Origin of the sequence: Leptospira idonii (genome assembly GCF_004770995.1) — a bacterium.
Lineage (GTDB): Bacteria > Spirochaetota > Leptospiria > Leptospirales > Leptospiraceae > Leptospira_A > Leptospira_A idonii.
Genome location: NZ_RQHW01000010.1, coordinates 57,672 through 115,342 on the forward strand (window position 1 = coordinate 57,672; position 57,671 = coordinate 115,342).

Genomic DNA, 57,671 nt, shown 5'->3' on the forward strand with positions numbered 1-57,671 from the left:
AGGAAAAGACTACGAATTCGTTGATAAAATCGTAGGAGGATCCATTCCTCGCGAATACATCGGATCTTGTGATAAAGGTTTCCGTTCTTGTTTGGAAAGAGGATCTCTCATCGGGTTCCCTATCATCGGTGTTAGATGTACAATCAACGATGGTGCTTACCATGATGTGGACTCTTCCGATATGGCATTCCAAATCGGTGCTCGTTACGGTTTCCGCCAAGGTTTCGGAAAAGCAGCTCCGATCATCCTTGAGCCTATTATGAAAGTAGATGTAGAAGGACCTACAGAGTTCCAAGGAGCTATTTTAGCATCTATCAACCAAAGAAGAGGGATGATTCTAAATACTACGGAAGAAAACGGTTATGCGAAAATCGAAGCGGAAGTTCCTCTTGCTGACATGTTCGGTTACTCCACAATCCTCCGTTCATCTACACAAGGTAAGGCGGAATTTGCGATGGAATTCTCTAAGTATTCTCCGGTTCCAAGAAACGTTGCGGATGAATTGATGAAAAAATACAAAGTCAACAATAAGGAAGAAGAGTAATTTCTTCGAACTAAAAACAGACTTTCTTTTTTCACAAAAGAAAACAGTTTCTGACGAAAAAGCCAAGCACTCGCTTGGCTTTTTTATTTGGGCGAGGTAAAAAGAGGTAAAACGGAAAGAAGGATTCAAAAAAAGAAACCGAATCCTTAAATTCTGTCGAAATTCAAATAGAACCGATGAGAGTTTTTACTACAAAATACATCCTGCTTCTCATCCTATTGCTTCTATTTCCTTGGGAAGGAAATGCGAAACAAAATGCATCCAACCTATCCAATGTTTACCGAGTCCAAAAGGGAGATTCTTGGTGGGGGATCGCCAAAAAATTCAAAATGAATCCGAAAGATTTGGCGGCTCTCAACGGAAGAACTGATAAAGAAGCACTCTACCAAAACGAATTATTAAAAGTATCCGGTTCCACTTCTCTTTCTTCCCAACAATCAGTTTCAAAAACAAAACTCAGTTCCAAGCCGAACTTTCCCCTCCCCCACTGGGAAAAGATCGAAAAACAATATTCCGAACTCACCTATGATCCTCACAAAGGAGTGAGATATTCCAAACAAAACTCCGCTTGGGTAAGAACCGCTTTGGCAGGCAAAGTAGTCCATATAGATTACATGGACGGATACGAAAACTATATCGTTTTAGAACATGAAAACGGATGGTATTCCGTATATGGAAATTTAGAAAGAGTGCAAGTGACGGAAGGCCAAAGTTTGGCCGCCAAAGAAAGATTAGGCACTTTAGCAAAAGACAAAGGACTTTATTTTCAAGTGAATCAAAACAAAACCGCAGTCAATCCGGGCGTATTCTTAGGACAGGGAAAATAAAAGATGAGTCACTCTTATACATTGCTAGGTGCTCAAATCTTTACGTCGGGAAAACCTTCCTTGGCGGACATCAAAATAGAAAACAATTCCATTGTTTCCGTTTCCCCTTCTTCGAATCAGAATGCTACGGAGGGAAACACAAGCGCAGTCTCCCTCGGAGGAAAAAAACTCTATCCCGGTTTTTTCAATTCCCACGACCATCTACTGGCAAGTTATCTTCCTAAAGTGGGAGGAAGCACTAAACACAATTCCTGGCTTGCCTTCGACAATCTCTACAAATCCTCCGGAGTTTTTGCGGAAAGACAACAGTTAGAATCGGAATTATTATACTTTTTAGGATCGTATAAAAACCTGATCGCGGGAGTCACCAGCGTATTCGACCATATCCCCCACCAAGTTCAGGCTCCTTTTGTGGGAAATCTGCCGGTTCGATTGATCAGTGAGTACACATTGTCCCATTCTTTGGGGAATTACAGTTTGGGATGGGGAGAAGGCCCCGCCTTAGAATACAGAATCGCAGAGTCAACTAACAAACCATTTGTGACTCACTTGGGAGAAGGTTTGGATGAAGATTCCTTAACCTCCCTCAAACGTTTGGAAAAAGCGGAAGCCCTCGGACCTCATTCCGTTTTAGTTCACTGCCTCCCCTTCGGACCCAGAGAAGTGGAAAAAATCGCGAAGGCAAATGCAAGTGTAGTATGGTGCCCGACAAGCAATCTTCACATTTTCGGAAAAACAACTAACATCAAACTCTTCCAGGAAGCAGGAGTGAACGTCTGTTTGGGAACAGATTTTTCTCCTTCAGGTTCCCTGCACTTAATGGAAGAAATGAAATTGGCCAAAACACTTTACCAAGACTTGTACGAGGAAGAACTACAAGAATCGGTACTTTTGGATTGGGTGACCAAAAATCCGGCAAAAGCATTTCGCCAAAATCTTTTGGGAGAAATCAAAGAAGGAAATCTTGCGGATTTACTTGTCTTGGAGGATGAAGATTCCTCAAAAAACGAAATTTCCGTTTCCCAATTGAATCCCGGCAAAATCGATCTAATGATTGTAGACGGCTCCCCTATCCTGGCGTCCCCTCATTATAAAAAACTTTTTTCCGATCTTGAAATAGATACGGAAACCATATCCTTAAGCGGCAAAGATAAAATTGTAGCGGGATCGCCCAAAAGACTTCTGGAACAAGTTTCTGCAAGCGTTGGATACAAAAAGGAATTGGCTTTTTTACCTATTTTTTGAAAATGAAACGCTAAGAGGATTACCTTGTCAGGACCCATCGTTCGTAACTACAAAGGCGGTTCCATTGTCTACTTTGAAAAGGACAAAGCGGAAGATATTTTCGTGCTTCAAAAAGGACGAGTTGTTCTCACATATACAAACATCAACGGGGTAGAACTTAAAGAAGATGTAAAGATAGGAGAATTCTTCGGCGTCAAAAGTGCGTTAGGAAGGTATCCCAGAGAAGAGACCGCTCAAGTCATCGGCACCGCAACCGTCCTGGTCTTTAAGGTTCCCGAATTCGAAAAGTTCGTAAGCGACAAAACCCACCTCATCATCAAAATGTTGAAGGTATTTTCCAGCCAACTTCGCCAAGTACACAGACAAGTAAGAGAGATTTTAGGACAAGGCGAGGCCAAAAATCCAGCTTTCGAACTTATGAACGTCGCAGAAGTATTTTATAAAAACGGAAACTACGAACACGCGGCTTATGCGTTCAATCAGTATCTAAGTCATTATCCTGACGGACAGTATGTAGACCGAGCCAAACAATTATTAGACTTAGCGAGCAGAAAAACTCCTTTCCCTCTCACCATACCAGAGTTAGTTTATAAGCCGGAACCGGGAGCGCAAAACGGCAAACTACAAGAAATGCTGAAAACGATGGCGGTTCAAAAAGAAAACAATGTGTCCTCCGTCGATCCGAATTCCATCCAAGCCCTTTACGATAAAGCCTCCACTTTTATGAACGCAGGAAAGTACGGAGACGCTTCCGATATTTTCAAATCCGTTTCGGAAAGAACCGATTCAGTCACTCAAGAAGAGGAACAATTCGTAGAAAACTCACTCTTCTATATGGGAAAATCTTCCTTTAAGTCGGGAGATAACTCTTCCGCCATTTCCATTTTCTCTGGTTATATCAAAAAATACCCGAAAGGACAACTTCTCAAGGAAACGGTTTATCACCTAGCGCTCGCTACAGAGGCTTCCGGAGAGAAAGAAAAAGCGATTCAATTGTACCAAAAAGTGGCCATCCTCCCTCCTTTGGACGACAGCATCTCAGAAGATGCCAAACAGAAGATCAAAGGAGTAAAATAATATGAACGACCAAATGCTGGAAGCAATGTTCGGAAAGTTCGGTAAAGTGTTCGAACCGAACGACGTATTGTTTTGCGAATATGAGCCAGGAAACGATTTTTATCTTATCAAAGAAGGTAAGGTAAAAATCACCAAAACGATAGGAACTTCCATCAAAACTTTGGATGTTTTGGAAGCGGGAGATATCTTAGGAGAAATGGCGATCCTAGAAGAACAACCTCGTTCCGCCACTGCAATCGCTGTCACAGAAGTCAAAGCACTCAACTTCAACCGTGCTAACTTCGAAATGCTGATGACCAAAAACCCCGCATTGGCGATGAAACTGCTTCATATATTCTCTTTCCGTATCTACGATCAAAAGAGAAGGCTAATGATTCTGCTTATGGACGATATCACCGGAAAGGTATGCGATGTTTTTCTTATGCTTTATGAAAAACAATACACTAACGATGTTTACAGTGAAATCGTTTTGACGGCTACAGTGGATGATATCGCAAGCTGGTGTGCTCAACCGGTAGGAGAAGTCCAAAAAGTAATTATGCAGTTCGTAAAAACGGGCAAACTCGATTTATACCCCGACAAAATTGTAATTCACAATATCAACGATTTCCAAAGGATTGTGAATCAGAAAAGAAAACCAGGTTAAGCTCCCGTAGCTCAGGTGGATAGAGCGATAGTTTCCTAAACTGTGCGCACAGGTTCGAGTCCTGTCGGGGGCAAAAAATATGTCCGAACCAAATACACTTCTATACTACCTGAAACGTTCTACAGACTTTTTAGAAAAAAAAGGGATTCCCAATCCCAGAGTTGACGCAGAATGGTTGTTAGCTGACTTACTAAATCTTCCCAGAATCAAACTTTACTCTCAATTCGAAATGCCTCTAGATCCCAAAGAAATAGAGGTCTATAGAGAAAGAATTGTAGAAAGATCCAAAAGAAAACCGGTCGCATACATCACCGGCAAAAAAGGTTTTCATAAATTCGATTTTTACGTCAACGAACACACATTAATCCCTCGCCCTGAAACGGAAGAACTGGTGGATTGGTTTCACAAGGAATCGAAAATACTTTTCCCGGATAAAACAGATCTAAAAATTTTGGATTTATGCACAGGTAGCGGATGTATTGCGGTCTCCTTGTCCAGGCTTCTACCCGATTCTGAAATTTGGGCCAGCGATATTTCTCAAGAAGCATTGTTAGTTGCCAAGAAGAACGACGAAGAAGTGACTCCTCCGGGGCGAACTCCGGTTCGTTATATAGAGTCCGATCTCTTTCAAAAAATTGACACGAATCTAAAATTTCATGCGATTCTTTCGAATCCCCCTTATATCCCTTCCGAGGAAAAAAAAGAAATTATGGAAGATGTCCTGAATTTCGAGCCACACCTTGCCTTGTTCATTGATGATTTCAAAAATTTCCACAAACCTTTGTTAGAGACAGCGATCACCTATCTGGAAACAGGAGGGATTTTGGCACTGGAAACCCATCCCGATTTCGCCGACTGGCTTCTCCAAGAAGGGCAAAATTTAGGTTACCGAAGCGGAACCATCAGAGAAGACAGCTCTCAAAAACAGAGATTTGTGATCCTAAAAAGATAAAAAGGTGCAAAGAATCGGTCAAAAAAGCGAAAAGAAAAAACTAAGAAAAACTCTTTTCGCAAAACGAAGGATCTGATATAGGGAGGAAAGGGACTGCCCACGAACCACTCCCCTCCACCCTAACTCGGGCGGGGGCTTTAAGATTCACACCACCACCTAACTCTGAATAACCCTCTGGGCGCCTCGAAATCAAACTTCATCCTCAACTTTTTTCTACTTCTCGAACGGGCTATCCGCTCCAATCAAACGAAACAGGATGTTCCGCGACCGAGAACTTGAGATAGATTTCGTTTGATTTCCGCTTCTATCCCTGGCGCAGAAATCAATCTAAGGCCCGCTCACGCACCTGGTAGAGTAAGCGCCCGCTTTGGAATACATATTCGTAATTCCTGTATTCGAGTTTACGATGAATGCATTCCCATTGGCGGATGCATTTGTAGTGCTGGACCAATAGACATTCGAAGAATTAGGAAAAAAGGAAGAATCAAAAACAACGCCTGTTTTGCCGTAATTCGTAAGACTCAGCAATTCGTTTTTATTGGGAAGCCTCCAAGACCTGCCGGCTAAACCTAAAGAATTACATTCATTCAAAGCTTGTTGCCAAGTGCGCCCAACGGGGGAGGCGGGACTACAGCCAGGATAACTTTGACCGTAACTGCATGTCTGCCAAATCAAACGAGTGAATTTATCTTTAACTGTCCCATTTCCGTAATCCACATAACTAAAACTTGGTGAAATAGAATCTCCTCTGACACAGCGAACATACCTTGTATTGGCACCGGTAGCGGAAGTGTCTGCGGAACTAGTCTGAAAACTGATGGTCATTTTATTTCCAGAGGTGGCGACATCGTCGGTGGAGGTCCAATATGGAGTGGAAGTATTGGTTCCGGGAAAAAAAGTTCCGTCAATGAAAGGAGTCGCTCCTACGCCCTGGTCCATGATCGTATACAGTTCATAGACGGAAGGAAGTCTCATTCCAATCGCCTGACAGCTGCTCACAGCATTTGTATACGTATAAAGAACGTTCCCCGTAGCACACCCTACACCGGAACTTCCCAAAGTACATTTTCCCCACAGAAGCCCAGTGGTAGTATCCAAAATAGTTCCGTCCCCTTTGTCTTCGTAACCTCTTGCCAGATAATAACGAAAATCCCCGTCCTGTCTGGGAAAGGTAGCGTCACCGCAGGAAATGGAAGTGGTTAGATTATAACATAAGGACTGATTCGTGCGGATCAGCCCAAGAGCATTCCCTCCCAAAGAAACCACCTGGATTTGAATGACTGTAGAGCCGGGTTTTCCTGAAACGGAAGCATTTATCGAATAACTCGTATTTGTTTGAAGAGAAACGGGAGCTCCGGAAATGGAACAATCCGAACCTAAGATCAATCCGGAAGGCAAAGAGGGAGAGGAAGAACAGGAAGTGATTTCTCCAGAGTTTGAAGGAATCATAGAATCCACATTCGCCAAACGATATAAAGTATAAACGGATTCGGCGTAATTAGGCCCTGGTCCGGAAAGACAATACCCGCTCATCACACATTTTACGAATTGAGTAGGTAAAAAAGATTTTGACCTGCCGTCTTCGGAATGATTCAAAACGGGAGGATTGCAAAAAGAATAAAGAAGGGAAAATAGAAGAATAAAAACGATTCTAGGGAGCACCGAGAGAATGGTGTTTTCAAAACGATCTAAGGTAAATCAATTTTTGTTCCCCTTACAGGGGTTCGGGTCGTAGGAAAGAAATTTCCCGGCCAATCCCCGCCGAAGAACGGCGGCAAACAACCGGGAAAGGAAGAAAATGTTAGATCATATCCTTCACTTCAGCTTTTTCTTCTTGGAGTTCTTTCAAAGTAAGATCGAACTTTTCTTTTCCGAAAGAATTTAATTCCAAACCTGTTACGATTTCGACTTTCTTTCCATCGGAACGAAGAGGGTATCCGAAGATCAGACCTTTGTCCACTCCGTATTCACCGTTGGAGTAAGTAGCGGCGCTGAACCAATCCCCTGCTTTTGTAGGAGTTACGATATTATGAACCGTATCTACAACTGCATTCGCAGCGGAAGCAGCGGAAGAAGCTCCTCTGGCAGCAATGATCGCAGCTCCTCTTTTTTGTACTGTAGAGATGAACTCTCCTTTCAACCATTCGTGGTCGGAGATCGCATCCGTAGCAGGTTTTCCGTTGATCTTAGCATTGTAAAAATCAGGATATTGAGTAGCAGAGTGGTTTCCCCAAATCGCAACATTGGAAACATTTTTAACGGCAACTCCGGCTTTTTGCGCCAATTGCGTTTTCGCACGGTTTTCATCCAAACCGGTCATTGCAAACCAACGATCGGAAGGAACTCCTTTTGCGTTGTTCATAGCGATGAGTGCGTTCGTATTACAAGGGTTACCGACAACAAGAACTCTTACGTCGGAGTTAGCGTTCTTTTCAATCGCCTTTCCTTGTGTCGTAAAAATTCCTCCGTTGATTTTCAAAAGATCCCCTCTTTCCATCCCCGCCTTTCTAGGAACGGAACCGACAAGAAGCGCCCAATTGATGTCACGGAAAGCTTCGTCGATATTGGAAGTCACCGTAACTTTTTGAAGAAGAGGGAAAGCGCAATCGTCTAACTCCATAATCACGCCTTTTGCAGCAGGAAGAGCTTGCTCAAGTTCCAATAATTGAAGTTCTACGGCAGTGTCCGGACCGAACATTTGACCTGAAGCGATTCTAAACAATAACGCATAACCGATTTGGCCGGCTGCCCCTGTAACTGCTACTTTAACTGTATTACCCATTTGAGTTCTATTTCTCCTAATTAATTTTTTAACTCTTTTTGAATGATTTCATCGAAACTCTCGAACGGCAAAGCGCCGGAAACGAAGATTCCGTTGATAAAGAAAGCGGGAGTTCCAGTCACTCCGACTTTTTGACCGTCTTCGATATCCGCTTCGATCTCCGCTCTCAACTTGTTTTGGTCTTTCATACAAGTTTGGTATTTACTTTCGTCCGCACCTGCTTTTTTAACCAAATAATCAACATTAGATGCTGCTAAATTTCCTGAATTTTCGAAAAGCGTATTGAACACTTTCCAATAAACATCCTGTCCTTGTGTCAGAGAGCAGTTGGCTGCAATATGCGCATACATAGCGTCTCCATGGAAAGGAAGAGGGAAATCACGGAATACCCAGCGGATTTGATCCTTATATTTTTCACGAAGTCGTTGGTTTACGTCTTGGCTTCTTTTGCAGAAAGGACATTCGAAATCGGAAAATTCTATGATGGTGATTTTTGCGTTCTCAGGACCGAGAGTAGGATTCCCTTTCGTTTCCACAGGAACACGAACAGCTTCCGCTTCTTTCACAAGAAACTTCACAGGATATTTAGTAACGATCTGTTTATAGATCTCTCTGCTGTGTTCTTGTTCTTGTTGATTTTTAAGGTAACTAACGATTCTCTCCCGAGCGGCAGCCAAAGGAATTCCACCTAACTGGGATTTATTTGCATTATAAACTTCTTGGATCTGAACTTCAGTAGGTTCTACGGGAGAAAACCCTTGTTTCAAAACTTCGGAAGGTTTGATATTTTTTTCTTCTCCGACGATTTCAAACAACTTCTCTTGCGCGAATTCGCCCAAAGTGTTTTTGATCAAAGTCGCATATTCCGACTGAAATTTCGAGTAAGCGATCGGGGATGTTTTTTTCACATCGCTCAGATCGTAAGTTTTTCCTCCGATAGAGACTGCATCTTGATTCAAATTTGCAGAGATAAAGGAAGGAAGGGAGATTCCGGACAAAATTGCCAATAGGACGATCGCACCCAAAGCCAATTTGGAAAAAGGCTGGTCGATCCATTTTTGAGTATTAGTTTCCATCACAACCAGGTTCTTACCTGTAAATTGCCAGAGCAAACGGAAAAAAAGTCGGCTTGAGGTTCGAAAATCCTAAAAAAAAAGCAAATTTCCTCAATTCATTTTGGGTCTGTCCGATGATCTAAAGGAGAGAAAAGGATTTCTCTCAAAGGAACCTAAAACGGAGGTTGGGTATGAATATTACACCCGCAAACGGGGCAAACCCGGGAGTCGTCCCACAAATTCTACCTTCCCATCTGGGCAAACAGAATGGAGAGGACAGTTCAGGAAATCCGGTTCCCCAAAAACAGGATCTTTCCGTAAATTTGTCCGAAAAACAGAAGGAAAAAGATAAAGAAACGGAAATCAAGCCGGAAGATTTATTACTCAAACCTACTCCCCTTCCTTTGGAAGAAAGGATGAGCCAAATCATCTCTGCGGAAGAAGTGAAAGATCTTTTATCCTTGGTGACGAGAGCACCTATGGAAGCTCCGAAGGACGAACATAAAGTAGACGTAAAAAGGTAAACCGTTCTGTTTCTTTTTGCCATAGCCACACAGGACAGTTTCATTTTTATCTTAGTAGGGGTTCTGATCCTATCGATCTTAGGACTCTTGGCAGTTCTGTACCAACAATTCATTCATCCCATCCTTTCCAGAAAGGAATCCGACAGATACATTCCCGTTCAAACGGGAGATCATTACGATCTGGTGGTAGACGAGCTCACAAGATACGGGCAATTCACCGTAGGATGCAAAACGGGAAATATCGCCACAAGATGCAACGCTATCACGGAAGATCATTTGATCTTTCAGATTAAAAAAGCAAAAGATAGCGAAGATTATTCGATCACAGTATTAAAAAACGCACCTACTTTCTATAAACCTCCCCGCATGGAAATTTATTCCAAAATGGAAGCCAAAGAAACTTTCGACTCATACGAAATCATAGGCCATCCTGCGGAATTCAGAATCTCCGATAAAATCGCAAAAGAAAGGATGGTGAATTTCATAGAAGTCTCTCTTACCTCATCGTTTTACTTCAATAAGCTGGGAAAAGAAAGAATGAAATTCACATTCACCATAGGCAAAATCCAACCGGGAATCAACCGTAAGGTGAAATTCAGAGACGATACTTATGCTTTTGGTAAGGAAGAAGACGATTCAGAATGATCTCACACTAAAAGATCAAAACTGCATTTTCTTTCCATTCCAACATCAAAAAAATCAATCCGGAACACAAAGCCGCTTCGATCAAAGAAATCAAAAACAAAGATAAATAAAAAACAAAAGAAAAAGAATATACAGGCTTCCAAAGAGAGAAAAAGCAAAAACGACAATGCAAGGTTTTTAGGAAAAAACTTCATTTCTAAGGGAAAATTCTACGGAACCCGCAGGTAAAATATCAATGAAAAGAAATTCTGGTTCCCAGATGATCCGGCTGGATTTTCTGCAATTGGAACTCTATTTTTAAATCATTCATCACGTTTCTAATCTCGGATTCCAATTTAGGAAACATGGAATTCGCATTTTTTCTCTCCGCAAATACAAGAAGGCTCGGACCGGATCCGGAGAGACAATGCCCTACTCGATCTTTTTCGAAAATTTTCAAAAGAGGAAACAAAGGAGATGCAGGATGAATTCGATAAGGAGTGTGCACTTTGTCTTCCAAAGCGACAAGCAGATCACTGAACCTTCGTTTATCGAGAAAATGCATCCAAGCACCGATGCGGGAAAGATTAAAAATCACATCCGCAGTAGGATATTTTGCGGGAAGAGTTTTGCGGCTTTCTTCCGTCGCCACAGTGAATTTAGGAGTGAGAACGAATAAAGAAACGGAGGAAGGAAATTTTTTGCGAAAGTAACGCAAAGGTTCTCCGTGAGTAGAATAAGCGAATACGAATCCTCCCAAATACGCAGGGAGAGTGTTGTCCGGATGGCCTTCCCATTCCGCCAAAAACTGCAAAAACTCTTTTTCACTCGGAAGAGGAACGGAGAGTTTCAACTTGGAATGCACTTCTCTTCCCAAACAAAGTCCAGCAACAATAGCGGAAGCGCTGGAACCGAGCCCTCCTTTCAAAGGAAGGGAAAGATTCATTTTACAATGATAAGTCGGTATGGATTCGTTCGGTAAAAAATGATGGAAATAATCTTCGTAAGCTTCCCTGACCAAATCTTCTTTGGGAGAAAAAGGAGGTTCTTCTCCGTTTTTCAAAACAACGGAATAGTCTTCTTTTCCTAAAAAAACGAATTCGAACTCGTTGTATACTTTGAGCGCCATTCCCATCAGATCGAAACCTGGCCCCAAATTGGCGCTAGTCCCGGGAACTTTGATTTTGATTTTAGGAAGGTTTCGCATTCTTTCGCCCAGGGTTTTCTTTCGGTTGGGAAAATCAATCTCTCTTTAGCTCTGTGGATTCCCGAAAAGGAAATAGAAACAAAGAAGAAGCAGGATGTTTTTCTTCTTCAAAAAGGACATATTCACCTAACAAATAGAAAATGACAAACGACTGCGTACTATCCGAGACTTTCGGAACCAAAGAAAAAACGACTCTCTTAGATATCCTTCTGAACAAAAAGAACACACTGTTCATTTATTTTCCCCTACGCCCTCCTCCCTGGCACGACTTATGCAAATAGTATAAAGATTGTGCAGAAGGCCGATCCATTCCTGAAAAAGGGCCTTCCGTGCTGAAAAAAAAGACAAAATGATTAGTTAGGAATGCAGAATATGGTTTCAGAATCTTTCAAACAAATAGATCCGGCGGTACTTCTCTGGAAATCCCTCTACAGACAACCTGAATTTCAAGCGGGAAGCCTAAGACTCAATCAAGACATCACCATTCGTACTTTCAAAAATCAATCCAAAAGATACCTTACTTCGGAAAGATACGAATTCATCACGGCGATGAAAGAATTACTTAAACCGATCGCCACCCTGGATCACGAAAAGGTAGAATATTTAATATTTAGAATTTTTGAATGTTACAATAAAGAAATGGAATATTGGAGAGATACCCATTCCCGTTTTTCCATGGACATTCTCTTTCAGTTCATCGAATTTTTATGCGCAGATTCGCCAAAGGAAGATCTATCTGTTCTACTGCAAAAAGAAACGAGTTTGAATCAAAAGGAAGTGGAATCCATCCTTATCCACATCAAAGCGTTCAATAAATTGGGAATTTATTTCAGCAAATCCCCTTCTTTGAAAAAAACGATCGAAAACGGGGAGCCGATCCTTGCTACTTTAGCATCCGCCTATCCTACAATCACTTGGCTGGCTCTCGAATCCATGTTCTATATTTTAGTGGCACAGTATGCACTGGCGAGCAGATACTCTTGCGAGTCTTTGTTACGCGGTTGGATGACGGAATACGGTTTTGACGAAAACCAATATGTAGTTGTGGCAAGTTATTTCCCTCCAGGCACTTCACTTCTGGATTTTAGAGGGAAATATACGAATGCGATTCGAGCCCTGAGAGGAATTTCGGGAGAGAAAAAACCCGATTACGATCTGCTTCTTCTTCGTTCCATAGGAAACTACTTCAGTTCATGGATCGTAAGAGTGGCACATCAAATGGAAAACGGAAGCGGCTACCAAGCCGCTTGATTTCGTTCGAGTTTAGAACTATTCTCCCCACATCTTCTTCAGATCGGAAGCTATGTTCTTTTGCATGGCTTCGTTGGTTCCTCCTCCGATAGAAAGAAGAATCGCATCTCTGTGAAGTCTTTCCACAGGATATTCCCTGCAATACCCGTAACCGCCTAATACCTGTATTGCGTTTCTGGAAACTCTTTCCGCCATTTGAGTCGCCACTAATTTTGCGGAGGCAGCTCCCAACGAATTACGAGCATGAGGAGAAAGTCCGCTGGCCACTTGGTAGACAAGGGCACGAGCGGCCGCATAATCGGCATAAGATTCTGAAATCAATCTTTGGATTTGACCGAATTCGATAAGTTTTTTTCCGAATGCTTCCCTGTGTCGCACAGTATAATCGCACATAATATCGATACAACGGCGGGCAATCCCGATAGATTGAGCGGCCAAAGTCACCCTTTCTATTTCCAAATTTCTCATCATATGAGTGACTGCAGTATTTTCCTCACCCAAAAGATTTTCCACAGGAACTTCCATATCTTCGAATACCAACTGAGTCGTAGGAGAGGAACGCATACCCATCTTCTCCTCTTTTTTCCCTACGGAAAAACCTTTATAAGAGGACTCGATCACGAAGGAGGTCATCTTTTTCGCATTTTTATCGAGCTTAGAATAAAGCAAAAAAACCTGGCCTATGGAACCGTTCGTAATGTACTGTTTGACGCCGTTGATGATATAACGATCCCCTTTTTTCACGGCATGAGTCGTCATTCCCAAAACGTCCGTTCCTGCACCCGGCTCCGTCATTCCCATTCCACCGATCCATTCTGCGGAAATGACCTTGCTTAAATAACGTTTCCTTTGTTCCGCATTAGAGCTGTTAAAGAAATTATTCACGAACAACACTTCATGAGCCAAATAGGACAATGTGAATCCCGGATCGAAACGGGACATCTCTTCGTGAATGATGACAGCGGCTACCGCGTCCAAACCATGACCACCCTCTTCTTCCGGAACCGTAATCCCGAAAATCCCCAGCTCAGAACCCAATCGTTTGAAAAGAGCCGTATTGAAAGATTCTTTTTCGTCATGTTCTTTGGCCTGCTCATCCATTTCTTTTTCAGCGAAACTCGCTACGGATTCTCGCAAGGACAAATGTGCATCGGAAGGATTGAACAAATCGAATGAGGAAGAAGTAGAGTTGGTTGAGATCATAAGAAAAAGTCTTAACACCAAAATTCAGAATGTAAAGGAAAATTAAGGGTCAGAATCGTCCTTGGCTCCTTTTCGCAGAACCTCCTGTTCTGACGAGGCCATCCGTGGCCTTTGCTTCCGCCAGGGACGATCTGACCCGGTCTGGTGTGCGTCGATTTTTTTCGGCTTTCAAAAAACTTTCAAAAGAAAGATTTTGAAATTAACACACGTTAAATTAATTATATTTCACAGCCTCAACTTAGAGTAGCGGCTCATCGATCTATTTTATATAAGTGTGGGGGCGATGCGGATTCTCCGCCCGGGCTCTCCGCTGCAATCAAACGAAACAAACTTTTTGCGGTGACGGAGGCAAGGATGCCGGAGTTCGGGAGTCGAAACAGGAGGTTTCGAGGCAGAGAGCTTGAAGTCCGTTTCGTTTGATTTTCACTACGATCCCTATCGCAGATTCCTTCTTTAAACTAGTAAATATATTGACAAAAAAAGGAAACAATCCATATTCTTCTGGCTTCCTCTTTCGGGGAGACAGGATCTGCTTCGATGAAAAACAACAAATTATTTGCTTTAATCGTTTCCGTTTTTCTTTTCTTTCCCCCTGGGTTTTTCGCAAAAGAAAGAGATACCTTAAAATCGGCCCTCCTTCTCAACGAAGCAATCGAACAAACCAACCAACAAAACTATACTAAAGCATTGGAAAAAATTGCCTCTTCCCTGAAAGAAGACGATACCAACGCCGCCGCCTATTTTTACAGAGGATACGTTTATTTTCAGAAAAAAGAATATGCGAAAGCAATTCCCGATTTTTTAAAAGCGAACGAACTGAATCCTTCGGAAAGAGCGACTCAGTTCGGATGGATCGCATCCGCTTATGATGGATTAGGTGATAAAGAGAAGGCGGAAAAATATAGGGAGATGGCAAAAAATCCTCCTCAAGAAGAAATCGTCCGCCTGAATCCAGAAACCATCGAAGGAAAAGATCAAACTCTAGGTTTGGAAACCTTCAATCGAATCCAAAAAAGAATCGGAAACAAATCGGCAAAACTCAGCAACGAACTGAACAATGCGGCGAAAAAACATGCGGAGTATCTCAACTTAAATGCGGAAGAACGAATTCCCACTCAACTTCATTACCAGGAAAGAGGGAAAAAAGGTTTTATAGGAGTGCATCCTCAAGACCAAGCGGCTGCCTTCGGATTTCAGCCAAAGGAAGGTTATATGGTAGGAAATACGATTCTGGGAATTCGTAGAAACGAAACAAACTCTACGGAACATCTTTTAGAGAAATTGGCAACGACTCTCTATCATAGAAACATGGTCATTGCACCTAATTTCGATTATGTAGGCTTTTATGTAAGTAAAGAGGAACCTTCTCCGATGGTGGTTTTCTTTTATTCCTCACAAGTGGCCCCCGCAGAAGATAAATTAGTTTTTTATCCTGGTGAGAACCAAACTGATATCCCCACCATGATGTATCCGGAATACCCCTTCCCGATTCCGGGAGAAATCGAAATCGGTTTTCCGATCACAGTCCAACTCTTCTCAAGAGAAACAAAATCGTTAACAATCGTAAAAGCCTCTCTTAAAAACAAAGAAGGTCAGGAGATTCCCTTTCATAAATTGGATTCAGCAAACCAAGGAGAACCGGGTCAAATGATGAAAACCATGAAGATGACAGGACTCATTGCGAGAAAACCCTTAGATACCGACGAAGAATACAAAGTTTATCTCAAAATTGCAGACAGTTCTCGCAAAATTGTCTTCGAAAAAGAATGGAAGTTTAGAACTTCCCCTCAAAAATTTTCTTTAGAAGACGAATCGCTTAACAGATAACAATATCAAGGAAAGATCGCCCTACAAAACGAACTTTCCTAGTCGCAAAATCCATCTACTTTCCCCGTTTTTGTAAATTTATTTACAATAGCCCTCTCGTTATTTCCATAGCAAAGATCAATAAAGAGAAAAGATAAATCTCTTGATTGTTTAGGAGAACTACTCATTAGGGTTTTCCATAGCAATCAAGGCAGCTAACGGAGATTTTATTCGTGAGTGAAAGTACACAAGTGCCTAGAGATAGGCTCGCCAAATTCGAATTAACCGAAGAATCTCTAAACAGTTTCCGAAAGAACAATACCATCCCTATCGATTTATATAATAAAGACGGCCAAATCCTCATCCACAAAAAGAAAAATCCGACCGAGGCCGACTTCGGCAAACTATTGAAATTCGAATTACAAGGTGTTTACTTTCTCATCTCCGAATTAAACAAAAGTAAGTCGACTTTACAAAACGGAAAACAATCTTCTGCGAAATTATTCGACCAGGAGAAAACGGAAAAGTTCGCCAAACAATCCGCCTCTCTGATAGAAGATCTCAGAAAAACATCCTTCTCTTCCGAACAGGCCATACTTGTCCAAAACTCAATCAACGAGATCCTTACCGATTTCACAAGCAACCCTGATTATGAATCGGGAATCTTCAACATTCTTGAGATTTTGAGTGTCGCTGGGGTCCCTTTGGAATCGGAGCTAATGACTAAACGTACGATCGTTGCGATGGGAATGAAGGTTCGTACGAAAAAGATCGTTAAGGACAGCAACGAAAAGCCGGACAAACGAGAGCATCTAACTTTGATGATGGCAAGTTATTTGGCAGACGTAGGTTACACTAAACTCGATATCAAAGAACATCCCGGACTGAGCAAAGAAGAATACCTGATGGTTCAACAACATCCTATCATCAGCTATCTTATGACCCTCAATGCTCCCGAAATCACAACGGATGTGAGAACTCTGATCCTAAATCACCACAGACCTTACCGAGGAACCGGCATTAATAATAATTTCCCCGACCCTAGAATGGTTTTCAAAAAATTAATGTCGGTGAGAGACAAATACAGCAAAGAAATCGGAAAAGAAAGAATTGTCGCAGATATAGAAAGACAACTTCATCTTCAGGAAAACAATGTAACCTCCAGCAGTCGGGAAGAAGACATCGCCATTCTTTCTTTAGCAAGCGAATATGCATCTCTTACTTCGGAACAATCCTGGAGACCGGCGTTCAAATCATCCACTGCACTGAAGATGATTTTGAACGATTCGTTTTTCTCTTACAGCAACAAAAACATACGTCATCTTCTGGACTATGTAGGCTCCAGCCTTACCAATAATGAAAACATCATCAATACGGGAGATTTTATCATCACTGCATCCGTGGATTCGGAAAGACATGTTCATTTCGATATCTGTGTCGTTTTGGAAATAGATAGATTCCAAACCAGACCGAAGCTGCAAAGAATCTGCACCATCAAACCGATCTTCAAAAAAGGAAATAAATACAGAATCGCAGACTTCGACTTGAATGAAGTGAGAATCGACAGAAGAAAAGCGTTTATCGATTTAGCCCATTCCACAGGCGCTACTCGAGTGATCTACATCATCGATCGGGAACTCAACACTACTTTGTATGACGCAGTTTATAAAATGAGCAAAGCCGGTTAAGATTAAGATACCACACCGGCACTGAGATTTACATAAGGTGTACGAACCAAATAGTTCTGAACGATTACGAAACGGCCTTTCGTAAGGAGAACAATTCCACTCTTTTCTCTTTCCCAGCTAACGCAACCGGCCTCGTTCTTTCGAAATCATCCGGCCTTCCCGCATCCTCCCAAACTTCTTCCGAAATCAAAAGCTTTGCTCCCAGTTCCTTGCATGCAGACTCGATTCGGGAAGCGGTATTCACAGTATCACCGATCACAGTATATTCCATTCTTTCTTCGGAACCTATATTACCTGCAAACACTTCCCCGCAATGAATCCCGATCCCGATTTCGATAGGAGACTCTCCTCTGGAAATTCTTTCCGAATTGAATCGGTCCAGTTCGATAAACATCTCTTTGGCGGAAAGGACAGCATTTTTGGAATCGAGGCCCTGTAGTTTTGCGGGCAAAGGAGTGCCGAAAGTGGCCATCACAGCATCCCCGATAAATTTATCCAATGTACCTCCGTAATTGAAAATAGCTCTGGTCATTCCTTTGCGGTAATCGTTTAAAAAGACGGAAAGAACGGCAGGATCCATTGATTCGGAAAGCTGAGTGAACCCTCTGATATCGGAAAACAAAACGGTGACTTTTTGCCTCTGTCCTGAAGGAATGATGTCGGGTTGAGAAGTGATTTCTTCCACCAAATCGGGAGAAAAATAACGCGCCAAAGAAGTTTTTTGCGCCTCGGAATCCGCAAGCCTCTTTAACATAACAATCGTTCTATAAATTCCGTAAGAAAGAGAAAGGGTAACCACCAGGTACACCAAAGGTTTGGAAACGATCGCATCGGAAAGGATCAGCTCATCACTTAACACATAACTAAACCAGACGGTTCCCGTTTTGGAATTCAATGCGATCGCATACCCCAGAAATACAAAATAAGAAACAAGAAAACAGAAAAAAGAAAAGGCAACCAGCCGAATCCTGAATTGAAACAAGGACAATGCCAAAGGAAGAAAATAATAGAACAAAAGAGGGGTTTTCAAATTGAAATTAGGATTCCCTCCTCCTTGCAAGAGATACCAATTCCACATAGTAATGAAAACAAGAAAGTTATCGAAAAACAAACTGATATATTCGTACTTTTCCCGCCAGAATTTGTGATCGCATTTCAATAGATACGCATGTACGAATGTATTTAAAAAATAAAAAGCAAGCGCTATAAAATTAACGAAATACCCCAAAATATCGTGCATATTGGGAATATTCGCAACCGCACTGGCAGCCAAAACGCCTCCGATCACATAACGGAATCGATTTGCTACAAAAGCCCCGTTGCGTTCCTCTTCAGCCAGGAGAAGTTTCATTCTGGGAGAAATCGACTGTCTGATGGTAAGAAAACGAGAAAGTTCTTTTCTTAGATTCATTCCACCAAAACTAAAAGTAAATTCGTCTCTCTCATAGAAAATTTTTTACAATTGCATAAAATTAAGTGAGAGGGAAAATGAATCCTTGTGAGTCATACTGCCGGACAAACTCCCAAAACCTCAGTCCTAAGCTCACCTCTTCTTTCCTTTTTTTATCTGGGAGGGGACGTTTTGATTTCTTCCTTGGCAAATCTAGTTTTTCTAAGTTATGCCTTCCAAGTCCATCCCCATCCTGTGGCGGTTCTTTGTTTGGGCCTGACTGTCTTTTGCATTTATCTTTTCGACAGATCCGTGGACTCCTGGAAAGAAAAAGAAGGAGAGGTCACTCAACGGGGCTCGTTTTATAAAAACAAATTGGGAATTTTATTCCTTATCGGCTTACTTGCGTTTGCTTTCGATATTTTACTGATATTATATTTTCTTCCTTTTTCCTTTTTTTTAGGAGGGATTTTTCTAGGTTTTTTCGTATTACTCTATTTTTTAACGACCCAATACTTTCGTACAAAATATTTCCCTAAGGAAGTTTTCCTTTCCGGGCTTTACTGCCTCGGAGTCGCCTATCCCATATTATTCGATCATACTCCCGGCTCTTTGGAAGATCTGCTGATCTATTTCCTGTTTTTTATTTCCATACTTTCCAATGTGCTTTTGACCTATCGGTTCGATATGGCTTGGGACGAAGCGCACCATCTTCCCACGATCGCCAGATCCCTAGGGAAAGAAAAAACGACGATTCTATTCTATCTATTGATGTTCTTAGGCTTTTTCCTTTGCGGAGTGTATGTGTGGGAAACGGGAAAGGTTCCCCTCCCGCTTGTCTGTCTGATCTATAGCCTTTGTTATTTGATGTTTATGGAGTGGCTGGGAAGAAAAAAAGAAATTCCTACATTCAAAATATTTTGCGAGCTGGTCTATTCTCCTTTTTTACTTCTGCTCTTTCTTTAATTTTTTCTAGGCTGAGTTCGCTCCTCGGCAAATCCTGGCCTTATGATTCTCGCAGTTCTGAACGTTCTTATATTTTTTGGTCTTTTGGCATATCTATTCTTGGTGGAAAAAAAAAGAGAGCCTCTCCTGAGCCTAGGACTTTGGGACGGGTTGAAGGAAACCCCTAAACTTTGGAAATCAAAGTCCCATTGGGTGCTTCTTTCCTGCTTTGCTTTTTTCCTGACCCTGCCTCTCACTCTGGGATTGTCCGTTTATCTTAAGACGGATGCGAATGTTTTGGTTGTCATCCTATGGGTCATTTGGACCTACAATTGGGTCAAATACGCCTTCTGGAGAGAATAAATTACTTCCCTTCTGCCTTCCCTCCCTTTTTCTGGTACCAAGGTAATCCACGCAAACGGGGTTAAGGAATGAAAATTGTTGTACTTGTAAAACAGGTTCCAGATACGGAAACCAGCATTAAAGTTGGTGACAAAGCTATAAATGAAGCTGGTGTAAAATGGATCATCTCTCCGTATGATGAATTCGCAATCGAAGAAGGTATTCGTATTCGTGAAAAAAGTGGCGGTGAAGTAATCGCTGTTTCCCTCGGTCCGGACCGAGTTGTGGAAGCATTGAGAACCGCTTATGCTATGGGTGTCGACAGAGCCATCCATGTGAAAGTAGACGACTACATGACTTTCGACTCTACATATACTTCCGAATTGCTTGCCAATCTGATCAAAGCTGAAAACGCAGATTTAGTGATCGGTGGTCGTCAATCCATCGATACAGACAGCTCTCAAGTTGTGATTCAAATCGCAGAGAGATTGAATGTTCCTCACATCGCTATGGCACTCAAACTAGAGTTTGATGGTAAAAAAGTGACTGCCACTCGTGAAGTGGAAGGCGGAACAGAAGTTGTAGAAACTTCAGCTCCTGTTGCAGTTACAGCTCAAAAAGGACTCAACGAACCAAGATACCCTAGCTTAAAAGGGATCATGTCTGCTAAGAAAAAGCCTGTAGATGTAAAAAAACCAGAAGAATTGGGAGCTACCGCTTCTAAATTGGAAGTTGTTTCTTTGGAACCACCTCCTCCACGTATTGCTGGTAGAAAATTGGAAGCAGGCGATGCAGCCGGTTTCGCATCTCAACTTGTAAAAGCTCTTCGCGAAGAAGCGAAAGTGATCTAAGGAGAAAATCATGGCAGATGTATTAGTAGTTGGCGAACTTAAAGAAGGCGAACTTAAAAAAATCTCAAAAGAACTCACTTCCGCAGGAAGAAAAATCGCTGATGCGATCGGCGGTAAAGTTCATACGGTAATCATCACTGACAATCCTGATAAATTTGCAGCAGACTTGAAAGCAGTCGGTGCAGACACAATCATCGGAGCAAACTTGGGTGATTACAATCCGGAAGCTTATGCGAACGGAATTTTCTCTATCATCCAAGAGAAAAAACCTACTGTAGTTTTACTTCCTCACTCTTCTCAAGGAAAAGAATACTCTGCAAGAGTAGCGATCAAAGCAAATGCCGGTATCGTTGCAGACGCAGTGGCTCTTTCCGTAGACGGCGGGAAGGTAGTTGCGAAAAAGCCAATTTACTCCGGTAAAGCTTACGCAAACTTCAAAGTTTCTTCCGACGTTCAAGTATTTACTGTAAGAGCAAACTCTCAAGAAGTAACTCCTAAAGACGGAGCAGGCGCTGTAGAAAAATCAGGTGCAAGTGCAGGGGAAGTTCGTTCCAAATCACTTTCTAAAGATCTTTCCGGTGGAAACAAAGTACAATTGGCAGATGCTTCTATCATCGTATCCGGTGGTCGTGGAATCAAGGGACCTGAAAACTGGCCAATCCTTCAAGACTTGGCAGACACTCTGGGAGCAGCTCTTGGTGCTTCTCGTGCGACTGTTGATGCTGGATGGATCTCTCACTCTCACCAAGTGGGTCAAACAGGAAAAACAGTTTCCCCTAATTGTTACATCGCTTGTGGTATTTCCGGAGCCATCCAACACTTAGCTGGTATGGGATCTTCCAAATACATCGTAGCAATCAATAAAGATGGAGATGCTCCTATCTTTAAAGTAGCAACTTACGGAGTAGTAGCGGACCTTTTCGAAGTGGTTCCTGCACTTACTTCTGAGTTCAAAAAAGTGTTGGGGTAAACCCAGCATTCTGCTGAATTAGGAGCTGTGCGAAAACTTAAAACACTTTTCCTTTTCATCCCAATCCTGTGCCTGTTTCCTTTAGGAATCACCGCGCAGGATGGGCATGACAGACTCAATTCTGTCATTGCACGCCTAAACTCTCTGGAATCATTCCGTGCCACAGTCACCATCAACGGGGGAATGACAGGAGTTCTTTCTTATAAGAATCCTTACCAATTACACGTCAGATTAAATGATGGAAGAATCATCTCATCCAACGGTAAAGTTCTTTGGTTTTACAACCCAGACTCTTCTATTTCCGGACGCCAAGATCTTAAAGGAGTTTCCGGAGGATTGGGAGGTCTTCTCAGCGGATACGAATCCGTCACTGTTTCCGGCAGAACTTTCCGACTCACTTCACCAACCAAACGTTATTCGGAGATCATACTTGTCGTTTCGGACAACGATCTCCCCAGAGTCATTAAGATGAAACATTCCGACGAAGAAGTGACAGAAATTTCTTTTTCCGGAATCGCTACCAACATCGGATTAGGGACAAGCCTATTCAATTTTCAACCCCCTACTAGTTCTCAAATCGTAGAAAATCCTCTCAACCAAAAGGAATAAGCAAATGACACCAGTTTCGCGAACAGAAGCCCATCGTGTCTTTGCCGATTTATACCGCAAAAACAGAACTCCCGACCACCAACAGCTGATAGACGAAGCCATACTCAAATCGAACGACGTATTCATTCGAATCGACCTCATCAAAAAGGTAGACGAAGACTACCAAAATAAAAACAAACCTGCGGCAGACAAAAGAAGAGAACTTCCAGAAGAAAGATCTTCCGGAGGAAACAGAGAATCCAACTCTCGCCAAGGGGAAAGCAGACAAAGACAAGAACCCAAAATAAGACGCGCAAGCGAACTTGTCACTGTGGACTCCGCCAAACAAAGACAAGGCATTCAACCTAAAAAGAAAGGTGCGGAACAAAAAGGCGGAGGGGGGCTTCTTTCCGGTCTTTTCGGTGGAGGGGGAACCAACTCCATCAGCAAATTTGCCAAAGAAACAGGTGCCATCGACATCGGTCTTTTCGGAAGAAACCCGAACATTTCAAACAACGTAGAAAGAATTTTCCGAACCTTGAAGGAAGATGTAATCATACCTACCATCCAAGCGCTTAGAACTTCGGAACAACAAGGTTGGAGGATCTGGACTCCCCTCGTTTACAACGTAATCAATAATTATAATAAGTTTTTTAACGCATTTGTTTCTTTGGATTCTCTCTTCCTGGATAAAATTTCTCCTGAAATTTTCCTAGACCGTTCCATCAAAATGCAAATGTTCTATGTTCGTTTTCTGCAAAGAGACGATGCAAGAGAAATCATTTTAAACCATCTTCCTGAAATCGTCAAACAAGACGACAAACTCGCTTCCAAACTGAACACAGTGATGGAAGGGATTAGCTACGGTTTGGCGTTGGAATCTTCCAAACCCCGCCTTTCCGATGCAATCACCGCTTTCTACATCGTATCTAAGAAAAAAATGTTTTCTTGGCAGGAGATCGTGGCGGATCTTAAAGTTCCTCCCATCCAAGAGCATAAATTCCAAGCGGCGAGAGAGATCCAAAAAGAAGTGGAAATCACAGTCGCAAAAATCTCCGACGATATCAATACCAGAGTTTATAAAAAGGAAGAACTGCAAAATCTACGTTCCCGTTATTTCAGTATAGACGACAAAGGAAAAATCAGTTTCGATTTTTTGAATGCGGTTGTGGACGACTATATGCTCCACCATATGCCTGACAGTGCAAAAAGCCAGTCGATCAAAAACTCCTTCAAATCACAACCTCATAAACTTGCTTACCTTCTTCTACGAGACATCCAAACGGTCTACATCAACATGATCGAAGGTTATATCAAGCTAGGCGATAAAAACCAAAACCAAGACCTTTTAGTGATTCAGCCGGGGCTTTTCCGCTCCGAAATCGAAACGATGAATTCCATCGTAAGAACGATCGAAACATTCAATAAAAAGTTCCCTAGTTTTCAATACTCCTTCCAACAGTATAACAACGATTATAATGGGGGTGCCTCCGACCAAATCGCAAATACGATTCTTTCCGCCCTGACGGAAGCTTCCGAATTTTTCGGAAACTTTGCAAACAAACTGAACATCATCGTTGAAAACCATTTGATGGCGAAAAACACGGATTCGAAAGGAAAGGCTTCCGATAAAATCGCAGTTTCCAAAGAAAAGGTGATCGAAGAGATCAAAATCATGCAGAGATTCATTCCTCATTACGACAAAGCGGTAGTGGCGAAGGAAAGAATCAACGGAATGACCGTAGAAGATGTTTTCATTCAATTCACGAAATATTTATACAATTATGCGGTGATTTTTAAGGATCCTCAAACCACTTCCAAACTAACCGCTCATAGAAAGATAGAAAACGAACTCATCAAACTTCATAAAGAATACGAAAGACTTACCTACTCTTCCTTCAATCCGGAAACCTACAAAAAAACTCCGGAAGGCGGAGAGACGGGAGTCGCAGCAACGGAAGACGAAGCTTCCGAGATGAGTAATTAAACGATTCGAATCAAGAATGAGAATATTAACAGGCGTTCAACCATCAGGCAAACTTCATTTAGGAAATTATTTTTCGGCAATCCATAAAATCTTAAACTACCAAGAGAAGGCCGACTTACTTCTATTTATCGCAAACCTTCATGCGATCACAACCTTCTCTTCGAAGGAAAATCTGAAAGAAAACACGATTTCTGCGGCACTCGACCTTCTCGCATTGGGAGTGAATCCTGAAAAAACGATCTTTTGGGTACAAAGTGAAATTCCGGAAGTTACGGAACTAAGCTGGTATCTCTCCGGCTCGATCACAGTCTCTCAGTTGCAACTGGCTCATTCCTTCAAAGACAAAGTAGCCAAAGGTTTCACTCCTGGCGCAGGGCTGTTCACCTATCCTATTTTGATGGCTGCCGATATCTTACTTTTTTCCTCTGAAAAAGTCCCTGTAGGAAAAGACCAAAAGCAACATCTGGAAATTACAAGAGACATCGCAGAAAGATTCAACGCTCAATTCGGAAACATACTCACAATTCCGGAACCGGATATAGACGAGTCTACCGCCACCATACCGGGAGTAGACGGTGCAAAGATGTCTAAGTCTTATAAAAACACGATCGATCTTTTCGGAACGGAAAAAGAAATTAAAAAAGCTGTGATGTCCATCGTAAGCGATTCCAAAGAGATCGCAGAACCGAAAAATCCGGATGAATCCGTGATCTTTCAAATCCATAAATTATTTCTAAACGAAAAAGAAACCTCTGAACTGCGTAATAGATATTTAGCGGGCGGAGTCGGTTACGGAGATCTAAAAAAATCCCTATTGGAAACGGTTATGGATCACTTCGCTCCTTTCCGCAAAAAAAGAGAAGACCTGCAAAATGACTTAGGTTATGTGAATTCCGTTTTGAACTCAGGAAAGGAAAAAGCGAAATCCATTGCGGAGAAAAAGATAAAAGAAGTCCGCGATGCTCTAGGGATCTATCCCTTTTCTATAAAATAAGGAACCAATCTCCTACACTCATACCTGTTCGGGTATGAAGAAAACGAATTTTCCCAACCTTCTTCCCTTCTCTAAGGGAGGTTTTGCGGGATTGGGAATCGGGCTCACTACCGGTTTGGTTCGAATGTTTCCGGTTCCCGGAATCGCTCTTCTCTCTTTTACCGTCTACATTTCTATTTTATTTCTCATTTGTTTGTATCCGAAAGAAATTCGGTTCCTACGAAAACAAAATAGGGAATTTTGTTTTTGGTTTCTTTTCGGTTGTTTATTCACATCCGCAATTTTAATCTATCGTCCCATTCCTCATTCCTTTATTTTTGCAAAACCCGCCAAACAAGGATTTGCCTTGGAATTTCAAAAACAAATCCGCTCTATTCTGAAACGTTCTTCCTTTTCAAAAGAAGAAATTCTTGTTGCGGAAGGATTGGTATTGGGAACAAGCAAGTCCCTTCCTAGTTCCTTAAAGGAAAAAGCGAAAAAAGGAGGAGTGCTGCATCTATTTGCGGCCTCTGGGCTTCATTTGGGAATTTTTTTAGGAGTGTTTCTATTTACTTTTAAGAAACTGTTTTGGTTTTCCAGAATCCTTCCCCTTATTCTCTCACTTCTACTCGGTTTTGTCTATTTATATTGTTTGGACTTTCCTGTTTCATTCATCCGAGCTTACTCATTTGCTTTTTATAGTTTTATAGGAACCATCTTTTATAGAAAAGCCCATCCTTCCGATATATTGTCTTATTCTTCCGCGACGGTAGCATTGGTTTTACCTGGAGATTTTTTAAGCGTAGGGTTTCTTCTTTCTTTCGGAGCAGTCTTCGGAATCTTTTATATAAAACCAATATTAGATTCTTTGTTTCTAACTAAATCGAAACATTTTCTCAAAAACAACTTAACCTTATCTATCGCCTGTTCCCTTGCCAGTTTTCCATTTTTAGTCCATTACTTTCATTCTTATTCCTTCGGAAGCATTCTAGTGAATTTATTTTTAGTTCCTTTTGCAGGAATCGTATTGCCATCGTTATATCTTTCTTTGGGTCTTGAGTTTTTATCTCTTCCTTACATCTCCCCAATGACCTGGCTTTTCTCGGAAGTGCTTATGAAAATTTTTATGAGATCCGTTTTGGAATCAGGAGATCGTCTAGGGTTCTGGATCTTTTGGGAAAAAACTCCTCGATCGATTTTGATTTATTTCTGCCTGATTTGCTTCACTCTTATTGTTCTTTACTTCCAAGACAAGAACCCATTCCTTTTCGGAAAGAAAGAGGATGACAGCAAAACTTCGGCTTTTCGGAAAAGAGGTTTTATTTTCTTATCCATCTTGTGCTTTTTTCCTTTCGGAATTTGGATTTCCCGAACCGAAAAAAATTTCGAAACGATTGATTTTGTCCGCAAAGGGAGCGCCTTCTTCTTAAGAGGGAAATCCGTTTTTCTTTTAGGAAATTGTTATTCCGCTTCCTCCTTCGATACATTCCGCAAAAAAATCTTTTCCGTTAAAATCGATGAAATTTATTTCGAAAAAGAATCTTGTCTTCGTTATGTGTTGGAACTATCGAAGGAATTCAGGAAAGAAGAAAAAGAAGAATTACATTCCAGGAAACGAATTCAAACCGTTGATCCAAAACTGGCTGAATGGCTGAGAGCAGATCCTACTTTGGGGAAATCGATCGCAATCGAAAAGAAAAAGCTGTTTTCTGTGTTTCCCTTTCCTTTGGAGGATGGGAGTTCATCTCCTGCAGTCCTTAGATTCACTGGAGATAAAAAATCATATTCTGATTTGTTTTCCCTCATTTCCTTTTACGAATCCCTTTGGAAACGGATGGATCCTCCCTCGGCTTCCCCAGATTATATAAAAGGAATTCTCATTTTGGATTTTCCCAAATGGAGTAAGGAAAGCCCGGACGATTGGAAAAAATTTCAAAAACTACTTGGGATTTCCTCCTCTTGGAAAATGATGAGCGTAGAGGATTTTTTTGCCAGCTCCCTTTCAGAAACTAACCGAGATCCAAGCCTATCTTTCCACTAACGGATTGAATGCGCAAAAAAAATTCGGACAAAACTTTCTAATCGATCAGAATATAGTTCGGTTCATCGTCGAATCCGGTCGTCCTTATGTTTCCGAAGGGAATACGGAAGTGGCTGAAATCGGAATCGGCTTAGGAACTCTCACCTACCCTATTTTGGAATTTCAAAAACCGACTCATCTTTTCGAAATCGACAAAGCATACATCGAACTGGCCCGGGAAAAATACCTTCCCGAGTTTCCTCAAGCGGTTCTCTACGAGGGAGACGCTTTGAAAAACCTTTCCCATGTGTTTGAAAAAGAAATTTTCATTTTCGGAAACCTTCCTTACAATCTAACAAGCGATATTCTCACTCTCATTTCTACGGAATGTTCTTCTTGGAAAGGAGGGATTTTTATGGTGCAGAAAGAGTTCGCAGAACGAATCACAGGTGAAATCTCCTCTCTTTCCCTTTTTCTGGAAGGATTGGGAAAAACGGAACTTTTGAAAACAGTTCATAAAAAATGTTTTTATCCTGCACCGAAAGTGGATTCCGCTTTGATCCGAATCCTTCCCTATCCTCAGGAAAAAAGAATCTTCAAAAACAAAGCGGAGATTCAAATTTGGTCCAGACTGCTTCGTACTTTTTTTTGGGGAAAAAGAAAACAAATCCAAGTTAGTTTGCGCGAATCTCCTTTTTCTGCGGATCCTTTCTTCCAGGAGTCCGTACGCCTTTCCTGGGAAAAATTAAAAATCCCCGCCAATGCCCGGCCGGAAGAATTGAACAGAAAACAATTTCTGACTCTAGGTCAAGAATTGCTTGACCATATGTCACAGTGATGTCATAACTTAGCAGTTATGCTCGAGAATTTCACACCTCCGCCATTTGTAACGTATGCCATTCCTGGTTTCTTTATTCTCATTGGACTGGAAGTCGCCTTAGGTGCCTGGAAAAACAGGCAACTCTATCGACTGAATGATTCGATTGCCGACCTGAGCACAGGAATCATTTCCCAACTTTGGGGGTTGTTTCAGAAAGGGGTTGGGCTTTTCGCTTTTTTTTATATCTACGAGCACTTCGGTCTTTTTAAAGATTTCCTCACAGTTTCCAATCCTTTGGCGTGGCTCCTTTGTTTGGTTTTGCAAGACCTATGTTACTACTGGTCTCATAGACTTTCCCATGAAGTGAACTTTTTCTGGGCGGGACATGTGATCCACCATCACAGTGAAGAATACAATCTTGTGGTAGCTCTTCGCCAAACCGGACTCGGTGGAATTGTTTCTTGGATTTTTTACGTTCCTTTGGCTCTCATCGGTTTCGATCCTTGGTTGTATCTGGCAACAGGGCAGCTCAATTTGATCTATCAATTTTGGGTACACACTAAGGCGGTAGGAAATTTAGGCACGATTGCGGAATACATCCTTTCCACTCCTTCCCACCACAGAGTGCATCATGCTATCAATCCGAAATACATCGATAGAAACCATGGTGGAATTTTTATCCTTTGGGATCGTATGTTCGGAACCTTCCAAGTAGAAGAAGAAGAATGTGTGTACGGAACGGTAAAACCTCTGCGAAGTTTTAATCCTGTTTATGCTAACTACCACTACTATTGGGAACTCATCCAACAATCCTTCCGTGCGAAGGGAATTCTCAATAAGATCAAAGTTTTCCTTATGCCTCCCGGTTGGTTTCCATCGGAAAACGGCAAACCTTCCGGATTTTTACCAATTCCGGAAGTAAGCCCTAAGTCCTTTGTGAAATATGACCCGAATCCGAGTGCAGAAGTACGATCCTATACAACCGCTTGGTTCGTAGGGGTTTTACTCCTCTCTTTCGCCTTTCTTCTTTTTATCGCTAAGTTCGACTTTCTCTCCCAAGTTCTGTTTGCTGCTTGGGTGACCCTTTCCCTTGTTTCCATCAATGCGATGATTGAGGGCAAATCATGGGGAGGGAGTTTGGAAATCGCAAGATTGATTTTAGGTTTTGTGCTTTTAGGTTACTTCGGACTAGGATGGGTCTCTTATTCTATCGGAACCATGTTCCTTTTGATGGCAGGAATCCATTTTTATAGAACCCAAGACCCCAAGAGGGCGAATGTAAAGCTGCAACCTCAAAATTAATCGGGGAGGAATTTCTTTCCACAGCCGGAAAAGGGAGAACTTTGCGTCTCCCTTTTCTATGTACGAGGGGTGGATGGAGATTTTGTAGTACCTACTACGGGGTTTTATCCTCCCATGTAGGAACTCCTACAGAAAATTAGAAATTCCTAATCCTCCTAACTCGGTTTACCTCCCTAAATGTGGTACCTACCGCACTCACTCCCCTTCTCCCTATGACGAAACTGAGAAAAAAATGTGACATAATCACATAAATCCCCCGAATGAGGGCACCCCTTTTCCTTGACCGAAAACCTTTGCGTGAGATTTTGGCATTGCACAATAAAATGTGAGGGCGAAAAAGATGAAACGAAAGCGAACTTTGTTCTTAATTCTGGGGGCGATCCTATTTGTGGTCTCCTTCTCGGCATTTGCCTCTTATCAAAAGCGTAAAAATGGACCAGTTTTCCTAGATAACCACGTTTTCCAAAGATACCAAGAAAAATGGGGCCTTTGGGTAGACTTCCGCACTGAAAAGAAGAGCCTAGAGGCAAAGGTGCAAGAGTTTGGAGCGGACTTCCAAGAAGTAGTGGAACTCAATTCTATCACAGAGAAAGAAAAGAAAAAAGTTTCCAGACCTATTTTCATTCCCTATAGCAAAGAATACTCCCAATCCTTACAAGAAGCGGGAAGTTTCAGAGAGGCAATCGACTCTCAAATCGACCAATTTATCTGGCCGGTGCTCCCCAACAACAGAACCCGCATTTCCTCCCGCATCGGACGTAGATGGAACACACTTCATACGGGAGTAGACATCGCCATTCCTAAAGAATCGATCGTTCTAGCGGCAGCGGATGGAGTTGTGGAAGTGGCAGGAAGAAGTGGAGACTATGGACTCGCAGTCAAACTCTATCATACGGATCTCAATCACTTCCATACGGTTTACGGTCACAACAACCTCCTCTTGGTAAAACCCGGAGATGTAGTTAAAAAAGGCCAGATCATCGCACTTTCCGGCAACACAGGAAAATCCACAGGACCTCATGTTCATTTCGAAGTCAGATACCACAACGTATATCTCAACCCGGAAAACTTCCTGACTCCTTTTGAAGAAGGGGTTGCCACAAGCATGGTGAGCTTTGCTAATTAATTTTTAGTGAGTTCTAAATCATTTCCTGTAAAAAGTTGGGTTCCCGAAATTCACGAGAACCTAACTCGCATTATTTCCTCATCCTCCGGACTTGCCTGCTTCGATTTTGATAATACTCTAATCAGAAACGATTTCGGTGAAAAAATGATGGAGACCATCCTGAAAGAAGGGATGTTGTTCCTTCCCAAAGACCTATCTCCCCTCTTTCGGAACAAAGAGTATTGGAAAAATCACAACGAACACACTCTCTCCGAAAGAGAACATTTGGTTTGGGAAGAGTATTCCTATCAATTGAAAGAATTCGGTACGGAACAAGGATACAGATGGACCGCCTTTTTATTCCAAGGGATGAACAAAGAAGATTTTTATTCTCTCTCTCGAAGAACCTGGGAAAGAGTCTCCACTCCTCGCTCCGAATCCTCCGTTTTTCCCCAATCGGAAATGGTGGATCTCATCGGTTTTTTGCACCAACACGCTTGGAAAGTGTACATTGTGACCGCTTCTCCCGAACCGGGAATCGCCGCAATAGCACATCATTTTCCTGTCCCGGAACAAAACGTGATCGGTATGAGACAAGAGGTCGATGCAAACGGCAAGTTCAAACATCAATTGATAGAACCTTATACTTACGGAGAAGGTAAAGTGGAAGCCATCAAAGGCAGAATCGGAGAATTGCCGGATCTAGCATTCGGGGATTCTTTCAACGATTATCCAATGTTATGTTCTGCAAAAAAGTTAGGAGTTGCTATCGACAAAGGCAATCCTGAATTCGTAAACGCATGTAAGGAAAAAGGAATTGCGATTCAACCCTTTTTCCGATTCCAAGAAACATCTTCCCTATAAACAACTATGCCTACACTTTACCTCGTATCCAATTCATTAGGTGATGACAGAGATCTGCCTCCCAGAACCAAAGAACTTTTAGAAACCGCCGACTTGATTCTAGGAGAAGAACATAGAACCACATCCACTCTTCTCAAAAAACTGGGAATCTCTCGCAGCTTCGAAATCTGCAACGAACATACTTCCGAAGAGGAATTGGAAGAACTGGGTCTCAAACTAGCGCAGACCCAATTAACATGCATTATCTCCGATTCGGGAAGTCCCGGATTAGAAGATCCTGCGAGAAGATTGGTTCCTATCGCGTGGGATATGGGAGTGGAAGTGAAATCCGCCCCCGGTCCTACTGCCGCCATAGCAGCACTCACCTCTTCCGGATTTCAATCTTCCCCCTTCACCTTTTTGGGATTTCTTCCCAGAGAACAAAAGGAAAGAGAAAAGGAGATTAAGATCTATCTGGGACTGGGCCACACTCTCGTTTTTTACGAAACTCCCTATCGAACCAAAAACCTTCTAGAGTCCTTGGCCAAACTTGTCCCTTCCGACAGAAGGATCTTCCTCAGTTTAGGAATTTCCACGGAATCAGAGCAAAATTTCAGAGGAACTGCGAAGGAAGTCTTTCTAAAGGCGGCAAAAGTCCCAAAACTCCCTCCCGTATTCGTAATTGAAGAGAAAAAACAAAAACATTATAGATAGTTCCTTGACTTTCCCTCTGTTATATTGGAGTTTGAGTTATGGCTACTAAACTAGAATCCTCATCTGACACTCAAGAAGCACCTTTTGCCGAATCGGGTGATTATATAACAGATGTCGTAAAAGAAAATTTAAAGCTCATTCGCCACACAAAAGGTTTCTCCCTAGATAAACTTGCCAATCGATGCGGTGTCAGCCGGGCAATGTTGTCCCAAATCGAACAGGGCAAATCAGTGCCTACCATTTCGGTTCTTTGGAAGATTGCCAACGGACTCAATGTCCCATTTGCGGAACTACTCAAAGAAAAAAACCAAGATGGAATTCATGTTCTCAAAGCGGAGAATTCAAAAGTATTATATTCCAATTCCAAGGTATTTTCGAGCAGAGCCCTCTTTCCTTTTTTAGGAAACCGCAAAACTGAATTCTACGAACTCATTTTAAAACCAGGCGGACACGAAGTTTCGGAAGCTCATAAAACAGGTACTACGGAAAATATAGTAGTCGTATCCGGCAAACTCCGTCTTCGTTTGGGAGAAAAGGTAGTCGAGCTGGAACCGAAAGATTCTGTATTCTTCAAAGCGGACGTATCTCACGAATACTCCAATCCTACCGACCAAGAAACGGTAATGTATTTGGTCATGGATTATATCGACGAAGTAGGTTAATTCCTACTTCTTCTTTTTCTATTTCAATTTGGAATACAGAGAACTTAAAGTCAACCTGCCGAAAGAAGGCTCCGATGGTTTGTATGAACTTTTGGATACCATTTCCGTTGCAGGATATTATGAAATTTTATTCGACGGGGATGCGCCTAAAGAGCCGGAACAAGAAGGCATCCTAAGAGAAAATACAAATATTCGCATTTACTTAAATACTGATGAGATAGATAAAGAAATCAAAATTCTAATCTATCTCAAAATCAATTTTTTAGGAAATGCCAGTTACGAATCCAGAATCATTGAAACAAGAGATTACGAAGAAGCCTATAAGGAATATTATAAACCGTTTCAAGTAGGCAGCAAACTTTGGGTCATCCCTACTTGGGAAAAGGAATCCGAAGTAACAAAAGCGCTTTGGGAACCGACTGGAGGAATTCCTCTTTTCATCAATCCTGGAGTCGCTTTCGGAACAGGTCACCACGAGACCACCAAACTCATCTTAGAAAGACTCGATCGATTAACAAACGAAAACGAATCAGGAAAACCTTTATTTTTTTCCGCCTGCGATATAGGAACAGGTTCGGGGATTTTATCCATCGGGCTTGCCAGACTGGGCTGCGAAAGAATTTTCGCATTGGATATTGATCCTAACGCAGTAAAAGCGGCATGGTCCAACTGGCAGGAGAATACATTCGCAAAAAAAACCAGTTTTACTGTGGAAGAATCGGGGATAGACAATCCGAATTTGTTCGGCCCTTCCTATGACATTGCCATAGCAAACATCACTTTCGCCGTTTTATCCCAAAACATTCATCATTTAGCCAAAGTAAATTCCAAACGATTGTTATTCTCAGGAATCATCACAGAGAAAAAAGACGCATTTTTGGATTTATTAGGAAAACATCTCCCCGGAAAACTTTTATTTTCCGAGGAATGGAACGAATGGTGGGTTTTAGACTGGGTGAAAAACTAATTACGATTAGTTGTTTTTCAGATATTTGATCAAACTCACCTGATTGCCGATATCGTTGTATTCGACTCGATCGAACACGGATTTAGTCATATGAATGCCTCGTCCGTGTTGCTCATGTGCCTCATTCAACTCTTCCAGGGATTTTTCCAAAACCTTTTTATGATCGAATCCTTTTCCCTCGTCAGAAATTCGGAAAGCGACGTATTCATCATTTAACACGTATTCGATTCTAATCTTCTTGCGGTTGTATCTGGCATCTTCCTGTCTTTTCTGCAAAAACTCCAAATAGTTTCCGTTCGTCAAAGCGTTCGACTTTTCTTCGAATCCAATGTTCAGGTTTCCATGTTCGATGGCATTGATGATGATTTCTCGAACGGATGTTCTTACTTCCGTCTGAGAAATGGAATTCATATATTTGGACAATTGAGAAGTGATCTTTTGGGAAACAAGTTCCGCATTTCTCAGATAATTGTTGATCGTAAATTCGATTCTTTCGGAATCCACAAGTTTGGTTAAAGTGTCTTCGAATTGAGGAGATAAAGTCGCAATGATTTCCCTTGAATCTTCCAATTCAACGAATTGAATTCTGCAGTACATATCTTTGGGTTCTTTCACATATTTTTGAGAGAACTCCGTCTGAAAACTGATAGGGGCTCCCGTTTTCACAAGTTCCGCCAATTTATCTTTCACCAAAAGCTCGTTAAACCCTTCTTTTTTACCTTTGGTTTGATACAATAAATCGGTGAGTTTTTTACCTCTCACATCATCCATACGGTATCCCATATGTTTCGATAAGGCTCTGTTCGCATTCAGAATCACTCCGGTTTCACTCATCATGATGATGACTTCCTCGGAACCTTGGAAAATTTCCCGGAATCGTTTTTCAGATTCTTCGATTTTGATTTTGGCAGTGGAGAGTTCTCTTACATTATCTCTCAAACTTTTTGTCAAAAAATTAATTCTATCGGCAAGACCCAGTGAAAGTAAAATCACTTCCAATGCGGTTCCGAATTGGATCGTCCAACGAGTGACGTGATTGTCAGGAAGCCAACCCAAACTCTTCAAAGAATAAAGAAGCACTCCCAAAAGAAAGAAAGTCCAAGCGATCAGATAGAATCTGGCGGTTCTCGCTTTTTTGATCAAAGCCACAATTCCACTAGTGATCATAATCACTGCGGAAGGCACTGCAAATCCGATGGAAGTCAGCATTCCGATTCGGTAAGGCAGAAAAAAAGTGACAAGACCTATCAAAACCAAAATCCCGAACCAGGAAAGAAGGACCTTCGCAAACAAAGGCGCTTGTTTATGAAGATTCAAAAAATACGTAGCGAATAGAACTCCGGTAAAACAAGAACTGCAGATGAAAAAAGGAAGAGAATAATTGGCCCACCATACGGAATCAGGCCATAAATATTGAAACGCAAACCCGTTATTTGTTAGGTGAAACAATGTGATGGATAATATAAAAAGAACGTACAATAAATAACTTTTCGCACTCGTAAAAATGAACACCGATAAATTATAAACTCCCATTACGATCATAATCCCGTAGAACAGACCGAAGATGATTTGTTCTTTGTTCATTTTATCGATCAATTCTTTCGTAGACCAAGCTTCCAAACTGAGAGGGATTGTGGACTCGGAACGAATTCGAATGTAATAGACGTTTTGAGAGAGAGGCTGTTCGGAAAGAGGGAAAACCACATTTCTATAATTCTCATTCCTTTCTTCAAAAGGCAGATTGTCTCCCGAAAGAGTCACTGTATCTTTGGGAATATTTTTACCGTAGATTTGAATTTGATCGATCAGAGGAAAATTGTATTCCAACATCCAATTCAAAACCTCATCGGAATCGTTTTTCACCGGGAGTCGCACCCAAAACTGCGATGAGGAAAACCCTAAATTGGGAGTGAGTAATTTTGAAAATTCGGAATCCCTTTTTCCGGAAACGATCGCTTCACTAGGAATGGTGCCAGTAGGGTCTTCTAAGATCAATGCATTCTGCCAAAGAATTTTTCCTTCCATATGTTTTTCCAATAGGAAGGGGGCTTGGGAGAAAACGGAGCTGGTCCAAAATAGGGAAAAAAAGCCGGAGAGAATCGCTATTTTCAAATTTGTTTTCAAAGAAAAAACCTCTAATTTCGCTCAAAAAAGCCATAGCAAGTGGAAATGAAATCGGTATTTTTTCTAGCCTTTTTTAATATTCGATAGAATTTAGGGGATACACTTATGAATCGAAAAGATTTCCTTCAAAAACTTTCTTGGACAGCTTCCGCTTCCGGACTCCTATTCGCACAAAATAAATCCTGGGCAGTCACTCCCTCTACAGAATCCAAACCGCAAAACAGTTCTTCTTCCAAAAAAGCGATCGTTATGGGTGCTGGTCTTTCCGGTCTTTATTCCGCATATTTACTCAAACAAACCGGCTACGAAGTGACAATCATCGATCGTTCAGAAAGGTTAGGTGGTCGGATCTTCACTTATAAGGATAAAACGACAGGGCTTGTCCAAGATCTGGGGGCGGAATGGATCGGAGAAGGTCAATCCGACATCAAAAGTTTGGTAAGACAGTTGGGGCTTGAGCTGAAAGTTTCTCCTCATGTGAAACGATTTCAAATCAGAAGCGATGAAGAATCACTCATTAAAATCGCCGGCCCTTCCGTGGAAACTTTGGAGAAGGTGATCGACTTGCATAAATCCCTCAGCGAGTCACAAAAACAAGGTTTGGATAAAATCAATTTTGCTTCTTATGCAAGATACCAAGGTTTAGCGGAAGATGAAGTGAAGTCCATCAGCGAGTGTTTCCGAATTTTCTTCGGAGAAGACCTCAATCAAATTTCCAGTGAAGCAGTATTAGGTGATCTTGCGTCAGCGGAATCCGCCTTACGTCCGCAATACTATGTTTCCGGGGGAGCGGAAAAAATCATTTCTTCTCTCGCCGCTAAATTGGGAGACTCTGAGATTTCTTTGGGAGACCCGATCGTTAAAGTCACTCAATTGAAAAACTACGCACAAGTGGAATTGGCTTCCGGAAAAATCCACAAAGCGGGTCTAGTCATCTGCACATTGCCTGCCGCTGCCGTTTTGGATATCAAATGGACTCCCGGTCTTCCTAAGGATCTGCTCTACTCCGCCTTACGAATGCAAACGGGAAAGATCACTAAAAATATAATTATCTGTAAAAAGAAAGATGCGATCGCTCCTAAAATCATCAATACGGACACTCCCGGCCAAACTTTTTATGTTTCCGGAGAAGAAGCGATCGGAGAAAATCAATTTCTACTCACCTCACTAGCGACAGGCGATAGAGCGGGTCTTTTGGAGAAAGGTTCCGATTCTCAAAAAAAGGCACTTCTTAAACTTTCTTTATCTGAAATCAAAAATGCGGACTGGGAAGAATTCGGAGAATCCCCTTTCGTATTCCATTCCTTTCAGAAATATACGGGAAGAAGAGGATTTGTTTCCATTTTCCCTCCCGGCTCTTTAGGAACGAAAGAAGTTTGGGCAGAACCTTACGAAAGAGTGTTTTTTGCGGGAGAACATTTGGCAAAACACAACGGAAGTATGGATGCAGCAGTCGCTTCCGCCATCCAAGCCATCAGCAGAACTTAATCCCACTTTCCTCCTCCGGCGAACAATCTTTAGCCGGGGGAAATTTCCGAATCAAGACTTCAAACCGAACAATCGTTTGAGAATTTCAGAGTTTCGAACGATCAGATCATAAATTAAAAAACTAAAGAAGAACACTAAAAACGTGTGAATCAAAAATTTATATCCCGCTCCCACTTCCCAATTCTTAAAATGAAACGCAATAAAGAGAGAGATAGGATGATGGAGAAGATAAATAGGCAGACTGGATTCGATTAAATATTTGCTAGTCTCCCCCGTCTCGTTTCCCCATTTCTGAAATACCATCACAAAGAAGCGGCACCAAATCAAAGGAGAAAGGCACCATAATGCCAGATGTGCCATACGCTGAAGATAATTCCCGTATTGATAAGGCATCCAAAGAGGATCTGTAGTGTCCAAATGATAGAATAGAACAAAGACAATCAAGCCTAACAGAAGCCAGTGGAAGATGGAAATCAAATCGATCTTTTCCGCAAGAGAAAATATGTTTCCACTATAATAGGCAAACACTCCGCAAAAATAAAAACCTAGTTGATAGAAGAAAGTGAGTTTATTGATTCCGAAAAAGTCATCTCCTCTGGGATAAAAAGAATGCGCTGCAATCGTTAAAGAAAAACAAAACAGAAAAAAAGGAAAGATCCATCTCCAATCGAAACGACCATCCCCTTTTTCAAAGAAGAAAGAAAAAACTTTTTTAGGGATAAAAGAGAAAATCAAACTGAACAGGAACAGATCCACCAAAAACCAAATATGAGATTGAGCGAATTCTTCTTCCGTAAAAAATTCTGGATAAAATTGAAAGAAGCCTAGTTCGGGAAGTTTGATCAATTTCATTAAATAGTATTGGATTGGAGCAAACACAAGTAAGCCGAAGATAAGAGGAATTAGAATTCGTTTGAACCTGCCTTCTAAAAAATGCATCCACCCTTTTTTCTCCCAAACCATAGAGGAAAAAAAGCCGGAGATCAAAAAGAACAAAGGCATTCTGAAACTGTGGATCCAGTAGCAGAAAAATCCGAAAGGTTCCATCCTCTCCGGATTTTGGATCGCATACCCTATTTTAGGCGCATATACGATGGCGGAATGAAAGACGATTCCCAATAGAAGTGCAAAAGACCTCAGATTATCAAGATAGAACAATCGTCCCATAGCTTAGAAGGAAATTAAAATTACCTTCCCAGTCGACCTTTTTTCTTTTCTTGACATGGAACACACCCATTTGTCTGATTTTTGTATGGATTCCCCTCTTCCCGAAGAAAGATTTTTCTCCACGGTCTCGGATGAAGAGATCGCCAGAGAAAGAAGAAAGGCCAAGGAATTGAAAAGTTCCGCATGGTGGAAAAACAAACGATCTTCCGGAATTTGCCATTATTGCGGGAACAAGTTCAAAGTGGAAGATCTCACGATGGACCACCTAATTCCTCTTATTCGTGGAGGAAAATCTGTAAAAGCGAATCTAGTCCCATCCTGCAAGGAATGTAATTTCAAAAAGAAACACAGTCTTCCCTTTGAGAAGGACTTTTATACCTAATGGATTTTAAGGATCTTGGATTTCAAGGGGACGATTTTTTACCCAGCAGAGTTTCCGAAGAAATCGATTTGGTGGATGAACAAGGAAATCAATTCCAATGGGAAGTTTTTTATTCTTTTTCGCTTTCAGGAAACGAATACCTTGTCTTTTTGCCAACCTCGGAAGCGGAATATCATCTTGTTAATGTGGAGTTAGATGATCCGGATTCGGATGTTCCCGGTTATATCGTTTTGAAGCTTGCAAACGATGCAAGCGGAGAGGAAATTTTAGAAGAGATTTTGGATCCAGAAGAACTGGAAGAAGTCACCGAATTCGTAGAAGACGAAATCGGTATGTTAGGCCAGTTTCTCAACCAGGAGGAATGACCAAACTTTCCCCTTTGCTCACAACTTCGTTTTTTTGATTGGTCCAAGTCACTTTCATTCGAATCGCTTTCAATTTTTCCACTTTCTCGACCACCTCCACCTTACAAGTGATCGTATCTCCGAAATAAACAGGTTTCCTGAATTTAGTAGTGGTTTCCAATGCGACCGTTCCTAAGCCGGGAAGTTTCATTCCCAAAACGGGAGCCAGAAGAGAAGCTGCCAATCCACCATGCGCGATTCTTGTACCGAACTGAGTGTTCTTCGCATATTCCTCATCCACATGCAACGGATTAAAATCTCCGCTGATCCCTGCGAATAAATATACGTCCGTCTCGGTAATCGTTTTTGTGAATTGCGCACTGTCTTTGATCTGAATTTCTTCGTAGGTTTTGCCTTTTTGATAATGCATTATCTTTTTTCCATTTTCTCCGATTGAAATTCGAAATGATAAAGAACACCTTCGTTCGGTTTGGTGTAAAACTGAATTTCCCGGCCCATCATCTGACTGGACAAGGAAAAGATAACGGACAGACCTACAGAATCGATATTCTTTCTATCGAATGACTCTGGAAACCCGATTCCGTTGTCTCTATAAATCAATTCCGTCCGCCCTTTATCGTGTACTTTAAAATCGATTTTGATGATTGCATCCTTTCTTTCCGGAAAAGCATGTCGAAAGGAATTCGTCAGCATTTCCGTAAGCATAAGTCCCATAGGAATGGCCATAGTCAGATTCAACTCTTTAGGTTGGATTGCCAAATCGATTTGGATATCCATCCTCATGTACATCAATTTGATATTTTCCACCAAACTCTCTATATACGACCTAGAATTCAAACTGGAAAGATTTTTAGAACTGTATAATTTTTCATGAACGAGAGCGATCGCCTTCACACGAATGATGCTTTGTTCCAAAATGGCTGCGGATTCTTTAGGTGCTGAATAGGATTGAAGCTGTAAAAACGAAATGATTACGGACAGATTGTTCTTCACTCTATGATGCACTTCCGTCAGGAGAACTTCATTTTCCTTTAAGGAACGTTCCAATTCCTTCTGATTTTCGATATAGGCGGAGATATCGTTCGTAATTCCTATTGCGATTCCTCCTGAATTCCCTCTGCCCTTGAAGAACAAACGGTTCTCCAAAGCCCATTTGATTCGGCCGTCCTTAAATAAAAGTCGATATAAAATTCCTGTATGATTTTCCTGAAGTCGATTGATCCATATATCCGTCATCCTTTGACGATCTTCAGGATGTACTCTCTCCAAAAGAACGGCTGCATTGTGGCGGATAGCATCCAAACTCGCTTCAAAAAACTTTCCCGTCTGTTCGGAAATGAGATCTATTTTCCAAGTGTTGAGATTGAAAACGATGACAGAGTCCCCTACCTTTTCTAAAATGTTTTGATACAGATAATCGGATTCTTCCTTCTCTCTAAGAACCCTGGATTGAACCTTCAATTCTCGCAATAGTAGAAAGTAAATGGCGACTGCAGAAAGAAAAACGAAAAGCCATCCCTTATAATTTTGAGCGATTCTAATTTCTTCCGTAGTCTGAAGCAAAACGGAAAGAGCATAATCGGAGCCGTAGATCCAAACAAATCCGAGTATGAGGTAAATCACTGCGACTCGGATGGCTGGTTTCATTTCTATGAGACTTCCTGAAGAGTGGAGTATCGTTCGTTCACCGAGGTCTCGATGGAAGCTCCCAATTTTCGATAAGAGTCCCAAATCGATTTCAACTCTTCTTCCGCAAAAGAAGAAAGCCTCGACAATGAAGAAAGATACTTCCCGATCAAATAAAATGTCAATAAGTTTCGATCTTCCGATTTTTCGGACTTAGAATAATATTTGAATTCGATTTTGGAATCGGCTTCGGCTTGAGATAAAATCACGAATAAAGAAAGCACATCCGCAAATGCAAATTCTACAGATTGTTGTTTTTTGCGTGCAGGTTCGGAATCCATTCGGATCAAAATGTCGAAGAGTGCATTTTGAATGAAATCGGAAGGATTTCGACAATCTTCCAATTTCTGAAAATCCGCCATGAATTTTGATTTTCCCGGATACAAGGAAGAGATGATGGATCTTTGGATTTCGCTCGTCCCTCCTCCTATGGTTCCCAGTTTTACGTCTCTGTAGAATCTCTCTACTCCGTATTCTTTCATATAACCGTAACCACCGAACAATTGTACGGTGTCTTTTGCGACATCTTCTGCAATTTCGGAAGACAGAAGTTTTCCCAAAGAACTTTCCAGAGGAGAAGGAATTCCTTTATCTTTTCTTGCCGCCACCCAGTAGATCAATCTGCGGGCCGCTTGCGTATAGACCCAATTTCGAACCAATATTTCCTTCATCCCGAAAAAAGAAGAAATGCTTTTTCCGAATTGTATTCTTTCTTTTGCGTAACGAAGACCGGATCGAAAACAAAATTCCATAGCACCGGAAAGCCCCGCCACAAACACGGTTCTTTCCCATTCCAAGTTTTCTTTGCCGATCCTAAGAAAACCCGAATTCAAGGAACCCAAAAGATTTTCTTTGGGAATGATCATATCTTCAAACACAAGTTCGGCGGTCATGGAAGTATGATGGCCTAATTTTTTTAAAATTTTACTGACCTTAAATCCCTTTGAACTGTCCTCCACAATGAATGCAGAGATTCCCATAGGTCCTCTTCCCTTTTCTGAAGTTCTGGCCATTACGATAAATACTTGGCCTACAGGTCCGTTCGTAATGAACATCTTAGAACCGTTTAACTTCCATCCATCGGGGGTTTCCTCAGCTCTGGTCAAAAGAGAGGCTGCATCCGAACCGGAAGAAGGTTCCGAAAGTGCGAATCCTGCAATCCATTCCCCGCTCGCCAGTTTTGGAAGAAATTTCTTTTTCTGATCCTCAGTTCCTTGGAATACGATCGGCATAGCGCCTATGATCATATGCGCTGCCCAAGACAAACCCATTCCACCATCTAACGAACCTGCTGCGAAAGCGTCAGTCGCCAAAGAACATTGAAGGCAACTGGCACCTTGGCCTCCGTATTCCACGGGCATAGAAAGTCCTGTAAGTCCCGCTTTGGAAAATTCTTTCCATAAGTCGTCCGACCAAGTCTCGGTTTCGTCTCTCTCCAATGCAGAAGGAAGAACCTTCTCTTCGGAAAATTGGAATACCGTATTGAAAAAATCGGCTTCTTCTTCGTTTAAATAGGGGTTTAATTTAGGGTTTCTCATTGATAGATTCTCTCTATTTCTTTTGTAAATGTTTCAGATATGATGTTTCTTTTCATTTTCAGTGTGCGGGTCATTTCCTTATCAGGATCGAAAGGTCTGGGAACAATGTAGAAATTGTTATTGGGAACGGTCTCAAACCCTTTAAATCCGTTTTCTCTGGAAATAATTCGTGAGATCTCCGAGCGGAAAAGTTCTCTCAGCTTAGGATTTTCATTCCAAGAAGAATACGTTTGTCCGATATCGGCAATTTTTTTCTCCACTGCTTCGAAATTAGGAACGATGAGGGCGCCCAATGTTTTTCTATCATGACCGATCACCATCACCTGATCTATATAAGGCGACGTAAGCAATTTGTCCTCGATCGGAACAGGTTCGACGTTTTCGCCTCCGATGAGTGCGATCGTATCTTTCGATCTTCCCGAAAATACAAGTTCGTTTCTGTATGTGATCTGCATCAGATCTCCCGTATCGAAAAAACCTTCTTTATCGAAGACGACCGAATTCAATTCGGGCCGTTTATAATAACCTTTTAAGATCTGATCCGATTTGATCCAAAGAGTTCCTTTGGCACCCTGTTCTTTCACTTCCTTTCCCGAATCGTCTTTTAGTTTGATTTGGTATCCGTCGATGGGAATTCCCACAGTACCTTTCGTAGGTTTGGTGTTGGAACGAATGGATACGACTGCGGAAGTTTCCGTCATTCCATACCCCTCCAATACCTTCAAACCGATAGAAGATAAAAAACCATCCACTACGCTGGGGAGTGCGGAACCTGCGGAGATACAGATTCGGATCCTGCCACCCAATGCTTTATGAATTGCGGAAAAAATTCGATTCGCCGCCAGCTTCAAAGGAGAAAGAAGAACCAAAATCAAGAATGAATACAATCGTTCCAGAAAATCCAGGAAAAAGTTTTTTCGGTGAATGGAGAACTTAAACCCCATAACAACGGATTTATGACCGGCCCAGACTTCTCCCACCTTCAGGAAAAAATGAAATAATTTCTCCTTAAAACCTCCCTCTTTGGCGACCTTCACCATAATTCCATTATATACTGATTCCCAAATACGAGGAACCGAAGGAAAAATAGTAGGTTTGAAATCTCTTAAGTCGTCTTTTAGATTCGTCATATTCGAAACTAGAAAATCGACTCCCAAGGCTAGGGTAGCATATTCGATGGCTCTTTCAAACGCATGCCAAGGAGGAAGAAGGCTCACTGCGGTGTCGTTCGAATTCATATCCAACCTAACGATCGTATTTTGAATTGCAGTGATCCATCCTTTCTGACTGAGCATCACCCCTTTCGGGTTTCCTGTGGTTCCGGAAGTATAAATCAATGTGGCCAAAGCATCAGGGTCCAATTGAGCCGCACGATCCTTCCAGAGAGAAGGTTCTTTTGTTAATTTCGATTTTCCCAGTTCGGCAAGCTGCGAGACAGTTCCCTCACCTGACAATAGTTTCCCGATATCGGACTCTAAGACAAAAATTTTCTCCAAAGAAGGGATTTGAGATCGAATCTTAAGAACTCTATCTCTGTCTTTTTCCTTTTGCACGACTAAAAAGCGAGCTTCCGAATGGTTGAGAATATAGAGAATCTCCTCCTCTACAATATCCGTCCCTCGGGGAACTACCACTCCTCCGGCAGTCAAAATGGAAAGATCCGTTCTAAGCCAATTTACTGTGGAGTCGCAAAAAAAACCGACTCGATCTCCTATCTGCAAACCTTCCGCAATCCAGCCGGATGTCAGATGCTGGACAAATAAACGAATTTCGGAAAAACTATTCCCTGGGAATTGCCCATCCTGGTTTCTCTTTCTGAATGTAATTTTGTCAGGAAATTCGTTGGAAACGGAATCTAATAGATCATAGAGGAGAGAAACCTTGTTTTTCATAGTCAGTTGCCTGTATCCGAGTAGTAAATGTTCTACAGGATTAAAAACCACTGTTCGTTTTTTGCAAGTTTTTTCTTACTCTTGCCAAACATTTCGCCACAACTAGGACAAGACTATGTTCTTTTGGATACAAAACGGAATTTCCACCCAACGCCTCCCGGAACCCAGGCCTGTACAAGTTCCCAGAATTGAAAATTCGTCCTCCGTACAAATCGCACCCCGATTCAAGGAAGGAGAAGAGCAGATCCCAACTGAGGGGAACAGGGCAGATTCCCGACCGGGGACTTTGTTCGGTTCCCAATCTCCCGCAAAAGCATACCAAGATTCCAATTATTCTCCCGAACCCTCTCCTATTTTATTTGCAGGTCAGGTGATGAGTTCTCCTGTTCAAAGTTTGTCGGAAACCTGCAATTTGAAAGATGCAAGGGACTTCCTTTTGGAAAAAAGATTCAGACATATCCCCATCACCAATCTGGAAAGCCAAATTACCGGGATCATTTCGGACAGAGACATTTGGAGGTATCTGTCCGAATCGGAAAACGGACTTTCTGTTCCCATCAGTTCGCTCATGGTCAAAAAGATTCTGACAGGAACGCAAAATACGGAGATCCGTACAGTCGCCAAAGTGATGTTAGAAGAAAAAATAGGATCTCTTCCCATTTTAGGAGAAAATAGAATTTTAATCGGAATTCTAACCAGAAGCGATCTCATTCGTGCCATGGTAAGATTTCCTGGTTTTACTCTTCTTGCCTAATTGAAATGATGTTCAATCAGAATGAATTATTTCTATGATTTCTCTGTCATCGCCGTCTATTTTATAGCGGTCTTCTATTTCGGATTTTATTTCTCCAAAAAACAATCGAACGAAGAAGATTTTTACCTGGCCAAAAGAGAAATTCATTGGGTTTGGCTTTTGTTGTCTTTAGTGGCAACGGAAACCTCCAGCCTCACCTTTTTATCCATCCCTTCTCTTTCCTTCAAAGGCAATTACGGTTTTTTACAATTGGCATTCGGCTATATTTTGGGAAGAACCGTAGTGGCATTCCTGCTTTTGCCTCATTATTATGCGGGGAAAACCATTTCCATTTACGAATACTTAGGAGAAAAATTCGGGACTTCTTCTCAAAAATCGATGTCTGTCGTTTTCACCATATCTCGTATATTAGGTGATGGAATTCGGTTGTACGTCACTTCCTTGCCGATCGCTTTTTTACTCACAAAAATGGGATTAGGCGGAGTAGGAGAAATGGAGCTGGGAATCTTAGCGCTTTTTTTACTTTCGCTAGCAACGATCATTTATTCAGTGTATGGCGGATTTCGTGCCATCGTTTATACGGATTCTCTGCAGCTTATCATCTACATTCTAGGAGGATTCTTTGCATTCTATCTTTTAAGCTCTCTTTTAGGAGATAAAGGAATCGAATTTTCCCAATTTGTTTCGGAGGCTTCGGCAGCGGGGAAATTAAAAATCTTTCAGTGGGAATGGATGAATACGGGAGATAACTCTTATTATTTCATCTTTGCTTTGCTTGGAGGAGCTTTTCTTTCCATAGGTTCTCATGGAACGGATTTGATGCTCGTGCAAAGAGTCATCGCTTCTCAAAATCTAAAACAAGGACAGAAGATACTCATATCGAGCGGAATCTTCGTCACCTTACAATTTTTGTTGTTTCTGGGAATAGGAACTCTTCTCTATCGATTTTATCTAGGAACGGAAATTGCCCCGGACAAAGCGTTCAGTCTTTTCATCGTAGATCATATCCCTTCACCGTTTTTGGGACTGCTTCTTTCTGCCATTCTCGCAAGTGCCATGTCCACTTTATCTTCCACAATCAATTCTCTTTCCTTAACTTGGGCAAGAGATTGGAAGATGGATCGTTATTTCGGTGCGAAATCTCTTAGTTTTTTCTTCGGGATCGTTTTGTTTTTTTCCTCCCTGTTGCCATTCTTTCTAGGAAAAAATCTGGAAAAAGGGATCTTAGAGATAGGACTCACCATCTTCTCTTATACATTAGGCCCGACCATCGCATTGTTTTTAGTCGCTTCCTTAAATCGAAAATCTTATTTTTCAGGGAAAATCATCTCTGCTGTGTTATTCGGCTCTATGATTCTTTTGGTTTGGATCACAAAACAAATCACTCTCCCTTTCACATTGATCGCTCCTTTGGGAGGGGTTTTATTTTTAATTTTATTCGTGTTTTCGGAATTGATAGGAAGATACTACCGCAAAACAAAAGATTTACGGTAATTTCAGTGTATGCAGTCTCTTTTAAGAAGGAGGCTGCTCCAATTTTTCCACTTTCAAAACTCGATTGCCGATGAGTTCCCCGTCGATCAAAACGGAAAGATTGTACCGCCCAGGTTCCGGGAAAGTTACTCCGTTCAAGTTTAAAGTCAACTCTACCACATCATCCAAAGTCATGCTGTTGAAATCTCCGTTGATGGGCAGAATCTCCCGGCCTGTTTCCATAATTTCCAAAGAAATACTGAAATCGTGTCTTCCTACTAAATTGGTGACTGCAATGTACAATGCCCAAGGAGGAAAGACCACTGGAAAACTAGGAGACATGAAACGATCGAAAGTTCCTATGATTCCTTTTTTGTTGTTATTTTCAGTAATGACGCGATCTGCAAAAAGGATAGAAAGTAAAACTGGTTCAGCCATTGCCACAAACTTAGGCAATCGTGGGTTTCCTAGAAACCAATAAAACGAAGAAGTTTCGTTTTATCAAAAAAACTTGACGAAACGAAGGATAAAATCCGTCAATATAATTAGAACATGAAATCTTTCGTCTGCATGCAAACTTCTCTCCTCCTCCTCGGACTACTCTAGTTCGAGGGAGATAGAGCTTTGCAAAAGCCCACTCCCCCAAGGGATGTGGGCTTTTTTATTAGCAGCCTTTTTTCAGCTAATCGAAATCCTCACCTCCCCCAAGGAAACGGGCGCGAAAGGGAGGAAAAATGAATACAACACAAAAAAGAAAAGTCTATGTGCAAGACGTCACCTTACGGGACGGAAACCAAGCTTTGAAAAAACCATGGACGATCCGAGAAAAGGAAGTCGTCTTCGATTTGTTAGTTGATTTAAATGTGGACGGAATCGAAATCGGGTTCCCTTCTTCGAATCAAACAGAGTTTGATGCGACAAAACTTTTAGCGGCAAGAGCCCCTAAGTCGATTTCTATCGCCGCACTTACGAGAGCCAATAGAAACGAAATTCAAACCACATGGGAAGCGCTTCAACATGCTGCAAACCCGAGGATGCATATCGTATTTCCTGTAAGTGCATTTGCCATAGAGAATGTTTTGAAGATATCGTATGAACAAGTATTGGAGAAAATTTACGATTCCGTTTCTTATGCGAGAACCTTAGTAGGAAAAGACATTCAAATTCAATTCTCCGGAGAACATTTCGGAGATGCGATGGAAAATTTGGATTTTGCAACAAAAGCATTTTTGACTTCCATCGAAGCCGGTGCGAATATCATCAACCTTCCCAATACAGTGGAAAGATACAGACCGATGCTTTTCGTAGATATGGTAAAACATGTCGTCTCAAGAACACCGGAAGGGATCAGGGTTTCCGTACACGCTCATAATGATTTGGGAATGGCCACCGCCACGACAGTGGAAAGTTTTTATGCAGGAGCCAGTCAGATCGAAGTCGCCTTAAATGGTTTAGGTGAGAGAGCGGGAAATACGAATTTATACGAAACTGCCATTGCACTTCATCAATGCGGAGAAGACGTAGGGATTCGTTTTCATAGAATTTATCCCACTGCAAAAAGAATATCCGAATTAACGAATATTCCTATCGGAGAAAAAACACCAGTGATTGGAGAGGATATTTTTTCCCATAGAAGCGGAATTCACCAAGACGGTGTTGCTAAAACGGTAGGAAAGAAAAAGGGAGCCTATCGCACATTCACTCCCGAATTCGTCGGGAGAAACGATGAGGAAACTATTTCTTTTACAAACCAATCAGGAGCCAGAGCGATTCGATTTTTGTTCGAAAAGGAAGGAATTTCCATGAGAGAAGAAGAAATCCAAGAGCTATTTCATAAAGCCAAAGAAGTTTCAAGCAGGGAAGGAAATAGGGAGATCGGAATCGAAGAATTGTCGTTATGGCGAAAGGAAATACAGCCAACAGCGGATTCAGGAGTTTTGTAGGAACTCCTACGGAAACAAACAGGAACAATAACGAACAAAATTCCTTTTTGAGATATTGACAACCTTATGACATTCTGCCATACTTCTTTCTTGTTTTCGGAGAGATGAAATGACCACTATCTTGATTCGTAATATTAGAATTTTCGACGGCTCCCAAAGTCCTTCTTTTCAAGGAGATCTGCGAATCCAGGACGGAATCATTTCCGAAATTTCTTCCGAATCTCTTTTGCCTTTGGAAAATGAGGAAGTGGTGGAAGGTCAAGGGCTTTGGCTCACTCCGGGGTTTATTGATTTCCACACCCATTACGATGCTGAAATAGAAGTGGCTCCCGATCTTTCCGAATCGGTTCGTCACGGTGTGACTACAATTTCTTTAGGAAGTTGTTCCTTAAGTTTATCGTTAGGTGACCCTGTCGATTTGGCGGATATGTTCAGCAGAGTAGAAGCGATTCCCAGAAAGAACGTTTTGGAAATTTTAGAAAAACGAAAAAATTGGAACGGCGCCAAAGAATACAAACAACACTTAAACGAACTTCCTCTTGGTCCGAATGTGACGTCCTTTGCAGGCCATTCTGCAATCCGAGCCCATGTGATGGGATTGGAACGATCTTTGACGAAAGGAGAAACACCCAGCAAGGATGAATTGGAAAAAATGAACTTTTATCTGGAAGATGCACTTAATGAAGGTTTTATGGGTCTTTCCATCAACACACTCGTTTGGGACAAAATGGACGGAAGCAGATTTCGTTCCCGCCCGCTGCCTTCTACATTCGCTTCTTGGAAAGAATATAGGTATTTAAACAGAACCTTGAGAAAAAGAGGAAAGATCTTTCAGGGAGTTCCGAATGTATCCACTAAAATCAATCTACTTATGTTTTTATGGGAAGCATTAGGTATTTTTCGCAAGCCTTTAAAAACGACGATCATCTCATTGATGGACGTTAAGTATGATCCGCGTCTTTATAAATTACTAGGTTGGATCGGCCGACTTACCAATAAAATTCTAGGTTCCGATTTCAAATACCAATCTCTTCCTGAACCATTCGATCTCTATGCGGACGGGATGGATGTAGTCGTCTTTGAAGAGTTTGGTGCGGGTGCTGCGGCAAATCACATCGAAGACGAATTAGAAAGAAGGAATTTGATGAAAAGTCCGAAATACAGATCTTGGTTCAAACGCCAATGGACGAATTGGTTTTTACCAAGAGTGTTTCATAGAGACTTTAGAGAGACAAAAATAGTCTCTTCACCGGATCCGTCTCTCATCGGAAAATCCATAGACCAAATCGCCAAAGAAAGAAATGTACATTCCGTAACCGCCTTCTTGGATCTGATTGCCGAGTATGGAAATAAAATCAGATGGTATACCGTGATGGCAAATCACAGGAAAGAACCTTTGCAAAAAATAGTCTCTCATCCGGATATTCTCATAGGATTTTCGGATGCAGGAGCTCATTTGAGAGGTATGGCTCATTATAATTTCCCTCTTCGTATGTTGAAGTTAGTGTATGATGCGGAAAAAGAAAAGAAGCCGTTTATGAGTTTGGAACATGCAGTCTACAGGCTCACAGGAGAGATCGCCGATTGGTTCGGAATCGATGCTGGTTACATTCAAAAAGGAAAAAGAGCGGATCTTGTAGTCATTGATCCCACCCGCTTGAATGAAGAATTGGAGAAAGATATAGAAGCACCCATGCCTTTTATGGAAGGTTTTCAGAGATGGGTGAGAAGAAACGATCAAACGATAAAGAGAGTCTATATCAACGGAAAACTTGCAGTGAAAGAAGGAATTCCGGTTTCCTCTTTGGGAAAGGAGACCGGATACGGTAAATTTTTAGAATCAACCTTAGGGAATTGATTTTCTAACGTATTTTTGTGCCAAATAACCTATCTTATGTGATTTTGGCGGTTCTGGAATGAATTTTTCGGAAAGAAGGGAATGCAGTTTCTTTAAATCAGAATCATTAAATTGATTTTCATAACCGGCAAACTTTTTTCTGAGTTCTTCCTCTTCTCCGAAAAGAGTGAACTCGGAAATTTCCTTGCGATCCAAAATGGATCGAAGCGGTTTTTCCCATTCATTCTTGGAATGAATGCAGTACACGACCTTTCGTATATGTTCTAATCCTGCTTGCCCGCAAAACACTGGATTTGTGAACATCATCACTTCTGCGTCCTGAGAAACAATAAATTCTTTTGCCTGCTTCAACTGTTTTGCTGATGCTTTGAAGACAAATACCTCAAGAACAAGAAGAATCAATGAAAATACGATAGAAACTTTTTGAGCGATCCTCCATCCTTTTGAAAGATCTAATGCAGTCCAGATCTCATATAAAAAAAACAAAGGCAAAATCGCCAAAAGAAGATATCTTCCGGATATCGTCACTCCGTCATTAGGTGCAGAAACAGCGATTAACAGAATAAAAAGAACAGAAAAACGAATCAAAAAGGATGCATTTTTATTCTGCCCCAAAAGAGAATTTCCCCGGATCGAATGAAGCAAAGGAAGGAGTAAAAACGGACTGCAAAGAAAAAAGCCGAACTTAGGAACATTCGAAATATATGTAAATATAATGGAAATAAAACGAATCGCTCTCTCTCCTATCGAGGCAGTGTCTTTTCCATAATTAAAGATGAATCGAGGACCTAAGATATGTCCGTAATCCAACTGATTCCAAATTAAAAACGCAATCAAAGGGAGAAAACCAGCAAGAACAAAGAGCAAGGTTCGGATCGATAAAAAAAATGAGATCCGTTTTCTTTTCTCCCATAACTCTGCCGCAAAAATAGAAACCAAAAACAAAATGGATTCGTGACGAAAGAAACTTCCTAAAGACAAAAAGAATAAGGAAAGAAACAGATGTTTAGAAGATTCGGTTTCTCGAAAACGAATCCAATAGAGAAAGCCCATCGTCACAATCATAAAGAATAATGGAGCTTCGTTCACGTCAATGAGAGATGGAAAAAGAACCGTTCCGAACAACAACAGAAGTAAGTTCTTTTGTTTGATTTTCCCAAACTCACCTAATAAATAGAAAGCGATAGGTATAAAAACAAAAAGGACCGTAGGAAGAATTTCCCAAACGAAACCGAAACTCCTCAAAACCGCAAGAAAGGCTGTGAATGCAATCGGATATTGTCCAATAAACCTTCCTCTAGAGAACAAACCCATGCCTTCCAGAATGGAAAGTTGTTTTCCCGGATCCCACTCTCCTCCCGGATAAAGAACTTCTTCCGTTTGAAAATGATTTTGAAACAAGGACTCTGCCTGCATCGCTTTGATCAGAGAATCGGAAATGAAACTATGTTTTGTTCCGATGTATATTTGTAAGAGAGGATAGGTAAGCAGGATAAGAACAAAAGCCCAATTCTTTTTCAGAAAATTCATCAAACAAAGGAAAACGAAAAACGTTAGGAAAGTCAATCAAACAAATTCGGGACTAAGAGGTTTTGTTTGGGTTAACTTAGATTAATTGTAAAACATCTCGAAAAAAGAAGTAGCCTAATTCCGGCACAAATTCCATAAAATCCGTATCCAAAGGATTTTAATGTTCCAGAAAATTCGCCTTCTATCCAACTCGTTTTCCCCTACTCATTTTTTTTGGCAGATAATAATCGTAATTTTTTCTATTCCATTGATTCTATTCACGCTAATGTTTTCGCAAGGATTCGTGTGGCCGGATGAAATCTTTCAATCCATTGAGCCTGCCTATTTTATGGTAACGGGGAGAGGAAACCTTGCCTGGGAATTTACCGATCAGGTGAGAAGCGTTCTTTATCCTTACATTTTGTCCGTTTGGATTAGAATCGTATTTTTATTTTCCACCGATCCTACCGTATTATTTCATTCCACCAGAGTCGTATTAGCAGGCATCTATCTGGCTTCTGTTTTGATGCTTTCCCGGTTTTTCCTCAAAACGGAATCCGAGAAAAAAGAAATCGGATTCGGAATCATTTTCCTAATCTTCTCATTTGTCTTTTTATTATTTCCTTTAAATTATTACTTCGGATTCAGAACCCTAACGGAAAGTATATCCACTTCTCTGGCCATCTTGTCAATTTTTTGGATTCAAATTCGATTCGAAAAACAAGACTATCGTTTTTTTCTACCTTCTCTGATTTTAGGGCTTACATACGGATTGCGGTTTCAAATGGGATTGTTTCTCATATTATACATTCCTCTATTTTGTTATCAACTTTGGCAGAAAAAATTGATCAAAGAAGCAGGATGGTTTCTTTTCGGACTGTTCACTGGATTCGTAATCTATTTAATTTCGGACATTGTCTATTACGGAATTCCTTTTATCTCTTCTTTCAATTATTTCAAATTTAATATTGTAAAAGGAGTCGCCAAACAATGGGGAACCAGTCCTTTCCCATTTTACTTTCAATCGTATCTTAGATACTTTCAATTTTTACTTATCTTTTTGATTCCAGGCATCTATTCCAATTTCAAAAAGCTCTATCCGATCCTTCTTGCGACTGCATCATTCATTCTCATTCATTCTATGATAGGGCATAAAGAGTTAAGATTCATCTACCTATCTTACCCTATTTTACTTTATCTGATTGCCTCAGGCATTTTGGTTTCCTATTCTTGGATACAAGCGAAAAGAAAAAAATGGGCGCCTGTTTTTCTGATGCTGATTCTCCTTTTGACAGGATTTCAATACAGAACAGTTCTTCTCAAAAAAATCCAATGGAACTTTTGCAATGAAAACTTGCAGTTATTTTTACAAGCAGACAAACACGGATTAAAGGGAAATTCTTTGATAGGAGTTTCTGAGGTGTTCGCTTGGGGTGCAGGTTATGTTTATATGGGGAACGCCTTTAAAGACAACCTGTATTTTCACGATCTGCAAACTAGATCCACGGAAGAGACGGAAAAAATCCTAAAAGAAGAAAAAATCCAGAATATTCTAATATTCGACACAACAAAAGATCACTACTGCAAAACCTATGGGTATTGTAAAACAATCTTCCCTTTGTCACCTTATAGTTGGATTAGCAGATAAAAAGGTGCAAAGAATGGGTCAAAAAGGCGAAAAGAAGTAAAGAAAGAAAAAGAGTTTTCGAATCGAAGGAGATATGATAGAGGGAGAGACGGGACTGCCCACGAACCACTCCCCTCCACCCTAACTCGGGCGGGGGCGCCCCCGCCGATCCCAAGATTATGTCTCATCCTTCAACCTCAGCTCATCTAAGAGAAATCTTCTCGATTTCCCACTTCCTTCAGAATCTCGAATCGAAGTGTTGTGAATTCAGAGTGAAAATCGTTCCGATTCCTCTCCGCCATAGCATCTTTATGTTCAAGCCCATCCGTCTCGGGACTCTTTCCTTGGACCATTTGGATCATTTCGTCTTCCGAATTCCAAATGCTGAAGGTCAAAAAATTTCGAAAGGGGCGAAACGCAGCGAAAGCGAATCTCTTTCCAGGATGATCTCGAACTTGTTTCTCTACAGGTTTGCCCCATTTCGTAAACCGAATCAACTGTGAAATTTTCAAACGAGCGAGTGTGATGGCTACGGTAGGAGTGTCATAACCCGAATCCCTAGGATACAATGTAGCTGAAAGTAATTCTCGAATTTTCCCCCATCTTCGATACAATTTCAATCGAATATGCCATCCGGAACCTATGGGATCTTTTGGGGAGAGAGTTAAAAATCGATCTAAATCCTCTTCCGATTGCCAAAACGCAACAACAGAAACTGAAGTTAGGTGATATCTTTTGAAAGAATACAAAGATTCTCCCAACTGCATAGGAATTAGCGTTTCTGAATGTATTAGTCCTTTTACCTTCTTCCTTTTTAGATAAAAAAACAAATAAAAAGGAAGTTTATAAATAGGCAGTTCAAAACAATGAAAGCTAAAAATTTCTTGTGTGTGGGGAGCTATTTGCGACATTTATGACCGATTCAATGAATGAAAATTCTTTACTATTCAGTGTCCTGGCTTTCGGATATGCCATTGCACCCTTATTTAGCAATCGCTTCTTTTTAAAGAATTCAAAGACATACTTCGGATTACACTTAATTTCATACTTTCTATTAATTTTAGCAATCTTTTTTGGAATGCCGCAATTGAACATTGTCTGGATATTCTTTTGCGGATTCGGATTGATTTTATTTTATAAAACACATCGGACTATTTTGCTTCAAAATTACACTTGGATCGGACTGTTTCCTTTCGGATTTAGTTTGTTATCCTCCGTTTGGTTTTTTTGTGGAACAAATCAATGTTATTTACTTGGTTATACTGAAACGTGGAGCTATTATGCAGCCATTCACGGTTGTTTTATCGGATGGTTATTTTTGTCGGGAATAGCACATCTTTCCCAAAACGACAAAGAATCGATCGCATATCCAATTTTAAGCCTATGCATTGTTATCTTATTTCTTTTGATCGCCTTTGGGATTCATGGAAATCCGATCCTAAAAAAAATCGGTGTGATAGGATATTCTCTTCTATTTCCATCCTCTCTTTTGTATTCCAAAAGATCTTTCAAAAAACAAAATTCCAGTTTCAAACTTCTGATTGAGTGCAGTTTATTTTTTCTTTGTTTCAGTTTGCTTTTAGCCCTACTCAATGAATTCTATATTGGATTTCCCAAATCATTCGACGGGTGGCCTATTATGGTAATACTGCATGGAATCATAAATGCGATTGTAGTAATTCCCTGTTTTTTAGGGTCACTCTTGTTCGAAGAAAAAACTCAAAATCCGATTCGACACAAATTTTAAATCGGAGTCTGAGTTTCTCATCTATCTGAATTCGCTTATGCATCTATCGAATATGACGTATGCGAAGTTTATCTTTCAGAACATTGTGTTAGAATTGGCAGTTGTCTCCGGAATCTCTTGAACAACATCCCAATGTTCCACGATCTTTCCATTTTCCACTCTGAAAACATCAACAACGGCAACGCCTCTATCACTTTCATTTTCTTTGGAATGAACATGTAATACAACTAAGTCCCCTTCCGCAACTACGCGTTTGATGATTGCAGTGGCATTCGGATTTTTTTGAAAATAAGGAACAAAATAATTCAAAAACGCCTCTGTACCGTTTGGAACGAAAGGATTATGCTGAATGTATTTTTCACCTACATATTGTTTCACGGCATTTTCGGGCTGATGGTCCACAAAAACCATATTATAAAATTCCACTACATTCTTTTTGTTTTGCTCTAGTTCAGCCGTTTCTTGTTTACAAGAAACGATTGAGACGAAAGAAAAAACCGTAACGATAAATACCGAAATTCGATATAAAATAGTAAATTTATTTTGCTTCATAAAATCCTCTTAGTAACCCACAGTAAACCTTTGTTTGATATAGTTTCCATTTTCAATTTCGTTCACAAATGCGTTCACTAAATCCAAGAGAGAAATGGTACTATTTCCTTCAGAATCCACTAGTAAACTTTCATTTGAGAATCGGTAATTCCCTGTTTGTTTTCCTTCCGGATTGATGATCGCAGACGGAGATAAAAAAGTCCAATCCAGCTCCGCTTCTGTTCGCAAATGTTTCAAAATCTCACGAGCACCATCCGCTCCCGGAAAATACTCTTTGGGAAATTGTGGAGTGTCTATAAGTTGAACTCCCGGTTGCACTTCAAGTGAACCTGCTCCACCCATCACTATGATCCGCTTCACTCCCGACTTCTTAGTCGCATTTAAAATCGAAAGCGAACCTTGAATCATATTTTCCCTAATCTTGGGATCGGTCCAACCGGGGTTGTAAGAATCTAGAACCGCATCCGTTGTAGCAATGATCTTTGATAGTCCGTCCGTATCGAAGATATCCGCCTTTACTTTAGTTAGGTTTTTATCCTCCAATTCCAATTTAGAAGGATCTCTCAGAATCGCAGTAACCTTATGTCCCCGCTTCAATGTTTCTAAAAGTGTAGGTTTTCCGATAAAACCTGTGGCCCCAATGAGTGTGATTTTCATTTTTATCTTCCTTTGATTTAATGTAACTTACAATATAACAACTTATGCTAAAAAAATTTATGCGCCTTTTCTAGTTTGTTTCCGCTCTCGATTCAAATGAAATTGAATTCCTTTTTTTACATCAGACAGTTTGTATTCACCGAGTTTATTCTCCAAGGCAAGTTGCGCCTCGTCCAGAATACCTTCCAATGTGTTTTGAATGTTCCTGCCTATAGGGCAATTCGGATTGGCGTATTCGTGCAGCAAAAAAAGAGAATCATCCAGTTCCGTGGCCTTGTAAACTTCCAAGAGAGAAATTTCATCCGCCGGTTTTGCCAATGCGGATCCTTTTACTCCTCGACGAACGTCAATTAGTTTTGCTTTTTTTAATTTACCCAAAAGCAAACGAATGATGCTCGGATTAGTGCCCACAGAACCGGCTATTTCTTCCGAAGACAAATCGCCTTCCATCTCAAGTAAAGTTAAGATATGAATGGCGACGCTGTATCGGCTTGGAATGGACATGGCTACTTGTAACTACAGATATTACAAGTAGATGAAAGAGCCACTCTTTTTTAAGAATCTGCTATTCTTTTTCATTTTATTTCAATCGTTTCTGATGAATTTTTTCCACCATCTTTCCATAAGATTAGGTTCGCGAATTTTAACGATCTGTCCGAATTTGGGAGTGAGTAAATCGATTTTATAAATCTCCGCTTGTTTCTCAAGTGATTCTGCAGGCTCATACCAACTATGCAAAGCAAGATCAAACATCCCCCAGTGTACGGGAACAAGTCTTTTGCCCTTTAAATCCAAATGCGCTTTTGCAGTTTGTTCCGGTAAAACATGGACAGCTTCCCACATCGGATTGTATTGACCGTTCTCAATGAATGTTAAATCAAACGGACCGTATTTTTCACCGATGTCTTTAAAGTGAATATCGTAGCCTGAGTCCCCACTGAAATAGAATCGTTCTTTTTCTCCGATCACTGTCCAAGAAGACCATAAAGTATGATTGCC

General features: G+C 41.2%; 55 protein-coding genes and 1 tRNA gene (2 of these 56 cut by a window edge). 36 read left to right on the plus strand and 20 right to left on the minus strand.

Annotation, left to right across the window (positions count from 1 at the left end; all coding sequences use genetic code 11):
* The 7 genes from fusA to prmC all read left to right on the plus strand — a co-directional run.
* On the plus strand, positions 1 to 544 hold the 3' end of the coding sequence (gene fusA / locus EHS15_RS02970) for an elongation factor G (protein WP_135759057.1). 1,574 nt of this gene lie to the left of the window's left edge; the window shows 544 of its 2,118 coding nt (coding positions 1,575–2,118); its start codon lies beyond the left edge, outside the window; the stop codon is at positions 542 to 544.
* A gap of 176 nt (positions 545 to 720) precedes the next feature.
* Positions 721 to 1,371 carry an LIC_10271 family cell wall hydrolase gene (locus EHS15_RS02975; RefSeq protein ID WP_135759058.1) on the plus strand — a complete coding sequence of 217 codons (651 nt, stop codon included), beginning with the start codon at positions 721 to 723 and terminating at the stop codon, positions 1,369 to 1,371.
* A 3-nt stretch (positions 1,372 to 1,374) separates the two neighbouring features.
* Positions 1,375 to 2,616, plus strand: coding sequence for an amidohydrolase family protein (locus EHS15_RS02980; protein ID WP_135759059.1), 1,242 nt, complete (start codon positions 1,375 to 1,377; stop codon positions 2,614 to 2,616).
* Between the two features lie 24 nt (positions 2,617 to 2,640).
* Positions 2,641 to 3,693 carry a tetratricopeptide repeat protein gene (locus tag EHS15_RS02985; protein WP_135759060.1) on the plus strand — a complete coding sequence of 351 codons (1,053 nt, stop codon included), beginning with the start codon at positions 2,641 to 2,643 and terminating at the stop codon, positions 3,691 to 3,693.
* Between the two features lies 1 nt (position 3,694).
* The gene (locus EHS15_RS02990; RefSeq protein ID WP_135759061.1) at positions 3,695 to 4,339 is read left to right on the plus strand and encodes a Crp/Fnr family transcriptional regulator; all 645 of its coding nucleotides are present in this window, start codon (positions 3,695 to 3,697) and stop codon (positions 4,337 to 4,339) included.
* Positions 4,340 to 4,412 (plus strand) — tRNA-Arg (locus EHS15_RS02995).
* Between the two features lie 6 nt (positions 4,413 to 4,418).
* On the plus strand, positions 4,419 to 5,291 hold the full coding sequence (prmC, locus tag EHS15_RS03000) for a peptide chain release factor N(5)-glutamine methyltransferase (RefSeq protein ID WP_135759062.1): 873 nt from the start codon (positions 4,419 to 4,421) through the stop codon (positions 5,289 to 5,291).
* A gap of 327 nt (positions 5,292 to 5,618) precedes the next feature.
* Here prmC and EHS15_RS03005 read toward each other — a convergent pair whose 3' ends face one another.
* From EHS15_RS03005 to EHS15_RS03015, 3 genes are all read right to left on the minus strand, one after another.
* Positions 5,619 to 6,953, minus strand: coding sequence for an Lcl C-terminal domain-containing protein (locus EHS15_RS03005; RefSeq protein ID WP_135759063.1), 1,335 nt, complete (start codon positions 6,951 to 6,953; stop codon positions 5,619 to 5,621).
* A 139-nt stretch (positions 6,954 to 7,092) separates the two neighbouring features.
* Entirely contained in the window at positions 7,093 to 8,073 is a 981-nt protein-coding gene (locus tag EHS15_RS03010; RefSeq protein WP_135759064.1) for a malate dehydrogenase, read from the minus strand.
* A 20-nt stretch (positions 8,074 to 8,093) separates the two neighbouring features.
* A complete protein-coding gene (locus EHS15_RS03015; RefSeq protein ID WP_135759065.1) occupies positions 8,094 to 9,149 on the minus strand; it encodes a DsbA family protein in 1,056 nt (351 codons plus the stop codon).
* 170 nt (positions 9,150 to 9,319) lie between these two features.
* Between EHS15_RS03015 and EHS15_RS03020 the strand changes: the two genes are divergently transcribed.
* Together EHS15_RS03020 and EHS15_RS03025 are read left to right on the plus strand one after the other, a co-directional pair.
* Entirely contained in the window at positions 9,320 to 9,652 is a 333-nt protein-coding gene (locus EHS15_RS03020) for a hypothetical protein (protein WP_135759066.1), read from the plus strand.
* A gap of 87 nt (positions 9,653 to 9,739) precedes the next feature.
* A complete protein-coding gene (locus tag EHS15_RS03025) occupies positions 9,740 to 10,297 on the plus strand; it encodes a hypothetical protein (protein ID WP_246051866.1) in 558 nt (185 codons plus the stop codon).
* A 232-nt stretch (positions 10,298 to 10,529) separates the two neighbouring features.
* Here the strand turns inward: EHS15_RS03025 and thrB are convergent, their stop codons facing one another.
* The gene (thrB, locus tag EHS15_RS03030) at positions 10,530 to 11,483 is read right to left on the minus strand and encodes a homoserine kinase (protein WP_135759068.1); all 954 of its coding nucleotides are present in this window, start codon (positions 11,481 to 11,483) and stop codon (positions 10,530 to 10,532) included.
* Between the two features lie 34 nt (positions 11,484 to 11,517).
* Positions 11,518 to 11,718, minus strand: coding sequence for a hypothetical protein (locus tag EHS15_RS03035; RefSeq protein WP_135759069.1), 201 nt, complete (start codon positions 11,716 to 11,718; stop codon positions 11,518 to 11,520).
* A gap of 137 nt (positions 11,719 to 11,855) precedes the next feature.
* On the opposite strand from EHS15_RS03035, the gene EHS15_RS03040 reads away from it, so the two are divergent.
* Positions 11,856 to 12,734: an LIC_13029 family protein gene (locus EHS15_RS03040; protein WP_135759070.1), complete on the plus strand. Its 879-nt coding sequence runs from the start codon at positions 11,856 to 11,858 to the stop codon at positions 12,732 to 12,734.
* An 18-nt stretch (positions 12,735 to 12,752) separates the two neighbouring features.
* On the opposite strand, the gene EHS15_RS03045 is transcribed toward EHS15_RS03040, so the two are convergent.
* Positions 12,753 to 13,937, minus strand: a complete 1,185-nt coding sequence (locus EHS15_RS03045; protein WP_135759071.1) for an acyl-CoA dehydrogenase family protein — start codon at positions 13,935 to 13,937, stop codon at positions 12,753 to 12,755.
* A 537-nt stretch (positions 13,938 to 14,474) separates the two neighbouring features.
* Here EHS15_RS03045 and EHS15_RS03050 point away from each other — a divergent pair.
* Entirely contained in the window at positions 14,475 to 15,764 is a 1,290-nt protein-coding gene (locus EHS15_RS03050; protein ID WP_135759072.1) for a tetratricopeptide repeat protein, read from the plus strand.
* A 212-nt stretch (positions 15,765 to 15,976) separates the two neighbouring features.
* Complete coding sequence (locus tag EHS15_RS03055; protein WP_210416280.1) at positions 15,977 to 17,431, plus strand: HD domain-containing phosphohydrolase; 1,455 nt, start codon at positions 15,977 to 15,979, stop codon at positions 17,429 to 17,431.
* 64 nt (positions 17,432 to 17,495) lie between these two features.
* Here EHS15_RS03055 and EHS15_RS03060 read toward each other — a convergent pair whose 3' ends face one another.
* Positions 17,496 to 18,842, minus strand: coding sequence for an adenylate/guanylate cyclase domain-containing protein (locus EHS15_RS03060; protein ID WP_135759074.1), 1,347 nt, complete (start codon positions 18,840 to 18,842; stop codon positions 17,496 to 17,498).
* Positions 18,843 to 18,929: 87 nt separating this feature from the next.
* Here EHS15_RS03060 and EHS15_RS03065 point away from each other — a divergent pair, with 87 nt between their 5' ends.
* The 15 genes from EHS15_RS03065 (at position 18,930) to EHS15_RS03135 (ending at position 33,910) form a co-directional block, all read left to right on the plus strand.
* Positions 18,930 to 19,787: a UbiA prenyltransferase family protein gene (locus tag EHS15_RS03065; protein ID WP_135759075.1), complete on the plus strand. Its 858-nt coding sequence runs from the start codon at positions 18,930 to 18,932 to the stop codon at positions 19,785 to 19,787.
* 42 nt (positions 19,788 to 19,829) lie between these two features.
* Complete coding sequence (locus EHS15_RS03070; RefSeq protein WP_246051867.1) at positions 19,830 to 20,129, plus strand: LIC10362 family protein; 300 nt, start codon at positions 19,830 to 19,832, stop codon at positions 20,127 to 20,129.
* Positions 20,130 to 20,197: 68 nt separating this feature from the next.
* A complete protein-coding gene (locus tag EHS15_RS03075; protein ID WP_135759076.1) occupies positions 20,198 to 20,959 on the plus strand; it encodes an electron transfer flavoprotein subunit beta/FixA family protein in 762 nt (253 codons plus the stop codon).
* Positions 20,960 to 20,969: 10 nt separating this feature from the next.
* A complete protein-coding gene (locus EHS15_RS03080) occupies positions 20,970 to 21,929 on the plus strand; it encodes an electron transfer flavoprotein subunit alpha/FixB family protein (RefSeq protein WP_135759077.1) in 960 nt (319 codons plus the stop codon).
* A gap of 57 nt (positions 21,930 to 21,986) precedes the next feature.
* Entirely contained in the window at positions 21,987 to 22,538 is a 552-nt protein-coding gene (locus EHS15_RS03085; protein WP_425460616.1) for a LolA family protein, read from the plus strand.
* A 4-nt stretch (positions 22,539 to 22,542) separates the two neighbouring features.
* Positions 22,543 to 24,504 (plus strand): hypothetical protein, encoded by a 1,962-nt coding sequence (locus tag EHS15_RS03090; protein WP_246051868.1) that lies wholly within the window; start codon positions 22,543 to 22,545, stop codon positions 24,502 to 24,504.
* Between the two features lie 16 nt (positions 24,505 to 24,520).
* Positions 24,521 to 25,498: a tryptophan--tRNA ligase gene (gene trpS / locus EHS15_RS03095; protein ID WP_135759079.1), complete on the plus strand. Its 978-nt coding sequence runs from the start codon at positions 24,521 to 24,523 to the stop codon at positions 25,496 to 25,498.
* A 34-nt stretch (positions 25,499 to 25,532) separates the two neighbouring features.
* Complete coding sequence (locus EHS15_RS03100; RefSeq protein WP_135759080.1) at positions 25,533 to 27,518, plus strand: ComEC/Rec2 family competence protein; 1,986 nt, start codon at positions 25,533 to 25,535, stop codon at positions 27,516 to 27,518.
* Positions 27,466 to 28,335: a 16S rRNA (adenine(1518)-N(6)/adenine(1519)-N(6))-dimethyltransferase RsmA gene (rsmA, locus tag EHS15_RS03105; protein ID WP_135759081.1), complete on the plus strand. Its 870-nt coding sequence runs from the start codon at positions 27,466 to 27,468 to the stop codon at positions 28,333 to 28,335. Before EHS15_RS03100 ends, rsmA begins: the two co-directional genes overlap by 53 nt.
* Positions 28,336 to 28,353: 18 nt before the next feature.
* Positions 28,354 to 29,619, plus strand: a complete 1,266-nt coding sequence (locus EHS15_RS03110) for a sterol desaturase family protein (protein ID WP_135759082.1) — start codon at positions 28,354 to 28,356, stop codon at positions 29,617 to 29,619.
* Positions 29,620 to 29,959: 340 nt separating this feature from the next.
* Positions 29,960 to 30,745: a M23 family metallopeptidase gene (locus EHS15_RS03115; protein WP_135759083.1), complete on the plus strand. Its 786-nt coding sequence runs from the start codon at positions 29,960 to 29,962 to the stop codon at positions 30,743 to 30,745.
* Positions 30,746 to 30,751: 6 nt separating this feature from the next.
* Positions 30,752 to 31,588 carry an HAD family hydrolase gene (locus EHS15_RS03120; protein WP_135759084.1) on the plus strand — a complete coding sequence of 279 codons (837 nt, stop codon included), beginning with the start codon at positions 30,752 to 30,754 and terminating at the stop codon, positions 31,586 to 31,588.
* Between the two features lie 6 nt (positions 31,589 to 31,594).
* Positions 31,595 to 32,281 (plus strand): 16S rRNA (cytidine(1402)-2'-O)-methyltransferase, encoded by a 687-nt coding sequence (gene rsmI, locus EHS15_RS03125; RefSeq protein ID WP_135759085.1) that lies wholly within the window; start codon positions 31,595 to 31,597, stop codon positions 32,279 to 32,281.
* A gap of 38 nt (positions 32,282 to 32,319) precedes the next feature.
* Positions 32,320 to 32,943, plus strand: coding sequence for a helix-turn-helix domain-containing protein (locus EHS15_RS03130; protein ID WP_135759086.1), 624 nt, complete (start codon positions 32,320 to 32,322; stop codon positions 32,941 to 32,943).
* 28 nt (positions 32,944 to 32,971) lie between these two features.
* The gene (locus tag EHS15_RS03135; protein ID WP_135759087.1) at positions 32,972 to 33,910 is read left to right on the plus strand and encodes a 50S ribosomal protein L11 methyltransferase; all 939 of its coding nucleotides are present in this window, start codon (positions 32,972 to 32,974) and stop codon (positions 33,908 to 33,910) included.
* 6 nt (positions 33,911 to 33,916) lie between these two features.
* On the opposite strand, the gene EHS15_RS03140 is transcribed toward EHS15_RS03135, so the two are convergent.
* Positions 33,917 to 36,022: a 7TM diverse intracellular signaling domain-containing protein gene (locus tag EHS15_RS03140; RefSeq protein ID WP_246051870.1), complete on the minus strand. Its 2,106-nt coding sequence runs from the start codon at positions 36,020 to 36,022 to the stop codon at positions 33,917 to 33,919.
* Between the two features lie 117 nt (positions 36,023 to 36,139).
* On the opposite strand from EHS15_RS03140, the gene EHS15_RS03145 reads away from it, so the two are divergent.
* A complete protein-coding gene (locus tag EHS15_RS03145) occupies positions 36,140 to 37,522 on the plus strand; it encodes a flavin monoamine oxidase family protein (protein ID WP_135759088.1) in 1,383 nt (460 codons plus the stop codon).
* Between the two features lie 51 nt (positions 37,523 to 37,573).
* Here the strand turns inward: EHS15_RS03145 and EHS15_RS03150 are convergent, their stop codons facing one another.
* A complete protein-coding gene (locus EHS15_RS03150) occupies positions 37,574 to 38,689 on the minus strand; it encodes an acyltransferase family protein (RefSeq protein ID WP_135759089.1) in 1,116 nt (371 codons plus the stop codon).
* Positions 38,690 to 38,774: 85 nt separating this feature from the next.
* On the opposite strand from EHS15_RS03150, the gene EHS15_RS03155 reads away from it, so the two are divergent.
* Together EHS15_RS03155 and EHS15_RS03160 are read left to right on the plus strand one after the other, a co-directional pair.
* Entirely contained in the window at positions 38,775 to 39,071 is a 297-nt protein-coding gene (locus EHS15_RS03155) for an HNH endonuclease (RefSeq protein ID WP_135759125.1), read from the plus strand.
* Complete coding sequence (locus EHS15_RS03160; RefSeq protein WP_135759090.1) at positions 39,071 to 39,436, plus strand: DUF1292 domain-containing protein; 366 nt, start codon at positions 39,071 to 39,073, stop codon at positions 39,434 to 39,436. The genes EHS15_RS03155 and EHS15_RS03160 overlap by 1 nt, the downstream gene beginning before the upstream one ends.
* On the opposite strand, the gene EHS15_RS03165 is transcribed toward EHS15_RS03160, so the two are convergent.
* Genes EHS15_RS03165 through EHS15_RS03180 form a run of 4 tightly spaced genes read right to left on the minus strand, consistent with a single transcriptional unit; the run spans position 39,420 to position 44,552 of the window.
* Positions 39,420 to 39,845: a MaoC family dehydratase gene (locus EHS15_RS03165; RefSeq protein WP_135759091.1), complete on the minus strand. Its 426-nt coding sequence runs from the start codon at positions 39,843 to 39,845 to the stop codon at positions 39,420 to 39,422. The two genes, EHS15_RS03160 and EHS15_RS03165, sit on opposite strands and share 17 nt — an antisense overlap.
* The gene (locus EHS15_RS03170; RefSeq protein ID WP_135759092.1) at positions 39,845 to 41,083 is read right to left on the minus strand and encodes a sensor histidine kinase; all 1,239 of its coding nucleotides are present in this window, start codon (positions 41,081 to 41,083) and stop codon (positions 39,845 to 39,847) included. Before EHS15_RS03170 ends, EHS15_RS03165 begins: the two co-directional genes overlap by 1 nt.
* A gap of 2 nt (positions 41,084 to 41,085) precedes the next feature.
* Positions 41,086 to 42,660: an acyl-CoA dehydrogenase family protein gene (locus EHS15_RS03175; RefSeq protein WP_135759093.1), complete on the minus strand. Its 1,575-nt coding sequence runs from the start codon at positions 42,658 to 42,660 to the stop codon at positions 41,086 to 41,088.
* Positions 42,657 to 44,552: an AMP-dependent synthetase/ligase gene (locus EHS15_RS03180; protein ID WP_135759094.1), complete on the minus strand. Its 1,896-nt coding sequence runs from the start codon at positions 44,550 to 44,552 to the stop codon at positions 42,657 to 42,659. The genes EHS15_RS03175 and EHS15_RS03180 overlap by 4 nt, the downstream gene beginning before the upstream one ends.
* 115 nt (positions 44,553 to 44,667) lie before the next feature.
* On the opposite strand from EHS15_RS03180, the gene EHS15_RS03185 reads away from it, so the two are divergent.
* Both EHS15_RS03185 and EHS15_RS03190 read left to right on the plus strand, forming a co-directional pair.
* The gene (locus EHS15_RS03185; protein WP_135759095.1) at positions 44,668 to 45,306 is read left to right on the plus strand and encodes a CBS domain-containing protein; all 639 of its coding nucleotides are present in this window, start codon (positions 44,668 to 44,670) and stop codon (positions 45,304 to 45,306) included.
* A gap of 21 nt (positions 45,307 to 45,327) precedes the next feature.
* Positions 45,328 to 46,800, plus strand: a complete 1,473-nt coding sequence (locus tag EHS15_RS03190; protein WP_135759096.1) for a sodium:solute symporter — start codon at positions 45,328 to 45,330, stop codon at positions 46,798 to 46,800.
* A gap of 21 nt (positions 46,801 to 46,821) precedes the next feature.
* On the opposite strand, the gene EHS15_RS03195 is transcribed toward EHS15_RS03190, so the two are convergent.
* Positions 46,822 to 47,235, minus strand: coding sequence for a DUF6941 family protein (locus tag EHS15_RS03195; protein WP_135759097.1), 414 nt, complete (start codon positions 47,233 to 47,235; stop codon positions 46,822 to 46,824).
* A 278-nt stretch (positions 47,236 to 47,513) separates the two neighbouring features.
* On the opposite strand from EHS15_RS03195, the gene leuA2 reads away from it, so the two are divergent.
* Positions 47,514 to 48,722 carry a 2-isopropylmalate synthase LeuA2 gene (leuA2, locus tag EHS15_RS03200; protein ID WP_135759098.1) on the plus strand — a complete coding sequence of 403 codons (1,209 nt, stop codon included), beginning with the start codon at positions 47,514 to 47,516 and terminating at the stop codon, positions 48,720 to 48,722.
* 109 nt (positions 48,723 to 48,831) lie between these two features.
* A complete protein-coding gene (locus EHS15_RS03205) occupies positions 48,832 to 50,580 on the plus strand; it encodes an N-acyl-D-amino-acid deacylase family protein (protein ID WP_135759099.1) in 1,749 nt (582 codons plus the stop codon).
* On the opposite strand, the gene EHS15_RS03210 is transcribed toward EHS15_RS03205, so the two are convergent.
* Positions 50,569 to 52,146 (minus strand): LA_3751/LA_3752 family putative glycosyltransferase, encoded by a 1,578-nt coding sequence (locus EHS15_RS03210; protein ID WP_135759100.1) that lies wholly within the window; start codon positions 52,144 to 52,146, stop codon positions 50,569 to 50,571. The genes EHS15_RS03205 and EHS15_RS03210 overlap by 12 nt on opposite strands.
* 229 nt (positions 52,147 to 52,375) lie before the next feature.
* Here EHS15_RS03210 and EHS15_RS03215 point away from each other — a divergent pair, with 229 nt between their 5' ends.
* Positions 52,376 to 53,737: a glycosyltransferase family protein gene (locus tag EHS15_RS03215; RefSeq protein WP_342775495.1), complete on the plus strand. Its 1,362-nt coding sequence runs from the start codon at positions 52,376 to 52,378 to the stop codon at positions 53,735 to 53,737.
* 185 nt (positions 53,738 to 53,922) lie between these two features.
* Here the strand turns inward: EHS15_RS03215 and EHS15_RS03220 are convergent, their stop codons facing one another.
* Entirely contained in the window at positions 53,923 to 54,483 is a 561-nt protein-coding gene (locus tag EHS15_RS03220) for a hypothetical protein (protein WP_135759102.1), read from the minus strand.
* Between the two features lie 389 nt (positions 54,484 to 54,872).
* On the opposite strand from EHS15_RS03220, the gene EHS15_RS03225 reads away from it, so the two are divergent.
* Positions 54,873 to 55,463, plus strand: a complete 591-nt coding sequence (locus EHS15_RS03225; RefSeq protein ID WP_167884141.1) for a YndJ family transporter — start codon at positions 54,873 to 54,875, stop codon at positions 55,461 to 55,463.
* Positions 55,464 to 55,538: 75 nt separating this feature from the next.
* Here the strand turns inward: EHS15_RS03225 and EHS15_RS03230 are convergent, their stop codons facing one another.
* The 4 genes from EHS15_RS03230 to EHS15_RS03245 all read right to left on the minus strand — a co-directional run.
* Positions 55,539 to 56,015, minus strand: a complete 477-nt coding sequence (locus tag EHS15_RS03230) for a nuclear transport factor 2 family protein (RefSeq protein ID WP_135759104.1) — start codon at positions 56,013 to 56,015, stop codon at positions 55,539 to 55,541.
* Positions 56,016 to 56,024: 9 nt separating this feature from the next.
* Positions 56,025 to 56,672: an NAD(P)-dependent oxidoreductase gene (locus tag EHS15_RS03235; protein ID WP_135759105.1), complete on the minus strand. Its 648-nt coding sequence runs from the start codon at positions 56,670 to 56,672 to the stop codon at positions 56,025 to 56,027.
* Positions 56,673 to 56,729: 57 nt separating this feature from the next.
* Positions 56,730 to 57,176, minus strand: coding sequence for an Rrf2 family transcriptional regulator (locus EHS15_RS03240; protein WP_135759106.1), 447 nt, complete (start codon positions 57,174 to 57,176; stop codon positions 56,730 to 56,732).
* 81 nt (positions 57,177 to 57,257) lie between these two features.
* Positions 57,258 to 57,671: the end of an MBL fold metallo-hydrolase gene (locus EHS15_RS03245; RefSeq protein WP_425460617.1), read on the minus strand. The gene runs 705 nt beyond the window's last position; only the last 414 of its 1,119 coding nucleotides appear in the window; its start codon lies beyond the right edge, outside the window — the gene reads right to left on this strand; it ends in the stop codon at positions 57,258 to 57,260.

Excerpts from the sequence above, each read along its gene's own strand:
- prmC (WP_135759062.1), top strand. The coding sequence starts at position 4,419 with ATGTCCGAACCAAATACACTTCTATACTACCTGAAACGTTCTACAGAC.
- thrB (WP_135759068.1), bottom strand. The coding sequence starts at position 11,483 with ATGCGAAACCTTCCTAAAATCAAAATCAAAGTTCCCGGGACTAGCGCC.
- EHS15_RS03215 (WP_342775495.1), top strand. The coding sequence starts at position 52,376 with ATGTTTTCGCAAGGATTCGTGTGGCCGGATGAAATCTTTCAATCCATT.
- EHS15_RS03070 (WP_246051867.1), top strand. The coding sequence starts at position 19,830 with ATGATTCTCGCAGTTCTGAACGTTCTTATATTTTTTGGTCTTTTGGCA.
- EHS15_RS03110 (WP_135759082.1), top strand. The coding sequence starts at position 28,354 with ATGCTCGAGAATTTCACACCTCCGCCATTTGTAACGTATGCCATTCCT.
- EHS15_RS03020 (WP_135759066.1), top strand. The coding sequence starts at position 9,320 with ATGAATATTACACCCGCAAACGGGGCAAACCCGGGAGTCGTCCCACAA.
- rsmI (WP_135759085.1), top strand. The coding sequence starts at position 31,595 with ATGCCTACACTTTACCTCGTATCCAATTCATTAGGTGATGACAGAGAT.
- EHS15_RS03080 (WP_135759077.1), top strand. The coding sequence starts at position 20,970 with ATGGCAGATGTATTAGTAGTTGGCGAACTTAAAGAAGGCGAACTTAAA.
- EHS15_RS02980 (WP_135759059.1), top strand. The coding sequence starts at position 1,375 with ATGAGTCACTCTTATACATTGCTAGGTGCTCAAATCTTTACGTCGGGA.
- EHS15_RS03155 (WP_135759125.1), top strand. The coding sequence starts at position 38,775 with ATGGATTCCCCTCTTCCCGAAGAAAGATTTTTCTCCACGGTCTCGGAT.
- EHS15_RS03050 (WP_135759072.1), top strand. The coding sequence starts at position 14,475 with ATGAAAAACAACAAATTATTTGCTTTAATCGTTTCCGTTTTTCTTTTC.
- EHS15_RS03190 (WP_135759096.1), top strand. The coding sequence starts at position 45,328 with ATGAATTATTTCTATGATTTCTCTGTCATCGCCGTCTATTTTATAGCG.
- EHS15_RS03010 (WP_135759064.1), bottom strand. The coding sequence starts at position 8,073 with ATGGGTAATACAGTTAAAGTAGCAGTTACAGGGGCAGCCGGCCAAATC.
- EHS15_RS03045 (WP_135759071.1), bottom strand. The coding sequence starts at position 13,937 with ATGATCTCAACCAACTCTACTTCTTCCTCATTCGATTTGTTCAATCCT.
- EHS15_RS03240 (WP_135759106.1), bottom strand. The coding sequence starts at position 57,176 with ATGTCCATTCCAAGCCGATACAGCGTCGCCATTCATATCTTAACTTTA.
- EHS15_RS03175 (WP_135759093.1), bottom strand. The coding sequence starts at position 42,660 with ATGAGAAACCCTAAATTAAACCCCTATTTAAACGAAGAAGAAGCCGAT.
- trpS (WP_135759079.1), top strand. The coding sequence starts at position 24,521 with ATGAGAATATTAACAGGCGTTCAACCATCAGGCAAACTTCATTTAGGA.
- EHS15_RS03160 (WP_135759090.1), top strand. The coding sequence starts at position 39,071 with ATGGATTTTAAGGATCTTGGATTTCAAGGGGACGATTTTTTACCCAGC.
- EHS15_RS02990 (WP_135759061.1), top strand. The coding sequence starts at position 3,695 with ATGAACGACCAAATGCTGGAAGCAATGTTCGGAAAGTTCGGTAAAGTG.
- EHS15_RS03150 (WP_135759089.1), bottom strand. The coding sequence starts at position 38,689 with ATGGGACGATTGTTCTATCTTGATAATCTGAGGTCTTTTGCACTTCTA.
- EHS15_RS03180 (WP_135759094.1), bottom strand. The coding sequence starts at position 44,552 with ATGAAAAACAAGGTTTCTCTCCTCTATGATCTATTAGATTCCGTTTCC.
- EHS15_RS03100 (WP_135759080.1), top strand. The coding sequence starts at position 25,533 with ATGAAGAAAACGAATTTTCCCAACCTTCTTCCCTTCTCTAAGGGAGGT.
- EHS15_RS03035 (WP_135759069.1), bottom strand. The coding sequence starts at position 11,718 with ATGAACAGTGTGTTCTTTTTGTTCAGAAGGATATCTAAGAGAGTCGTT.
- EHS15_RS03015 (WP_135759065.1), bottom strand. The coding sequence starts at position 9,149 with ATGGAAACTAATACTCAAAAATGGATCGACCAGCCTTTTTCCAAATTG.
- EHS15_RS03075 (WP_135759076.1), top strand. The coding sequence starts at position 20,198 with ATGAAAATTGTTGTACTTGTAAAACAGGTTCCAGATACGGAAACCAGC.
- EHS15_RS03220 (WP_135759102.1), bottom strand. The coding sequence starts at position 54,483 with ATGCAGTTGGGAGAATCTTTGTATTCTTTCAAAAGATATCACCTAACT.
- EHS15_RS03115 (WP_135759083.1), top strand. The coding sequence starts at position 29,960 with ATGAAACGAAAGCGAACTTTGTTCTTAATTCTGGGGGCGATCCTATTT.
- EHS15_RS03170 (WP_135759092.1), bottom strand. The coding sequence starts at position 41,083 with ATGAAACCAGCCATCCGAGTCGCAGTGATTTACCTCATACTCGGATTT.
- EHS15_RS03145 (WP_135759088.1), top strand. The coding sequence starts at position 36,140 with ATGAATCGAAAAGATTTCCTTCAAAAACTTTCTTGGACAGCTTCCGCT.
- EHS15_RS03165 (WP_135759091.1), bottom strand. The coding sequence starts at position 39,845 with ATGCATTATCAAAAAGGCAAAACCTACGAAGAAATTCAGATCAAAGAC.
- leuA2 (WP_135759098.1), top strand. The coding sequence starts at position 47,514 with ATGAATACAACACAAAAAAGAAAAGTCTATGTGCAAGACGTCACCTTA.
- EHS15_RS03130 (WP_135759086.1), top strand. The coding sequence starts at position 32,320 with ATGGCTACTAAACTAGAATCCTCATCTGACACTCAAGAAGCACCTTTT.
- EHS15_RS03040 (WP_135759070.1), top strand. The coding sequence starts at position 11,856 with ATGGTTTCAGAATCTTTCAAACAAATAGATCCGGCGGTACTTCTCTGG.
- EHS15_RS03090 (WP_246051868.1), top strand. The coding sequence starts at position 22,543 with ATGACACCAGTTTCGCGAACAGAAGCCCATCGTGTCTTTGCCGATTTA.
- EHS15_RS02975 (WP_135759058.1), top strand. The coding sequence starts at position 721 with ATGAGAGTTTTTACTACAAAATACATCCTGCTTCTCATCCTATTGCTT.
- EHS15_RS03060 (WP_135759074.1), bottom strand. The coding sequence starts at position 18,842 with ATGAATCTAAGAAAAGAACTTTCTCGTTTTCTTACCATCAGACAGTCG.
- EHS15_RS03185 (WP_135759095.1), top strand. The coding sequence starts at position 44,668 with ATGTTCTTTTGGATACAAAACGGAATTTCCACCCAACGCCTCCCGGAA.
- EHS15_RS03205 (WP_135759099.1), top strand. The coding sequence starts at position 48,832 with ATGACCACTATCTTGATTCGTAATATTAGAATTTTCGACGGCTCCCAA.
- EHS15_RS03235 (WP_135759105.1), bottom strand. The coding sequence starts at position 56,672 with ATGAAAATCACACTCATTGGGGCCACAGGTTTTATCGGAAAACCTACA.
- EHS15_RS03230 (WP_135759104.1), bottom strand. The coding sequence starts at position 56,015 with ATGAAGCAAAATAAATTTACTATTTTATATCGAATTTCGGTATTTATC.